A 49,099-nucleotide genomic window follows, 5' to 3' on the forward strand; every position below is an offset into this window, starting at 1 on the left:
CGCCCTGCGCAGGGCGCTGAATGACGAGGAGAACTACATTGTCACGGTGCCAGGTCGCGGTTATCGCTTCATCGCACCGGTCAGTGTGCAACCGGCTATCCGCCCCGTGCCAGCACCGACTTCAGCGGACACGCTGCCTGCCGTCCCGCTGGTCAATCGTAAGGTACTGGGACGCGGCGAACTGATCGAACAATTGTCGACGCTGACCCTGGCCCGGCGTCTGCTGACCCTGAGCGGTCCGGGCGGCGTAGGCAAAACCACCGTGGCGCTGGCGCTGGCTGACAGTCTCGCCGCGCAATCGGGCCTCAGCGTTGCCTTCGTCGACCTGACGCCGGTCAACGGCACGCAGCCCATACTGGGAAGAATCGCGTTCGCGCTGGGCCTGAGCGCCGAGAGCGAACACCCATTGCATAACATGCCTCCTTCGCTGGTCAGCCGCCCGCAGTTGCTGGTGCTGGATAATTGCGAGCATGTGCTCGATGAAACAGCTGCTGCAGTCGAAGCATTGCTGACCAATGCTCCGCTCTGCTGCATCGTGGTCACCAGTCGCGAGCCGCTGCGCGCGTTCGGTGAATGGGTACATGAGCTTGGCCCTCTTCAGGTGCCGGACGAACACGAAGCGCTCACTGCCGAACAGGCCGTGATGTACTCCGGGGTGCAGCTCTTCGTCACGCGCGCCAGAGAGCAGGACCCGGAATTTTCCTTCAATGACAGCGACGCCCATACAGTGGCTGCCATTTGCCGCAAACTGGACGGTAACCCACTGGCGATCGAGCTGGCAGCTGCACGCGCCAGAACCTTTGGCATCCACGATCTGGTCGGCCTGCTGGACGGCAGTTTCCGCCTGCAAATGACCGGGCTGCGCACTGCCCTGCCGCGCCAGCGCTCGCTGAGCGCCACGCTGGACTGGACCTACGGCATGCTCAGCGCAGACGAGCAGGCCTTGCTGCGCCAGCTGTGCATATTCAATGGGTCTTTCACCATTGACGGGGTCATGGCAGTCGTCAATATCGGTCTACCTGATGTGCGCCTGACGTTGCCGATGCTTGAGAGCCTGCTGGACAAATCCCTGCTCGGCACCTTCGATCACAGCCAGGGCAAACGCTTCAGGCTGCTTGAGACCACACGCCTTTACGCACGCGAAAAACTTGTCCGGTACGATGATGTGCCACGCTTGTGCCGGGCTCACGCACAATGGTCGCTGACACTCCTGGAACACGCCAGACAGGACCTCGAACAGCTCTCTCAGGAAGTCTGGACTCAGCGTTACAGCATAGAAATCGACACCATCCGGGCTGCGTTGACCTGGGCTTTCTCAGTCGAGGGTGACCGCCAACTGGGGGTCGAACTGACGCTGCACAGCTCGCCGCTGTGGCTGCGCCTGTCGCTGGTTCGTGAATATCAGGACTGGGTCAACCTGGGCCTGCCGCGGCAACTTGAAGAGGCGCTGATGGACCGTCGGCAACGCATGCGACTACTGACCATGTCCGGCAGTATTCTGATGCTTACGTACGGCGCGGGGCAGAAAATGCGCGAGGTCTGGCAGCTGGTCAGTGACGACGCCGAAGCGCTGGATGACTCCGAATACCGCCTGCGGGCCTTGTGGGGAAAATGGAACGACCATACCTGCAGCAACAGGCACGTGCAGGGCACGCAGGTTGCCGAGCAGTTTCTGGCACTGGGCAAGGATTACCGGATCGCTGACTGTCAGTTGCTCGGCAAGCGAATGCGCGCTACCAGCGCGTTCTACATGGGCGATATGAAAACCGCACGTCAGGCCATCGAAGAAGCGCTGGGCGCGCCTCGCTCGCGGTCATCGCACATCATCGACATGCATTTCGACCAGCGCATTGCCGCGCAGTCGCTGCGGGCTCAGGTTCAGCTACTAATCGGTAATACCGGGCAGGCAATGGTCGCTCTGGATACCAATGTGGAACAGGCGGTTGCGCTGAGTCATCCTGCAACGTTGTGGTACACCCTGGCGATCAGTGCGATCCCGGCGACGCTCATTGCCGGTACGCTGCACAAGACGCGGCGCTTCCTGAAGCTTCTCAAACAGAGCAGCGAACGGCAGCCGTTGCATATCTGGCGGCAGCTGACGTGCTGCTATGAAAGTATTCTGGCGATTCGCCAAGGTGATCCGGCAACGGGTGTACCGCTGCTCGGAGAAGCGCTGCAGCAACTGCGCAACCATGTCGAAACACCCCTGCATGCGATGCTGCACACCGAGTATGCGACCGGGCTGGCGGCGCTGAAACTCGAACCCCTGGCGCTGGAAATCCTCGACGAGCTGCATGTCGGTGCGGTGAATAACCACGACCGCTGGTATTTGCCGGAGATCATGCGGGTCAAGGCTCAGCTGATGCTCGACCAGCCGCATGACTACTCGCTGGAAGCTGTGCGCATGATGCTGAATCAGGCCCTGGAAACAGCGCACAAGGACGGCACGCATTTCTGGGCATGGCGTATCAACACAGACCTCAACCGCCTGAAGATCGCCCCAGGTACGCCTGTAGCCCGCTACAGTCCTGCGATGCATTGAGTGCGCTGGTTAGCGCTCAGGTCATATCAGCCGCTGCGCCACCAGTGCGTCGGCGACGGCCTGAAACGTGTTTTCCGGGACCGGGTCGCCCGCCACGCTCCGCTTGGCAATCGACTCGGCAAGAGCTGCATCTGGCCACACGGCGATGCCCAGAGGTGTAGCCTCGGCCAGCAATACCGCCGATTCGTGTTGTGCGGCGCGGCAGACCACAATCGGCACCGGCGTTTCTCCTCGAACATAACGCACGCCCACAACCCAACCGCCAGCGTCGCCGATCATCAGAGACGCCCGTGCCAGCCCTAGCTTGGTCGCCAGTGCCTGCATTTCGCGCCGTTGACGCTGCCGTTCGCGTTTTATCATCGGGTCGCCATCGACGTCTTTGCGTTCGCGCTTCTGCTCGCTGTGGCTCATTTTCATTTCCCGGCCAAACAGCCAGCGTTGCATCAGTACATCCACGGCACCGACCAGCAGAAACGCCGCAAGCACGGTAAACACTAGCGGTTTGAGGACCAGATAAAACGTCGACTCGATACACCCCTCACCACAGCGCGAAGACTCCATCAGCGCTTGCAGTGCCTGGCGGCCGACCACATAGAACGCCAGCCCCAGCAGCACCACCTTGACCAGCCCCTTGAGAAACTCGATCAGGTTACGCATGGCAAAGATGCGCTTGAAGCCCTCGGCCGGATTGATCCGCTTGATGTCCGGCTGAACGGGTTCCACCGAGAACACGACACCTTTCATCGTCACGATATTGGTCAGAATCACCGCCCCGACCGTCACGGCCACCACTGGCAAGGTGATGCCGATGACGATTTGCTCGGCATGATCGAGCAGCCGTGGCCAGACGTCGTTGAAGGGTTCGATATAGATCAGCGCCGCCAGGTCGATCAAGGCTTCGACCTGCGCCCTCGCCTTGGGCAACAGCACCGAGATACACAGGGTGCATAACAGAATGACCATGCCGGAAACCAAATCCTGGCTTTTTGCGACCTGACCTTTTTTGCGCGCGTCACGCAGCTTCTTGTCCGTGGCCGGCTGGCTTTTCTCTTCGCTGGACTCACCCATCAGTCGCCCTCGACCGCCAATGCCTTGAGCACCTCGACGGTGCCACGGAACTGTGCCAGCTGATCAATCATCACCGGGATCAGAAAGCCGATATAGACCACCATCAACACCGAAAAAAACAGGTTCTTGACCGGTAATGACAGGTCGAAAATATGCAGGCTGGGCGCCATGCGCGACAGGTACGCGAGCATCAGGTCAGTGATCAACATCGCAATCAGCAAGGGCGCTACCATCAATACGCCTATGCGCATCACCTGATCGAGAATCGCCAGAATGGACATCAGGGCCGCGCTGCTGAACAGCGGCGTGAACTCGGTCACAGGCCACAACTGGTAGCTGTGGTAGTAACCATCGACCATCAGGATGAAGCCCCCGGACATGAAAAACAGCGTGATCAGCATGACGGTGAGCAAGGTCGCCATCACACTTGCCTCCCCCTGCCCCAACGGGTCGACCAGTTGTTCCATGGTGGAACCGCGTTGCAGATCGATCAGTTCGCCTGCCACTTCTGCGGCCCAGAACGGTATGCCGAACAACAGCCCGATCAGCAGCCCGATCAGCAATTCTTTGATCATCAGGCCGGCCAGAAAGAATCCGCTGTGTTCGGGCATCGAGGTGAACGCTGAAAAGACCGGCAGAATCATCGGCACCGAGATCGCGACCGCCACGCAGCCGCGAATCATGCCGGTCAGCCCCAGGCGATTGAACGCCGGTGTAATGATCACCACGCCCATGGCACGGGAGGCAGCCAGTGATGCAGAGCTGATCACCGGGTAGGCGATTTCGATGAACGCATTGGTCAGATCAGCGCCCATGACAGTTCAACGAGTCCACAGCGGAAAGTTGTCCAGCACCTGATTACCCAGCTCCGCCACCTGCCCTGCCAGTAACGGGCCGACAAACACGATCACCAGCAGGACGCCAACCAGCTTGACCACCTGCGGCAGTGTCTGGTCCTGAATCTGCGTCAGCGCTTGCAACAACCCTACGCTCAACCCGACCACAATCGCCACGATCAATGCCGGGGCAGACAGCAGCAGCACAGTCATCAATGCCTGATTCATCAGCGACAGAAATACGTCCTGGCCCATGGCGTCAGCCTCCGTAGCTTAGAATCAGCCCGTGCATCAGGCGTGACCAGCCGCTGAGGGCCACGAACAGGAAGATTTTCAGGGGAATGGAAATCAGCGTGGGCGAGACCATCGACATGCCCATTGCCATCAGCACGTTGGACACCAGCAGGTCGACGACCAGAAACGGGATATACAGCAGAAACCCGATTTCAAAGGCACGGGTCAGTTCTGAGCTGACAAACGCCGGGATCAATACCACCAGATCGTCGTCACGCAGATCGGCACGGGCCTCGGGGGACCAGATGGTTTCGGTGGCCTGCACGAAAAAGCCGCGTTCGCTTTCGTTGGCGAACTTCGACAGATGCGCCTGCAGCGGCGGGCGCAAGGCACTGCCCAATTCTTCCAGTTGCTGAACGTTTTGCAGGCTCAGGTCGCGGCCCTCCACCTGCCGATACATGTCGCCGATCAGGGGTGTGGTGACGTAGACCGAGAGGATCAGTGCAATACCGTAAAGCACCAGGTTCGGCGGCGTCTGCTGCACGCCCAACGCGTTGCGGATCAGAAACAGCACCACAGAGATCTTCATGAATCCGGTCAGGGTCACCACGGCAAGCGGAATCAATCCGATGGTGGCAACGACCAGAATGATCTCGATCAGATTTGGCTGGTAACCGTTCATGAGCCACTGAAACCGAGCAGACGCACGCCCAGACCGTCACCGATAGTCACCAGTTCGCCACGGCCGACACGACGGCCATTGACCATCAGGTCTACTTCATCATGCGCCAGGCCGGCCAGCGGCAACAGACTGCCGGGGGCCATTTCGCGCAACTGCGCGAGCGTCAGCTCCACGCTGCCCAACTGGCAGACCAGGGTGAGCGGCAAATCGTCCAGCGAGGTGTCCAGATCGGCATCGGTGCTCAGTTCACTCATCAGATCGTTCCTGTCGTAGGTATAGGGAGGGAGCCCGGAGTTGCCAGGACGTAACGCGCCTTGCCAGACCAACGCGTCTCGCTGACGCCTCGCTACGGTCTGGCAGTGATGCCCAAGGCGCAGCAGAACTTGCGCGTCAGGCAGGGTGTCGAGCATGACAACATCGCCTGGTAGCAGGCTGCGCAGCTCGGCGCAGGTCAGCGGGGCCTGCCCGGCTTCGACACTCAATGCGAGCCGTAACCCTTCCAGCGGGGCGCGCGCACAAGCGACATGCTGCTCAAGCAGTTCGATCACTCTGGAAGCGCTATCTGCGTCCAGATACAGATTCAGCGCCTGCGCGGAATGGTTGTCAGGACGTACTTCGATCGCAACTTTCATCAGATGCCTGCATGGCTGACTTGCGGCGCATGGCACTACCCGCACAGACTCGCTCAGCAGCGCCTCCAGCGGCTCGATCCAGCTCAGCCAGGCCTGTTCGAGCAGCATGGCGTCTGCCTGAGTATCGATTGCAGCACCGGGCTGCCAATCCAGCCCCGAGAGCTCAAGCAGTCGACGCGGGATGTTCAACTCGATCTGATGCTCGCCAAGCAGCAGTGCCACACGCACCGACTGCCGGCATTCGCCGCCAGCACTGGCCCATAGCACCTGTACCGATTGCTCGCCGATGAGCATCTGCCAAGGCGCCAAGCGTCGGTGCAGCCGGTTGTGCGGGTTCAGCAGTGCAGCGTCGAAACGGGGCAGTCGGGCCCTCAGCGTGGCAGCGTCAGACTGGTCGGTGGCGATGGGTCGGGCAAACACCGTCATGGTTCGTTTCCTGATACGCCGGCAGGTATCGCGACAGAGGGTTGATCGGCTTCGTCACGTTGTTCGGCCAGCCGTGCATCGCTGCGCACGCGCTGCTCCAACAGGCTGTCCCAGGCCCTGGTTTTCTGTTGCTGTTCGATGTGCGCCTGCTTCAACTGCGCACGGGCCTGCTCTTCGGTCTTAAGAGTCAGGGCCACCGCGTCAGCATCGGCCTGAAGCGCTACGCGCTCCTCGTCCAGCTGTTGCAAGCGATCCTGTGCAGCCCGCCAGGCGCTGACCGACAGCCCTTCGCTGAATCGGCCGTATGCCTGCTCGGCTTCCTGGACGAGCTTTTCACGGTGCAGGCGCAAGGATTCGCGCGCGTGGTCGAGGTCGCTACTGGCATCGCGACAACGTTCACGCTGCACGGCAAGGCGCGTCGCTGCGCGCTGCTCACGCAACGCGCGCAAAGCCTGAAGACTGTGCAAATCAGCCGTTTTCATAGGCGTTTTCCATGACACTTGCCTGCTGGCATCGAATGGGGAAGTACATGCGGACAACCAAGATATCCAGACCTGCTTCAACTGCCAGACCACCGTTTGCGCTCATGCGAGCACCTTGCGCATCTGCGACAAAGTCTGCTCGAGGCTGTCGTGTTCGGCGGCAGGCTGACGCAGAAAGGCCTCGATAGCCGAATGCCGGGCAATCGCTTCATCAGCCACCGGGTCGCTGCCAGCGGCGTACTCACCCACCTGAATCAACAGTTCGATTTGCTGACGCCGGGCGATCAGTTCACGCATCCGCGAAGCCAGCTGGCGGTGCTCTGGCGTGGCGATGTGGTCCATAAGTCGGCTGCGGCTGCGCAGTACGTCGATGGCCGGAAAGTGATCACGCTGCGCCATATCGGCACTCAGCACGATGTGGCCATCGAGAATCGAGCGGGTTTCTTCTGCCACCGGGTCCATACTCGCGTCGCCCTCAGTCAGTACGGTGTACAGCGCGGTGATGCTGCCTGACGGCCCCGGACCGGCGCGCTCCAGCAGGCGCGGCAATGCCGAGAAGAACGACGGTGGATAACCGCGCCGGGTCGGCGGCTCACCCACCGCCAGACCGATCTCACGCTGAGCACGGGCGAACCGGGTCAAGCTGTCCATCAACAGCAGCACGCTACGGCCCTGATCGCGATGGTATTCAGCAAGGGTCGTCGCCACATACGCCGCCCTCACCCGCTCGGCAGCGGGCCGATCCGAGGTGGCAACCACGGCAACGGTGCGCGCGCGTGCCGCAGCATCCAGCTGGCCTTCCAGCAGCTCACGCACTTCACGGCCACGCTCGCCAATCAGGCCGATGACGATCACATCGACATTGCTGTTGCGCACGATGCTGGCCAGCAGCGAAGACTTGCCCACGCCCGGCTCGCCGAAAATGCCCATGCGCTGACCCTGTGCAAGGGTCAGCAAGCTGTCGATGGCGCGCACCCCAAGCGACAGCGGCTTGACGATCCGCTGGCGGCTGAAGGGGGCTGGCGGCTCGGCATGCAGTGGGTAACGCTGCAAGCCGATGGCAGCGGCCGGTGCCGGCCCATCGAGAAACTCGCCCATCGGGCTGATGACCCGCCCCAACAAGGCGTCGCCGACCTGCACGCCCATTGCCTGACCCGTGGCGATTATCTGGGTGCGGGTCGACAGGCCCTCCATGGAGCCGATGGGCGACAGGATGGCGTCGTCCTCATCGAAGCCGATGACCTCGGCCGACAGCTCTCGTCCGTTTACGGGATCGCGCAATACGCACAGTTCGCCGATCCGCACCCCGGCGACACTGGCACGCAACAGCACGCCGCGAATGCTTCGCAAGGTGCCACGCATCGGTCTAGGCTGAGCAAGTTGCAGACGCTGCTGAAGATCCGGCAGCAGCGTCATCAAGGCCTTATTCAAGGAGCATCCCCTTCCGCCAGAGGCAACAACGCACGCCGCAGGTTGTCCAGTTGCGCCTCCAGCCCGAGTTCGACCGAACCAGCCGGGCTGCCCAGACGCGCCTGACCGGTTTCGAGCTGGTCATCGCCGACGATGCTCAGCGATTTGAGTGCCAGAGGAGCATCGTCAGCAAGCCGCTGGCGAAGGCCCTCGACTTCAGTCCGGGGCACGTACAACGTCAGGGCCTGATCCTGGCGGAACGCCGAAAGTGCCTCCGCGGTGCAACGCAGCAGCCGCTCGCGGTCATTCATTTCGCCCAGCACCTGGCGAGCAATGCCCAAGGCCAGTTCAGCCAGCGAACTTTCCAGCCCGGCAAGGTAGCGGTCCACCTCGGCACTGGTCTGCGCCAGCAGTGACGCTACCTGCTCAGCGCCTTCCTGACGGGCACGCTCGAAACCCTCTGCACGCGCCTGCTCCAGCCATTGCGCACTGTTTTCGCGAACAGACCGGGCCTCCTGGTGAGCCGCTTCGACAAAGGCGTAGCCGTCAACCCAACGTGTGGCATCAGCTGCGCGGACGATGCGTGATACAGGTCGGGTTGGCAGCTCACTCATGGTCATCACTCTCGGTCAGCAGACGGGCAACGGTACGTACCACGCTCACCTGTCGTTCATCGTCCGGCTGTTGCGGCCCTTCAGAAACGTCGAAGCGCAAGCGCAGCCAGGCCTGCAGAGCCACGGGCAGCGCCTGAAACCAGGCAGCAACGCAGGCTGCGCCATCACGGTCTATGGCCTGGAGCAGTTCGGTGGGCGTGCGCAACAGATTGGCGGCCCCGGCAAGATGGCGCTGGGCGAGCGCCAGCGAAAAAGCATCGTCGCCCAATAATTCGCGGTACTCGCTGACCACATCACCACGAATTTCCCGACTCAGCGTGGCGGCGTGCCAGACCGCGCCGCACAGACGCGGCAGGCGTGCAAAATGGTGGTCGGCCAACAATATGACAGCCAGATCTTGCTGCGCTGGCGGAGCCATTCGGGCCAATGGTTGTAGCTTGAAATGCGCGCTCAGCAGATGTTCGAAGCGCTCGCCAAAGCGCGGGGAGTCTCGTAGTTTTGCCAAGGCCGAGGCACTGACATCGCGTTGCAGGCACTCGGCAAGCCAGCGTTCCCTGACAAACGTCAGAGGACGCCCGGCCAGCGCCTGCCACTGCTCCATCAAGGCAGCGCTCATGGTGCGTCACTCAGCACATAGGTGCCTTCGACCCGGTGGCGCTGCCAGAACTGGCGACTCAGCAACCCGGCCAGCACCAGTGCAATAAGCAGCAGGCTGCCAAACAGCCAGCGCGCGGCGGGCACATCATCCTCGAGCATCCATAGCCCGAAGAAGCTGGCGAGTTGCGGCTGGGCGCTGGCCTTGTCGGGGACGACTGCCTTAATGGCGGTAACCGAAACGCCGTCGTAGCCGAGCCCGGAAATACCATTGGCAACCAGGGTCTTGATCTGCGGGATCAGCACGTTGATGTCGGTGCGCGGATCGTACCGGACCAGCACCGAAGCAGAAGACGGCGAGATCACCCGCTTGAGCAGGTCATTGTCAGGCAACACGACATGCACCCTCGCGGAAAGGATGCCGTCGATCTGCGAAACCGTATGTGACAATTCCTCGCTGAGCGCATACACCATCTGCGCGCGCTCCTGTACCGGCGAAGACACCAGGCCGTTGCCTTTGAAGACCTCGCCCATATTGGAAAAAGTCTGACCGGGCAAACCGGCATCATCCAGCGCCGCCATCGCCTCGGCAAAACGCTTTTCGTCGACCATCACCTTGAGCTGGCCGTTGTCCTGCACCTTGCGTGACGCAGGTATGCCATCGCGCAGCAATACCGCCAGCATGGCGTTGGCTTCACGTTCGCCGAGGTTGGTGTAGAGATCGATGTCGCAAGCCTGTAACAGACTGGCAAGCGTGGCCACGATCAACAGGCGCAGGACACGGCAGCGTTTGGGCATGGTTCATTGACCTTTGAGAAGGGTGTTGGCAGAGCCGGATATCTGCGTGGCCCCGCGCACCACCATCTGAGTTTCGATGGAGTAGTCGAACATCCGCCCCAGCGATTGCACGATCTGGTCGACTTGCGGCCCGCCGACCTTGCCAACCGCCTGGCCATCGCTCGCGGCGGCTACCGGTGGCTGACTGGCGGCCTGCGGTGCGCTGCCCTGGGTCAGCGCATCGGCGCGCTCGGAAAACTGCCGCGAGCGGTCGATGAAGCCGTCCAGCCGCTCCATCAGGTTGCTGCCGATCTGATGCGGGCTGGCGCCTTGCGGCATGCCTTTTGAGGTCTCGGCCATGTGTTCGAAGAGGTTCTGCGAAGCCTGTGGCCCCGCGCCTCCTCCCGGCGAAGGCAAGGCTGCCGCCGCCGGTGACGCAGCTAGATTCACCGTCATGGTCGCACCTTATTCAGAGTCGTCATCGGACTGCGCTTCGTTCAGCATTTCCTGAGCGCGCGGCATGATGATGAATTGCCCGCCAATGGTGACGGCCTGAGTGATCATTGCTTCGTTGAACTCACTGTCGCTGGATGCCTGTTCGGCGTTCTCGACGGCGGCGTTGAAGCGCGACTCCTGGCTGGAAACATTGACGTCGACGTTGCTATCTACAGAATTGACGGACATGGGTAGTGCTCCTTTCTGAGGTTACTGGCGGTCGGTGGCGACTTGAGTGACGACACCGCCTCGAAACACCCGCACACCGCGCTCGCGCACCACCGGTGCGGCCTCGGCGACAGGTTGACGATCCACATGCTGCTGAATCTGCGCCAGGTAGGCTGGCGGCCCGGAGACGAACAGACTGTCGTTATCCGGGCTGACACGGCTGGACATCGGCTGGCCGGACACTTCCAGGCGCGTCAGATAGTCCTGCAACTCTTGCAGCGGGGCGCCTTGCAGGTCGAAAACCCGCGTGCCGACCTCATCCGCGCCTGCGATGTGCAGCACGTTGCCGTCGAAATACCAGCTCAACTGATTGGCATCACACAGGTGGCCAAGAAACTCCCCGGCCGTTTTGCCGCGAACCGTACCGCGCGCACTGCCACGGACCTTGTCAGAAAACACCACGATCAGGTCGAGGTTCTGTGCAAACTCGGTCAGCGCACCACGAATATCCTGGTCGACCAGCACATAGGCATAAGGCTCGGAGAACCACTCGGGTTCGCGCTCCGCAGCGGCATTCGACACTCCGGACGACGAGCACAGCAGCATCAGCAGCAGTAGTTGCGCGGCGCGCCAGTCAGCCTTGAGCAGCATCATGGTGTCCTCCTTGCCTGGTGCGGCGCTGCGGAGTGCAACGACCAGCGGCGCGGCGAAAAACAGGGTTTAAAAAACGGTCGCAATTCAGCGCTGTGGCTATAAACTGGCGCTCGCCTGCGAAGGCCGTCGACGGCTGAATCGCCTTGTCCCGTCCCCTTTCACAAGAGCCTTGTCCATGCCTCCTCGCTCCCTCCCAACGCTGTTGTTGCTCGGCTGCCTGACCCTGACGGCGTGTGCGACCCAACCCAAAGCCGACGCCAGTTACGAGCGCTTCATGCAACTGGCTGCCGACCTGGAAAAACGCGGTGACTCGACGACTGCCGCGTCGTTCTACCAGCGCGCCACGCAGCAGCCCGAAGCCGGCGTGGAGGCCTGGCGCAAACTCGGTGCCGCGCTGCTCGTCAGCGATGACACGCGTGGCGCGGAACGCGCCTACCAACGGGCACTGGAGCTCAAGGCCGATGACCCAGAAGCCTTGTTGGGCCTGGGCACCGCACAGCTGCGCCAGGGCAAATTGCAACGTGCCGTTAACGTGCTGAACCAGGCAGCCACTGCGTTGCAGCAACCGCAGGCGTGGAATCGTCTGGGCATCGCCTACATCCTCAGCGGTGAGGCCGCTCAGGCACAGAACGCCTTCAATACCAGCCTGCGCCTGGCGCCGAACGATCTGGACACACGCTGCAACCTGGCCCTCGCCTATGCGCTGGGCGATAACAATCAAAAGGCTCTGGATACCATTGGCAGCGTCAGCGAATCGCCGCTGGCGCAACCTCGCCACCAGCGCAATCAATTGCTGGTGATGGTGCTTGCCGGTAAGGACAAAGACCTGAAGGCTGTGACCTTCGATGACATTCCCAAGGCCGAGCGCAGCAAACTGATCGCCGAAGCGCGACGCATCAAGGCGATACCCGACCGTGCCGAACAGGCGCGCGAATTGGGGCTGGTCGACGCTCGCTGAAATCATCGTGCCTCACGGGTATCAGTGTTGGCCTGCTGTTCTGCCTGACGGCGGCGCAGCTCCTCGCGGTCATAGCCATCGATATAGACTTGCGCCGCTCGGCCCACCGGAGCCGCCATGACCGGCCCGGTACTCCGGCCCTGCACCACATCCGAACGCTGCTCAACCATCTGCAACAGAATCAGATTGCTGGCACAGCCCGGCGGCAGCAATGGCTGGAAGTCCTCTCCGACGCCAATGTCATCCTGAGCAGCAGGCTGGACGCAGGCATCAGGCACCAGTTCCACGCGACCGTCGGCACGGGTGATGGCTGTGTAATCCGGCGAATAACGCAACGGGTCTAGGTGCGTCTTGCAACCTGCCAGCAGGCACAGCGTCATGATGACCGGCAGGCGTGGCATGCTTGAAATAAGGTTCATGGCCGGCTCCTGTCAGTTCATGTAAAAGCCGAACGCGCCGCCGCTACGCGGTCCTGCCGACGCGGTACTGGTTGCACGTTGCTTGTCGAGGGGGGTTGCCGCAACACGCTCCTTGACCGGCTCGACCAGGTAAGGGGTGATCAAAATCACCAGTTCGGTCTCGTTACGCTGGAAGCGCTTGGAGCGGAACAGATTGCCCAGGATCGGCATGTCGCCGAGCATCGGAACCTTGTCCATGTCCTGGCTGCTTTCGCGCTGGAACAGGCCGGCAATAGCGAACGTCTGGCCGCTGCCGACTTCCACACGGGTATCGGCGCGGCGCACCCGGAACGACGGTACCTGATAGCCGTTGACGTCCAGCGTGGTGGTGCTCATCAGGCTGCTGACCTCGGGGCGTACTTGCAGGGCAATTCGTCCGTTGGGCAGCAGTGTCGGGCTGAACAGCAGCGACACACCGTAGGGCTTGTATTCGATACCGACCACTTCACGGTTGACGGGCACTGGCACCGCGACTTCGCCGCCCGCCAGGAAGCTTGCGGTCTGCCCGGTCATGGCCGTGATATTCGGCTCTGCCAGCACTTCGAGCACGCCGTTGCTTTGCAATGCTTCAAGCATCGCATCGATATTGACGTTACCCGAGGTGAGCCCGGCGCTGATCACGTTCGACGCGCCGCTGGCGGCATCGGCAGCCAGGCTGCCTCCGGTCAACAGGCCAAAGGAAAAAGTGCCGTTATTGAACAGCGCGTTCCAGTTCACCCCATAGCGCAACAGCTCGGAGCGTGAAACTTCGGCAAAACGCACGCGGATGTTGACCTGCGCCGCCCCCGCATAAGTGGCGCTGTTGACCGACGATTGAAAGTTCTGGCCTTCGCTGCTCAGCAAGGCGTTCAGGTCGGTCGCTTCACCGACATCCTGCACAGAGCCGCTGGCAATAACGCGATTGCCGCTGGCGCTGATGCGCGCCCGACTTTGCGGGTGCAACGCCTTGAGCGGACGTGTCACCGCTGCCGTACCGCTGCTCACGGCAAGACTCAGCGCGGCGGTTTCCCGGCCTTCACTGTCCAGTGCAATCAGGCTGGTCTGTCCGGCGGTCTTGCCGAACACATAGATCACACCCGGTGATACCACTTGCAGATCGGCAATGCCCGGTTCGGCGACCATGACCGAATCGACAGGTGCCGAAAAATGCAGAACCCGGCCCTCGCCTATCGCCAGGTCAATGGTGCCCTCGGCACCTTTGGCGATGGTCTGGGCGTTCGCACCGCCAGCAAGGAGCAACGCGCCCAACGCAAGGAACAAAACACGAATCATGGAAGCTGAACACATCATGAGGCAGTCGCCAAAGGGGTGGCCGCGCTGGTCTTGGGGGCCGGGCGCGCAGTGATGTCGGTCAGGCTGACAGTGCCGACCGCTTGAAGGTTGTATTCGCTGGCCAGCTCGCGGTAGGACAGCACCGGTAACTGCAATTCGCCGCGCACAATGATGCGGCGCAGGCCGCGACGCAGCTCTGGATGTACCAGCAACACCGTCAGATCATCTTCCGGCAGCACATCGCACAGACGTCGAAGTTGCCCCAGCACGGTCCGGCCGATGTCATCGGGCAACGCGTCACGGTGTCTGTCCTGGCGGCCCAGCGCGGTACGCAGTTGCTCTTCAAGAGCAGGTGCCAGCACGAAAGCGCTGATGACCCGGTTGCGATCGGCATATTGATGGCTGATCTGGCGCGCCAGCGCGGCGCGCAGGTGTTCGGTCAGCCGCCCGGCGTCGGCCTCGCGGCCGCCCCACTCCACCATCGCTTCCAGCAGGCCACGGCGATTGCGTATCGATACGCCTTCGGCAACCAGCAGTCGCAACACTTCGGCGATGCGTTGCAGCGGCAGAATGCGCAGCGCCTCTTTGACCAGCTCTGCGTACTTGCCTTCAAGCTGCTCGAGCATCACGCGGGTTTCCTGAATGCCCAGAAAATCCGCGGCATAGCGCCGTAACGTGCGCTCCAGCATGGCGCGCAGCACTTCGTCGGCGAACAGAAAGCCGATGCCCGCCTCCTGCAACTTGTCTGCATGATCACGCCCTACCCAGCGACCGGGGCGGGAGCTGATCGGAGACGGGGCCTCGAACGGCTCTACGGACATCAATTGCGCGTGCAGCGGATCGTCTTGCAACAATAGCGAGCGAGCGCTGAATTCACCTTCGCAAACCGGCACGCTCTCCAGCTCGACCTGAAAGCGATCGGCCGCCAGCGCACGATCCAGATAAACCTCCGGCACGGGCACCTCGACCCCCAGATCAACGCGAATGTCGTGGCACATGGTCTCGATACGCTGACGTAATGGTTGCAACGGCGCGACCTCGGCCAGCCCGGCACCGATGCTCAGCAGCACCTGCGTATCGCGAGGACGTTCGGCCTCCTCGAAGACTGTGGATGGCTCAGGGTCCTCCACCAACGGCTGCTCGGGCTGCTCGACCTGAACGGCAGGCTGGCTGGCCCGGTGCTGACGACGCCAGAGAAAAAACGCGCTACCGCCGAGAATGGCCGCCAGCACCACGAACACCAGCATGGGAAAGCCGGGCAGCAGGCCAACGCCGAGCAGAATCAGTGCAGTCAACCCGAGGGCACGGTGGCTTGCACCCAGCTGGCGGACAATCTCGGTGCCCAGATCGCGCTCCTCACCATCACTGTTGACGCGTGTTACCACTGTGCCGGCGGCTACCGAAATCAACAAGGCCGGGATCTGTGCGATCAGACCATCGCCCACTGTCAGCAGCGAATAGGTATGGGCCGCCTCGGCGAATGGCATGCCGCGCTGCACCATACCGATCATCATGCCGCCCAGCAGGTTGACGAACAGAATCACCAGCCCCGCAATGGCATCGCCCTTGACGAACTTCATGGCACCGTCCATCGCACCGAACATCTGACTTTCCCGCTCCAGACGCGAGCGGCGGCGTCTGGCCTCGCCCTGATCGATATCGCCATTGCGCAGATCGTTGTCGATGCTCATCTGTTTGCCGGGCATCGCGTCCAGGGTAAACCGTGCCGCAACTTCGGCGACACGCTCGGCCCCTTTGGTAATGACCACGAACTGCGCCACCGTAATGATCAGAAACACCACCAGCCCCACCACAACCTGGCCGGCAATCACGAAATCGCCGAACGCCTTGACGATATGACCGGCGTTGCCGTCCAGCAGGATCAGGCGCGTGGTAGTGATCGACAGCGACAGACGAAACAGCGTGCTGAGCAGGATCAGCGGCGGCAACGCCGAGAATTCCACCGAGTGATTGATGTAGAACGCGACGATCAGTATCAGCAGGCTGAGGGCGATGTTGAGGGCAATCAGCGCATCCACCAGATAGGTGGGCAGCGGAATGATCATCATCGCGATGGCCATCAGCATGAACGCAACAATGATCACATCGGTGCGCTTTGACGCTATTTCGGCGAGTTGATTGAGGCGGTTCATGAGGGTCATTGCGCGGCCCTCCGGGCGTCCAGATAACGTCTGAAACACTGTCGCGCATCATCACTGCGACCGGCTTTCCACAGCGCCCGGCTGCGTAACAACAACAGCGACGCGCTTTCGCCTTGCTGCTCGACCAGACGGTCCAGCGCTGTGAGCGCCCTGTAGGCATCACCACTGTCAGTGAACGCCAGCACGAGACTGTGCAGCAGCGCGGTGTCGGTCGGCGCCAGTTGTATGGCAATCAACAACATGACCAGTGCTCGCTGAGGCTGACCACTGCGCCGGTACAGATTGCCGAGCCCGGTCAGCAGCTCAACGCATTCCCGATCCTGATACGCACTCATGGCTGCACCTCGGCGCGCTGCTGTTCCAGCAACAGACGCAACTCGATTTCTTCACGAATGACGTCCTCTGCGAGATCGCGAATATCTGGCTCCGCATCCAGCGCAGGGAGTACTTCGTCGAGCAGATAACGCAGTACCTGCAACGAGCGAGCCGCGCCGAACAAGGGGGCAGCGACACCGGCAGCCTGTTCGGTCTGCTCCAGTTCGCCACGCAGCGAACGACGCACCTTGCGCTCGCGCTGATCGAGCAACGCCTCGAATCGCGTGCCCTGTCTTGGCTGCGCAGGCGCAACACGTTCGACCGCTGGCAAGGCCTCCGAGGACGTCGAGGTGATGGGCCGCAGATCAACTTTCATAGGGTGAAGGCAAACCGTTCCTGGCCCCGCGCCAGATGCACCTGATCACCCTCGATGCTTTCCAGCGTCCAGTCGTCAGTCAACCTCGCGCCAGGATAGACGCGCTTGCCGTGCTCATCGATGACATAGGGATTAGGCCCGAACCAGACGGCCTGCAGACGCACACGTGGCGTAGCGACGGCGGCGCTGACCTTGACACTGGGGGTCAGCACCACGCGTTGGCCGAAACGGCTATCGAAATCGCGCTGGACCTGTAACCAGCTGTTTTTGAGCGCGGCAGGATAGCTGCCCGCCACTGTGAGTTGGCCTTCCTGCTCCTGGATGCGCAACTGGCCAAGCCCGGCGTCACGCAGTGCCTGCTCCAGCCATACCCTGGCGTCAGGCAGCGCAGGTGAAGATGCACTGACAGAAGCCGGAATTGCGCTGTCGGTGGTGCGCAGTGCGGACGCTGGTGGCGCGCGGAAAGCAAATGCAGTGGCGCACGTCGCCAGCAGCAAAAGTGCGACCAACAGGGGCAATTTGAGCGCCTGCAACGAGCCGGCTGCGACAGGCGAAGCGCTTGCAGGGCGAGTACTGCGCAAACGCAAACGACTCTGGCCAAGCTTCAACTCGACAGGCAGGTCCAGGCGTTGACCATGTCCCTTCGGAATAAGCAGACTTTTGCCAAGAGCATCGATGGCAGTCACGTCGCTGCCCATCGCCTCAATGGCAACGATGTCATCGGAAAACCGCAGGCGTGCGTGCTGGCTGGCAATATCGGCATCGCCCAGCACCAGATCGGCCGGAGCGGCATTGCCGATGATGTAGACAGGCTTGTCGAGTGTCAGGACGACACCCTGATGCAAGCCGTGAAGAATTTCGAGCAACGCCACGCCACTGTCTTGCAAAGACGAGTCTGGCGTCGCGTTCAATGAAACAAGGGCTGTCATGATCGAGTCACCACCGTGTGATTTACCGGAAACGGCACGTCAGAGCCAGGTAAAGCTGTCGATCGAAAGACGTCGTGCAAACACTGCAAGAAGCGGGTGTGGGCAGCAGCGCCGCTGCCCACACCACAGCATCAGTTCTGAGGACGTTGCTTGGTAGCGTCCAGCTCTGCCTTTTTGGCAGTGGAGATTTCAGTGATCTTGGCTGACTTCTCGATAGCCATATCAAAGGTGGCGGACATTTTTTCGATTGCTGCGTCCGAGTTGCCGGAGCTTACTGGTGGAGTCTCACTCATGTTGTTTCTCCTTGCTTTTAGGGGGAAAGTTTCAACTGCCGGAAGGCAGAGCAATATGCCATCACAGAACAGCAAGTCAGGGACGGTATTACTTAATGATCCCGATCAGCAATGTGCTCACTGTTTTGCCGAACCGATAGTACGCAGGCGCGATTATTGAATGCTGTGAAAAGTTGTGAATTTGCATTTTCACAACCAGCAGCATCAACTGAAAACAATGATATCAACGTGATATTTATTTCTGCTTTATTTCAATGCGGATTATTTTTTAATCTGGCGTCTACAGCTCAGGCGCCGTCGTGCGGGGCGTTTGGAGCGTTACGGGAGGTACGGTTGCTCTGTGAAACATTGTGAAAATACCCTTGCCACTCTTTTTCTACTTCGCCGAGTGTTAGTACTTTCCATTAAACAGCGCCACAACACGTAAATATTAGAACAAGCCCAATGAATACACTGCACACGCTTCCACGCGGCGTCACTTGCACTATGACAAAAACTGCATTCTAGCCAGCGAGTATGGGCTGGCATTAAAGCGCGTGCGCGACAACACTTGCTATAATCAGGTTTTGTAATCCAGCAAACCACTCGATGGCGATTTACACGTGGATACGGCGAGCCGCATACATCCCCAGATCAGCAGCAACGTAACAGCGGCGCACAGTGAATCAAAGTTTGCCGATCTCTCCGGTCGCTTCGCCGATGGTAGCGAGAGTCGCCTCGACATCATCGAATGCCTGTTCAATAGCAACGAACGATTGCTGAATGGCTTCCCGGTTGTCCACCGTCTGCTCCCCTCGCAAACGTTCGACACGCTCCAGCTCACTGAGCTGCAATTGCCGAACCTCCTCGCGCAGGTTTTGCAGCGTCGTCCAGACTGAATGGAATTGTTGCTGGCTGTCATTTACCACCGTTTTACCTCCTCGTCGATTCGTTAACGTGCAGGGTTGAGACAACCGGCATTCGCGATGCTCCGCTCTATTGCTGGTGATCTGATTAAATACCTGACAACGCCGCCCGTCAGGGTTGATACACATCACTTTGAATTTCCCTCCGCCCCAAGGATCACTTTTCATACCGTTGCCGCACTCAACCGACACAGCAACCTGGTTGTTCACACTGTTCACTGTAAAAGCGATCTCATTACTGACAGGTTGATGCTCGAACGATTTATGAAGCTATATATGACCGATAACCGCCTTTGGCCTCGAACCCTCCCCAGCAGTAATGAAAAAGGAATTTCCCGGCATGGCCACTCCTGACACAACCCCGCTGCGCCGGGCAATTACCGCCCCTATGCTGACCCTGTTCATCCTCGGCGACGTGCTCGGGGCCGGCGTGTATGCGTTGGCAGGCACGATAGCCGGACGCGTCGGCGGCGCCATCTGGGCTCCGTTGCTGATTGCACTGTGTTTTGCGTTGCTGACTGCTGCGTCCTACGCCGAACTGGTGACCAAATACCCGCGTGCAGGAGGTGCAGCGGTGTACACGGAAAAAGCCTTTGGCAAGCCGCTGCTGTCGTTTCTGGTTGGCTTTTCGATGGTCGCGGCAGGCGTCACCAGCGCTGCCGGGCTGGCGGTGGCATTTGCCGGCGACTACTTTCAGGCATTGGTGAACTGGCCCGCGCAGTGGGTTTGCGTCGGTTTCCTGGTCATCGTCGCGCTATTGAATGCGCGGGGTATCAAGGAGTCGTTGTCGGCCAACCTGCTGATGACCACCATTGAGCTGAGCGGTCTGGCGATGGTGATCGCCGCTGCCGTCTGGTTTGTCAGCCAGGGCAATGGTGTGCCGCAACGCGTGTTCGAACTGGATACAGCATCACCGGCCACGGCGATTCTTGCTGCGTCGTTGCTGGCCTTTTATTCGTTTGTGGGCTTCGAGACCTCGGCCAACCTTGCTGAAGAGATCAAGGATGTGCGCAGGGTTTATCCAAAGGCGCTATTCGGCGCGCTGCTCATCGCAGGCGCGGTTTACATGCTGGTCGGCGTAGGCGCAGCGATGGTCTTGCCCGTCGAGCAATTGAAGGCATCGCAAGCTCCGCTGATGGATGTGGTCAGCGCATCTGGGCTTGGAATACCTGCGCCCTGGTTCGCAGTCATCGCGCTTATTGCGGTCGCCAATGGCGCGCTGTTAACCATGATCATGGCCAGCAGGTTGACCTTCGGGATGGCACGCGAAGGTCTGTTGCCGTCTGTAATGGGTTCAGTTCTGCCCCGGCGCCGGACGCCCGGTGTGGCCATCTTCGTGACTACGCTGGTAGCCATCGCCCTGTCTTTCACCAGTACCCTGACGATTCTGGCTGAAACCGTGGTGCTGTTACTGTTGTTCGTGTTTCTCAGCGTCAATGTCGCGGTACTGGTACTCAAGCGCGACAAGGTCGAGGAAGGGCATTTCAAGATTCATTGGGTTGTCCCGGTGCTCGGCATTCTTTCCTGCCTGCTGCTGCTCACCCAGCAAGGTCCGGAAACCTGGTTGCGTGCAGGCATCATGCTGGTCGTGGGCGCGGTGTTGTATGGGCTGACACGGTTGGGTAGCTCTGCGTTGGCATCACATTCTCGTTAACAATGCGGTGGAACAACTTGACGAAGTTCACGCTGATAACAGGTCAAGCCCCCACAACCGGCATAACACCGTCGACTGCCTCAGCGGTGTTATTTAATAGCGCTAACATAATCATCACATCATATCACATCACAGCCGCAGACTGACATGTCGCGGCTTTACCTTCGCTATCAACAGCCTTCCTTCATGAAAAAAGCCCTTGCCGATCACTCGACAAGGGCTCTTTCACTACTGCATTGCAATACTTAACTTACCGGCGCTTCATCCGGTCAATGATCACTGCGAGCAGCAGGATCGTGCCGCGAATCACGTACTGGTAGAAGGTATCGATGTTCTTCAGGTTCATCGCGTTCTCGATGATCGCCAGAATCAGCACCCCCGCGATCACGTGACGAATCATGCCGATGCCGCCGCTCAATGAAACCCCGCCCAGTACACAGGCCGAGATCACGGTCAGTTCAAAGCCCTGGCCAATCATCGGCTGGCCAGAAGTCATGCGTGAAGCCAGTACCACACCTGCCAGCGCCCCGATAAGGCCGTGCACAGCGAAGATGATGATCTTGGTGCGATCGACATGCACACCCGCCAGCAGTGCCGCTTCCTGGTTGCCACCGATGGCCATGGTGTTGCGCCCGTAGGTGGTGTAGTTGAGTAGCCAGCCGAAAAAGACGAAGCAGGCAATGGTGATCAGGATCGGCACCGGCACGCCGTACACCTGCCCATTGCCGAAGATGAAGAAGTCTTCGTTGGAAACGCCGACGGCCTTGCCGCTGGAGAAGATATACGCCAGGCCACGCACAATCTGCATGGTCGCCAGCGTCGCAATCAACGCATTGATGCGCAATTTGGCGATCACGATGCCGTTGATAAGGCCCACCACCAACCCCAGCGCCAGTGCGGCGGATACGCCCAGAAACACGCTGTCGGTGTCACGAATCACGATACTGGCGATGACCCCGGAACAGGCCAGTACCGAACCGATCGACAGGTCGAAATGGCCGGAAGCCAAGCAATACAGCATGGTGCAGGCGGCAATGCCGACAGTTGAAATCGCCAGGCCGAGACCGCGCATGTTGAGCGGCGACATGAAGTTGTCGATGAACACGGCGCACAGCAGGAAGATCCCTACAGCGGCCAGAAGCATCACCCAGTCATCGGCAAAACGACGCAGGTTCATGCCCTGACGGGGAGCCTGCAGGCTGGATTCGGTAGACATACGCACCTCTTTTTTATTGTTCATGGTCAGGGACCGACTGTCAGCCGCGCGTGCGTGGCAGAGCCAATTGCAGTAATCGCGACTCGTCAGCCTCGTCGCGGTTGAGTTCGCCGGTGATTGCGCCTTCGCTCATCACCAGAATTCGGTCGGAAATACCCATGACTTCCATCAGATCGCTGGACACCACAATCACGGCAATGCCATCAGCCGCCAGGTTATGAATGATCTCGTAGATTTCAGACTTGGCGCCGACGTCGATACCTCGGGTAGGCTCATCCAGCAACAGCACTTTCATCGGCATGGAAAGCCAGCGCCCAAGAATCGCCTTCTGCTGATTGCCGCCCGACAGGAACATGATCTGCTGCTCGGGAGACGGTGTCTTGACGTTCATCGACTTGATCTGGTTACGCGCGTTATCGCGCTCCCAGCGGCCCTGAATAAGGCAGCCAAAGTTCACATGCCGTGGCCGCGCGCCAATGTTGATGTTCTCCGCAACGCTGGACAGCGGCACGATGCCTTCCTTCTTGCGGTCCTCCGGGCAGAGCAGAATTCCGGCCTCGATGGCGTCGCGTGGAGATCTCAGCGTCAGCGGCTGGCCATCCAGTTGCAGACTGCCTGCTGTACTGCGCGTCAAGCCGGACAAGAGGCGAAACAACTCAGTGCGACCTGCGCCCACCAGACCGAAAAAGCCCAGCACCTCGCCTTTTTGCACAGCGAACGTCACCGGCTCATGCAGGCCAGGGCCCATCAACCCGGTAACACGCAGACTCGGACCCTGGTGCTGACGAGGGCGGTAGTTATAAATATTCTGAATGTCGCGACCGACCATGCAGGTCACCAGCCGGTCGTGGTCCAGGTCGGCCATTTGCTCGAAGGTTTTTACAAAGCGCCCGTCCTTGAACACCGTTACGGCATCACAGACGCGAAAAATCTCTTCCATACGGTGCGACACATAAAGAATCACCCTGCCTTCGTCCCGCAGCCGCGTGATGATCGCCATCAAACGGTCGATCTCGCGCGCCGACAAGCTGCTGGTAGGTTCATCGAACGCAATGACATGAGCGTTGCGCGACATGGCCTTGGCGATCTCCACCAACTGCCGCTGACCCAGCGACAGATCGCCCAGGCGCGTACGCGGGTCGATTTCGTCAGCCAGCCCCTTGAGCAATTCGCCGGCACGACGGTACATGGCGCCGCGATTGATCAGCCCAAAACGATTGGGCATGTGCCCAAGCAGCAGATTTTCAGCGACGGTCATTTCCGGCACCAGATGCAGCTCTTGGTGAATCACTGCAACCCCTGCCGAGATGCTGTCGGCAGTGGACTTGAATTGGTGGGTCTGATCGCCGATCTGCACGTTGCCGCTGTTGGGCTGGTACGACCCACCGAGAATTTTAAGCAACGTGGACTTGCCTGCGCCGTTCTCGCCCATCAGTGCATGGACGCTGCCGGGACGGGCCTCAAAGGTGATGTCCGACAGCGCCTTGACGGCCGGGAATACCTTGCCGATGCCATTGAAACGCAGGGCACCGCCTATGGGTTGAAGCTCGATAGCCTGTTGCATGAAACCAACCTCCTCGCACAGTTGAGGGGCCCGAAATCAGGCCCCTCGCTCAGATCACTTCCACAAACCGATTTTGGTCAGTTCAGCCTGAAAGTTTTCGCGAGTGATCAATGTCACGTCATCCATAGCGGTGTACTTGGGCGGCTCGACACCCTTGGTGACCCAGTTGAAGACGTACTCGGCAGTCCGGTAGCCTTCCTTGTCGGGGCTTGGCAGCATCGAACCGAAGAAGCCGCTTTCTTTCTTCTTCAGCTCATCAATGGCATCGGTGCCATTGATGCCGATCCCGATCACGTTTTTGGCGGAGAACCCTGCGCCCGAAGTGGCGCGTACGCCGCCCAGTACAGTGTTGTCGTTCATGCCACCGATGATGAGGTTCTTGGCTTCACGTGGCAGCTTTGGCAGAGCGGAGTTGGTGGCGTCCATTCCGCCTGGTACATCAAGAGTCTTTTGCGGAGAAAACAGAATGTGATCGGCTGGCAAACCGGCTTTTTTCAATGCATCCACCGAGCCGTCGGTGCGCTTCTTGCCGGTGTCCAGCTCGCTGTAGGTATTGATGATCGCGTAGGTGTTCTTCCACTCGCCCTCATCCCACTTGCGATTCTTGGCCTCGGTCGCCATGGCGGCGCCCTGCTTCTGGCCCACTTCGAAGGCTGCCATACCCAGATACGGCACATCCTCCATCGGCTTGCCGCTCGCATCGACAAAACGGTCGTCCACCGCCATGACCTTCATGCCATTGGCCTTGGCCTTGGCTACGATGGCAGGGCCTAGCGAAACATCAGGCGGGCAGATCACAAAACCCTTCACGCCGTTGGCAGCAAGGTTGTCGATCGCAGACAGGGTTTTCTCGCCGTCGGGAACGGCAATCTTGATGACCGTGAAGCCAAGCTCTTTCCCGGCTTTTTCGGCGAATTGCCACTCGGTCTGGAACCAGGGCTCTTCAGCCTGTTTGACCAGAAAGCCGATCTTGACTTCATCAGCAGCGGAAGTAATGCCACTCATGCCCAGAATGGCAGTGGTGACAGCGGCACAGCACAGGGAACGAATCCCGTGACGACTCAACATAGCTAACTCCTTATTTTTATTGAATAGCTACAGCGACCAGCAAGGTGGCGGTTGCAAACGCGGGGGCGTCTGAAACCGATTAAATAGTCATACCATATAATGAATGACCGCTATGTAACCGAATGTCACTTTGCCGCCACCGCCTTGATAGATGCGTCGACAGCATAAATTTCTTCAACCGGCAAAACGCTGACACAACGTCCCTTTCACGCTCACATCTGCCCTCAATACCGCGCCGTCGAACTGACCATGCGCATCGCCAGGCGCTGCGCCAGTGACGTACAGCGTCTGCAGATCAGGACCACCGAACACGCAACTGGTGGGGTGGCTGACAGGCAGCTCGACAACCCGATCAACACTTCCGTCGGGCGCGAAGCGAATAAGACAACCGCCGCCCCAGCGGGCGTTCCAGACATACCCCTCGGCGTCCATCGCCGAACCATCAGGCGAACCCTGGCTTTGCACACCAGCCCAGACCTGACGAGGCCCCAGCGTCCCGTCTGCCATGAGCGGGTATTGGTAGATGACGTCGTCAAGGGTGTCGGCGCTGTACAACACGCTGCCGTCGGCATTCCAGAGCAGGGTGTTGACGATGCCCTGCCCGTCCAGCAGACGTGTCACGGCTGCATCGGCATCGACGCGGAACAGGCCGCCCGAGCGACGAAACAACGGTATATCGCCGCCTTCCGCGTCGATATTGTTTTGCATACTGCCCATCCACAGCATCCCGCGCGCGTCACAACGGGCTTCGTTGGCACGGTTGCCGGGTGTGGGGTCCGCCACGCAAAACAATGACAGTGAGGTTTTTTCGGCGGTCAGATCCAGGCGATAGATACCGCTGGCCAGGGTCACCAGAGCATCGCCTTTTGCGGTCGGAATGAACGCAGAAACCGGTTCGGGCATGCGCCACTGACGGTATTGCCCGGCAGCCAGACGACAGGCCAGAAAGCCAGCGATGTCGACCCAATAAAGGGCTTGCTCCTGGGCATCCCAGAAGGAGCCTTCGGCAAGCTTGAAACGGTGCTCGGAAACGGGCAGCCAGTTCATGAAAAATGTCCTTTGTTATTGTTGTAAAGGCACTTTTTTAGCGTGTGTCGCGCTCAGGTGGTCACATCACGAGCTGCATTAGCCGAGCCATCGGGTTCATCCTTTTTTTCAGGATTCGGCTCATCTGGCTGAAATCATTGTCAGATCATCGGCTAAGGTTACTGACCAAGCCTCAGTGACGCCTGCACTACTAAATAGTATTACAATTTATTTTTCAAGCGGCATTTTATCGGCTATAACCCCATGCATCGAATGAAATTCGATCAAATAGTCTTACCAATAACAATAAAAGCGGGTAGATCAGATGAAAAAGCACGCTCTTCTCAGCACCTTTGGACTGTCTTTGATGATCAGCACCTTGACGGCACAGGCCGCACTCACTAGCGAACAAAGCAGTTTTGGACAAACGTCCGACGGCAGTGCCGTTGAAAAGTACACCTTGCGCAACAGCCACGGCATACAGGCCAGCATCATCACCTACGGCGCGACACTGCAATCGCTGCTGGTTCCCGATAAAGCTGGCAAGGTCGACGACATCGTGCTGGGCTTCGACGATGTGAAGGGCTACCAGGACAATGGCACCGTGTATTTCGGCGCAACCATCGGTCGCTTCGGTAACCGACTGGCGGGCGGCAAGTTCAGCCTCGATGGCAAGACCTACCAGGTGCCACTCAACGACAAGACAAACGCTCTGCACGGGGGCACCCAGGGGTTTGACAAAAGACTCTGGAAGGCAGAAGAAACCAAAACCGGTGACTCGGTCGGCGTCAAGCTGACCTACGTGTCACCGGATGGCGAGATGGGCTTCCCCGGTACATTGCGCACCGAAGTCACCTACAGCCTGAACGACAAGAATGAGCTGAAGATCGACTACCACGCTACCACCGACAAACCGACGGTGCTGAACCTGACCAACCACAGCTATTTCAATCTGGCGGGCGCAGGCAGTGGTGATGTTCTCAAGCAGGTCGCCACCCTTCACGCTTCGCATTACACGCCGGTCAACGACAAATTGATCCCTACCGGTGAACTGCCTGCCGTGGCCGGAACCCCGATGGACTTTCTCAAGCCCACTGCGTTTGGCAAGCACATCAAGGACGACCATCAGCAACTCAAGTACGCAGAACCCAAGCAAGGCGGCTTTGACTTCAACTGGGTGCTGGACACCAAAGGTGACGTGAAGAAACTGGCTGCCGAGGTGAGCGACCCGCAATCAGGCCGTAAATTGCAGCTGTTCACCACAGAACCCGGCGTGCAGCTGTACACCGGCAACTTCCTGGATGGCACTATTCGCGGCAAGGCGGGCAATATCTATCCGCACTGGGGGGCTTTCACGCTGGAGACCCAGCATTACCCTGACGCGCCCAATCAGCCGAAATTCCCCAGCACACGACTGGACCCGGGCAAAGCGTATACCCAGACTACCGTGTTCAAGTTTCTCGACAACTGAGGCTTGGCGTTGCGCAGCCCTTGAATGCCAAGGGCTGCGCGCACTGAGGTTTTACTGATTGCGTTTCATCGCAGTGGTAAGGGTGTCGACGTTGTAGCGAAACATCTTCGCGTAAGTCGGCGCAGGACCATCAGCAGGCGACAGGGCCTCGACGTACAGCTCACCACCAGGCTGAGCACCACTGGCTTCGGCGATCTGCTTGACCAGACGCGGGTCGCTGGAGTTTTCGAAGAAATAAGCGCTGACGTGTTCGGCCTTGATCTGGCGGATCAGTTTCGATACATCCGCTGCCGATGCCTCGGACTCGGTTGACAGGCCCAGCGGCGACAGGAACTTCACGCCGTAGGCATCACCAAAGTAACCGAACGCATCATGCGAAGTGAGAATTTTGCGCTTGGCCGCCGGAACCAACTGGATCTGGTCGCGGGCATAGGTATCGAGTTGCTGCAGTTCGACGATGTAGCGATCACCATTAGCCTGATAGACGCTCGCCCCTTCCGGATCGGCTTTTTTCAACGCGGCAACAATGTTGCGAACATAAATCACCCCATTGGCTGCACTGTTCCACGCGTGCGGGTCGACGATGCTCTTGCCGTCTTCATCCATGCTGCGGGTCTTGATACCCTGGGACAGCACGACGGGCTGCCCTTTATAGCCCGACGCCTTGATCAACCGGTCCATCCAGCCTTCCAGATGCAGACCACTGACAAACGCCAGATCAGCGTTTTTCAACGCTTGCGCGTCGCTTGGCGTTGGCTCGTAGACGTGCGGATCGCCATTCGGGCCGATCAGGGATTTGACGTGTACGCGATCACCACCGACGGTACTGACCATATCGGCAATAACCGTGAACGACGCCACCGCCTCAAGCGGCTTGGCCTGAGCCAGGCTGGCGAATGCCGACAGCGCCAGTGCAGCCATAGAACTCAATAACATCAATCGTTTCATGACATACCTTTTCAATGAGCCAGGTGAGGTTTGGGAAACAGTCGACGTACGATGCCCGTGCGCCCGAATAACAGGGACACGCCATAGAACGCACTCGCGGTGAGGACGATGGCCGGCCCGGAGGCGACGCCAACGTGGTAGGAAACGATCAGCCCGATCAGGCCGGACAATGTGGCCAGCAGTGTCGAAATCACCATCAGGCCGCTCAGCGAGTTGGTCCAGAAGCGGGCAGCGGTCGCGGGCAGCATCATCATGCCCACTGCCATCAAGGTGCCCAGCGCCTGAAAGCCTGCCACCAGATTCAGCACCACCAGCAGCAGAAACAGCACGTGATATAACGATCCGCGCCCACCTACAGCGCGCAGAAACCCCGGATCGAAACACTCCAGAACCAGCGGACGATAGATCACGGCCAACAGCACCAGCGTGAAAGAGGCAATGCTGCCGACCATGTAGATGGCAGTGTCATCAATGGCCAGAATGGTGCCGAACAGCACATGCAACAGATCGACGCTGGAACCATGCAGCGAGACGATCAGCACGCCGGCAGCCAGCGAGGTCAGATAGAAACTGGCAAAGCTGGCGTCCTCACGAAGCGAGGTCAGTCGGCTGACCAGCCCCGACAGCAAGGCAACTGCCAGCCCGGCGATCAACCCGCCAAAGCCCATGGCAGGTAACGACAGCCCGGCGACCATGAAGCCTACCGCAGCCCCCGGCAGGACAGCGTGACTCATGGCATCGCCCACCAGGCTCATGCGCCGCAGCATCAACAGCACGCCTACCGGGCCGGAGCCTATCCCCAGGGCCAGACACGCCACCAGCGCACGACGCATGAAGCCGAACTCGATAAACGGTTCGACGACCAGGCTATAAAGCATCATGAATGCTCTTCCTCGGCATCACACAGCATTGCGTCCGGGCTCCAGTACTCCGCCATGTTGCGCGCCTTGCGCAGGTTGGCAACGCTGAGCACATCGGCGGTTTCGCCCCACGCAATGGCTTCACGGGCCATCAACAAGGTCTGCGGAAAGTGCTGACGCACCTGATCGATGTCGTGCAGCACAGCGATCACTGTGCGCCCCTGCCCATGCCAGACGCGTACTAGCTCCAGCAGATCGCGGGTGGTACGTGCGTCGATGGCAGTAAATGGCTCGTCGAGCAGGATCACCGATGCGTCCTGCAGCAACAGCCGAGCAAACAGCACGCGCTGGAACTGTCCCGACGACAGCGAGCCGACGCTGCGCTTTTCAAAACCTTCCAGCCCGACAGTGCGCAGCGCATCCTGGGTCAGCGTGGCGTGATGGCGCGTGAGCCCGCGGAACGGGCCGACGCTGTGCCACGCACCCATCGCCACCGTGTCGGCAACACTCAACGGGAAACTCCGGTCGATTTCAGCCGCCTGAGGCAGATAGCCGATAGTGCGTGTAGCCAGGCGCCCCCGGTCGACATGCCCCTGGGCGGGTTTCATGGTCCCGGCAATGGCCTTGATCAGGGTTGATTTACCCGCGCCGTTAGGCCCGACGATAGCGGTAAGACTGCCTGCCTCGAAGCGTCCGCTGATGTGATGCACAGCAGGACGACGCTCGTACGCCACAGTCAGATTTTCCAGCGCAATCGCGGCACTCACGGAATGGCCACCGACCAGCCGATTGCCAGCCATAGCAGCGTCAGTATCGCCAGCGAAAACAGAACACGCTTCCAGGCGGATAGCGCCAGAGCAGAACCTGCGATTGAAGGAGAAGAAGAGGATTTCACGCGCGGGCAACCTGCAATTATTTGTTACAGTATTACATACCAGATTCAAACATCGTTATAAAATAACATTTAAGTTCGCATTCGCCTCTTCGCCTTATCGGCCCTGCATGGATCGACCTTCGGTCTGATCCGGGTATCGACGCTTGAGTCTGCATCGGCAACTCTATACTGTACATACAAACAGTTAAGGGGCATGCCATGCAGCTCATCGACAAGCTCAGCATTCTGGCGGACGCCGCCAAGTACGATGCGTCGTGCGCCAGCAGCGGAGCGCCCAAACGCAGTTCCCAGGACAAGAGCGGGCTCGGCTCTACCAACGGCATGGGTATCTGTCACAGCTATACGCCGGATGGGCGCTGCGTGTCGCTGCTGAAAATCCTCCTGACCAACTTCTGCCTGTACGACTGCCAGTATTGCGTCAACAGGCGCTCCAGCGACGTTCCTCGCGCGCGCTTCACGCCTGAGGAAGTGGTCACCCTGACGCTCGACTTCTACCGTCGCAATTGCGTAAGCGGGCTGTTCCTGAGCTCCGGAATCATTCGCTCGGCTGACTACACCATGGAGCAACTGGTCGAAGTAGCTCGGTTGTTGCGGGAAGTGCACGAATTTCGCGGCTACATTCACCTCAAGACCATCCCTGACGCCGACCCCGCGCTGATTGAAAAAGCCGGTCGCTATGCAGATCGTCTGAGCGTGAATATCGAACTGCCCACCGACCTCAGCCTGCAGACCTTGGCGCCGGAAAAAGACGTGGCCTCCATTAAAAAGGCCATGCAGACCATTTACACCGGCGAACAGACGGTGCGCAATGAACCGCGCGCTCCGCGCTTTGCACCTGCCGGGCAAAGCACCCAGATGATCGTCGGCGCCGATGCCACCGACGACAGCACCATCCTGCACAGTACCCAGTCGCTGTACAGCAACTTCAAACTGCGCCGGGTCTATTATTCGGCGTTCAGCCCGATCCCCAACAGTCCCGACAGCGTGCCGCTGGCCGCGCCACCGTTGATGCGCGAACACCGGCTGTATCAGGCTGACTTCCTGTTGCGCGGGTATGGTTTTACCGCTGGCGAACTGCTGAATGGGCCGGGCGATCTTGCTCTGGACATCGACCCCAAGCTGGCGTGGGCGCTGGGCAATCGCCAGGTGTTCCCACTGGACCTGAACAAGGCCGACCCGGCATTGATCGCCAGGGTGCCGGGCATAGGCATCCGGACTACCCAGCGACTCGTCGAACTGCGCAGGCAGCGGCGCATTCGCTACGAAGACCTGACCCGCATGCGCTGCGTGCTGGCCAAGGCCAAGCCCTTCATCATCACCAGCGACTATCATCCGCCGCAGGCTGAGACCACCAGTGAATTCCTGCACCATCAGTTGCGGGACCGGCCGCAGCCTCAGCAAATGGGGCTCTGGGGATGATTTGCCTTGATTGCGACGATCTTTTCGACACGTGGCGGCTGCAGGCGCGCTGGTTACTGAGCCATCAGATAGACCCCAGCCAGGTCAGTTGGAAATCACCCGACGCTACAGATTTGTTCGGCAGCGAAGAAGAATACCCCAAGGAGTCCGGCCCGTTTCAGGCCCGTGTTCCGCTGGAATTGCTGCAGTTGCTGGAGAGCACCTCACGCTATCGCGGCGAGCAGCGCTGGAGCCTGCTGTACGAAGTGCTGTGGCGTGTTACCCACGGCGACCGCACCGCCATGATGGCTGGCGACAGGCTGGGCAGTGAATTGCATCGCAGGCTCAAGTCGGTGCGCCGCGAGGCCCATCACCTGCATGCCTTTCTGCGCTTCGTAGCGTTACCGCCTACCGACAATGACGCTGCGCTCATGCGCCCGCAATACGTGGCCTGGCATGAACCGGCTCATGACATTCTGCTCAGTGCCAGCGAACACTTCATCGGCCGCATGGGCCAGCATCGCTGGATGATTGCCACTCCGCAAGATGGTGTGTACTACGACGGCAAGCAGTTGATCCACGAACGTCGTTGCCCGCAAGCGTGGCAAACCATGGCCCGGCACGTCGAAGATCCGCACGGCGAGTTGTGGCTCACGTACTACAGCCATATCTTCAACCCTGCGCGCCTGAACCCCAAGGTCATGGAGGGTCATTTCCCTTCGCGTTTCTGGAAAAACCTGCCTGAAGGCCCTTTGATTCCGGCGCTGATCACCCAAGCGCGGACCGGCAAGCAACGCGACGGTCAGGCCAGCGATATTGCCGCCCGGCGTGGCAAGAAGATTGCAATCAAGGAATGAATGCCTTGCCGCAGTGGCCCTCGGCACCAAATCCCAAGACTGTCTAGCCTGGAGCAACGCCCGGCACGCTTACAGTGAAACCTGCCCTTCGATACAGGTTACGGTCGAACCGCCCACCCAGATATCGTCACCAACACGCTGGACAGATACGCGGCCCTTGCGACCGAGCGCGGTACCCTGGCTGGCTGTATAGCTGTCAGGTGCCAGCCCCTCGTCCAGAAACCAGCGAGCGAGTCCGGCATTGAGGCTGCCAGTCACAGGGTCTTCGGCCATGCCGTCGCCCGGAATAAAAGCGCGAACTTCGAACTGTGCCTCGTCCCCGTCCACTGCGGTGTCCCAAGGCGCGATAACGCCGAGCTTCAATCCTTTCAATAGCGTGTAGTCCGGTTGTAGTGCCAGTACGCTGGCACGATCTGCCAACCTGAACGCGACCCAACCGGGGCCGTTATCTACCCAGCGAGCATCCAGAATCTCCCCCGGACCAAGCTTCATGCCAAGGCGAATCTGCTCGATAAGCCCGGCGTCTACTGCGCCGTAACGCAGCAAAGGCGGCGCTGTAAATGCCAACCCGCTGCCCTCGCGTCGAATGCGCACCAGGCCAATCCCGCATTCCTGGATGATCTCCTTGCCACGCGCCACGCCACCGCCTTCGAGCCACGCGTGACAACTGCCCAGCGTGGGGTGACCTGCAAACGGAAGCTCTCGAAGGGTCGTGAAGATGCGCGCGCGATAGTCAGCACGCGGGTCAGTCGGTTTGAGCAAAAACGTAGTCTCACTCAGGTTGGTCCAGCGGGCAAACGCAGCCATCTGGTCGTCGCTCAGCCCGTCAGCCCCCAACACCACCGCCAGGGGGTTACCAAGCAAAGGCTGGTCGCTGAACACATCCAGTTGTTTGAAATGAAACGAGCGCATCGAAGCTTCCTTGGCAAGGCGATAAAGGTTAAAGGTTGCCACGAGTGCCGGGCGCTGGACAATGGCCCTTTGAACCAACGCTTCCCAGAGTGCGCCTGCCTGCTAATCTCGCAGGAACAGAGCCCGGATAATATTGCTCATTCGAGGTTTCAAGATGCTCGACAGTACAACCCGCAGTCAGCTTGAAACGCTTTGCGAGGCGATGACCGACAAGGCGTTTCTGGTCGTTACCGGCGCTGGCATCAGCACCGCATCCGGCATCCCGGATTACCGCGACAAGGATGGCGTACGCCGTGGCAAGCAACCCATGATGTATCAGGAATTCGTCGGCAACCCTGCTGCGCGCCAACGTTACTGGGCACGAGCGATGCTTGGCTGGCCGCGTATCCGCGCGGCACAGCCCAACGCGGCGCATCAGGCGCTGGCTGCACTGCAGGCTGCTAATGTCGTCAACAGCCTGATCACTCAGAATGTCGATGCCTTGCATACTCAGGCCGGGAGTCAGGACGTCATCGAACTGCACGGCAGCCTGCACCGCGTGCTGTGTCTGGATTGTCAGCAACGGATGGACCGGGCGGCGATTCAGGAGCAGTTATTGCTGCAGAATCCGTATCTGTCCGGCGTCCATGCGACACAGGCCCCGGACGGCGATACGCTGCTGGACCCTGCCTTCGAGGCCGGTTTCACAGTACCCGCCTGTATGTACTGCCAAGGCGAGCGGCTCAAGCCGGACGTGGTGTTCTTTGGCGAAAACGTCGCTCCACAAACCGCTGCCAGTGCAACATCGAGCGTGGAGCAGGCTGACGGGTTGCTGGTCGTGGGCAGCTCACTGATGGCCTGGTCGGCTTTCCGGCTGTGCAAAGCCATGGTCGAACAAGGTAAACCGGTCATTGCCATCAACCACGGCAAGACCCGCGCAGATGAACTGCTGCACATGAAAATCGAAGCATCCTGCGAGCAGGTCTTGCCGTGGCTCGCCGATCAACTGATCAATCGACAGGCTCTGTAGGAAAAGCCGACGAGCACAGTCATTGCAAGTCTAGAGCCTAGAAAAGCCCCAACTGCCCGCCGACGAGTGTACTGAAATCGTCGTCCACGAACGGCAGAATAGCGTCGGCCAGCGGTTGCAACTGGCGCGTCACGTAATGATCGTAATCGATGGGGGCATGACGAATTTCCAGCGGTTCCGGGCCGGCTACGGTCATCACATAGCTGATCCAGCCGCCGCTTTGATACTGCCGCGGTCGCCCCTGCTGGTCGTTGTATTCGTCAGCCAGACGCGCGGCGCGCACATGCGGTGGCACGTTGCGCTGGTAATCGTCGAGCTTGCGGCGCAGTCGCTTGCGGTAGATCAGCAGATCATCCAGCTCGCCTGACAGCGTACGTTGCACGTAATCGCGCACGTAGTCCTGATACGGCTGACGCTTGAAAATACGCAGATACAATTCCTGCTGAAACTGCTGAGCGAGTGGCGACCAGTCGGTTCTCACCGTTTCCAGGCCCTTGTAGACCATTTCCTCGGAGCCGTCGGCGCGAGAGACCAGCCCCGCATAACGCTTCTTGCTACCCTCCTCCGCGCCGCGCACCGTCGGCATCAGAAAGCGTCGAAAATGCGTTTCGTATTGCAGTTCCAGAGCACTGTGCAAGCCATATTCTTTCTGCAAATGCTCGCGCCACCACTGGTTGACCTCCAGCACCAACGCTTTGCCGATGCTTGCCGCCTCTTGCTGCCCATGCGGGCGGCCCAGCCAGACGAATGTCGAGTCGGTATCACCGTAAATCACGGTGTAGCCTTGGGCCTGGATGAGGTCGCGGGTCTTGAGCATGATTTCATGCCCGCGCAAAGTAATCGACGAGGCCAGGCGCGGATCGAAAAACCGGCAGCCGCTTGATCCCAACACGCCGTAAAAGGCATTCATGATGATTTTAAGGGCCTGGGACAGTGGCGCGTTCTGCTCACGCTTGGCAGCCTCGCGCCCCTGCCACACACGCTCCACGATGGCAGGCAGGCTGTGCCTGGTGCGTGAAAAGCGCGCACCGCGAAAACCCGGCACAGACGCACTGTCGTCAGGGTGACGCATGCCCTCGATGAGCCCCACCGGGTCAATCAGAAAGGTCCGAATGATCGACGGATAGAGGCTTTTGTAATCCAGTACCAGCACCGACTCATAAAGACCCGGCTGCGAATCCATGACGAACCCGCCAGGACTGGCTTCGGGCAATCGCTCGCCCAGATTGGGCGCGACAAAGCCCTGGCGATGCATCAGCGGAATATACAAATGGCAGAACGCGGCGACCGAGCCACCGCTGCGGTCCGCAGGCAGACCAGTCACCGTGGCACGCTCGAGCAAAAAGGTCAGCAGTTGAGTCTTGGCGAAGATACGCGTAACCAGCTCGCAGTCCTTGATGTTGTAGCGCGCCAGTGCCGGTTTATCCTCGGCAAACATGCGGTTGATTTCATCCATGCGCTGGTAAGGCGTGTCAATGGCCTTGCCCTCACCCAGCAATGTCTGCGCGACGAACTCAAGACTGAACGACGGAAAGCTCCAGGTTGCCGAACGCAGTGCCTCGATGCCGTCAATGATCAGCCGCCCGCTGACTTCAGCAAAAAAGTGGTTGTTGCGACTGCCGTGCTCGCGCCAGCCCATTGCCTCCCCGCCACGTCCGAGGCGCAGCGGCACCTGCAGACGCTGCGCATGTTCGTGCAGGACCCGCAGATCGAACTGCACCACATTCCAGCCAATGATCGCGTCAGGGTCGTGCAACGCCAGCCAGTCGTTCAGACGCTCCAGCAACTGTGCTCGGGTATCGCAATAGTCGAGCTGAAAGTCCAGCTGCTCATCGCCGCCATTCGGCGGGCCGAGCATGTAGACCTGACGCTGACCGCAGCCCTCGAGGGCGATTGAATACAGCTCACCCCGCGCCGTGGTTTCGATGTCCAGAGACGCCAGTTTGAGCTGTGGCCGGTAATCCGGGGCAGGCCTGATCTGCGCATCGCACAACACGCCATCGGCATTCGGTGTGCCGCCAAACTGTACGGGAGCAGTGATGAAGCGCTCCATCAAATAGCGCTCGGGCGGGCGGATGTCGGCTTCATAGACATCCACATTGCCCCTGCGCAACAACTTTTCGATGTTCATCAGTTGACGGTGCTGCTGGCAGTACACACCCAGTACCGGACGATGGCGAAAATCACAGAGTTCCAGCGGACGCAACTCCACGCCACGTTCGCTACGTAACAATGAGCGGACGCGCTCGCTCTGTTCAGCAGGAATGAACGCCACAGATGGCTGGCAAGGCAGACGAATGTGGCGCGGCCCTTGGTCAGTGGCCAGCCAGAAGTCGACCTCGGTCCCGGCGGGCGTGTCTTGCCAGTGCCGACTGAGGATAAAGCCCTGCTGTAAATCCAACGCTGCAACCTCGACTATGAGTGAACACGTTGATTCTACTTGGCTATCAGGGTGAACGTGCAGCGGACGCTCTAATTAAAGGCACATCAGCAAAGGTCGTCGGCGCGCAGAGCATTGATTCCGTCTATGCCCTCCATGCTTATTTAGCGGTTGATTGGTTCAGCTGAGTGCATGAATCTGTAGCGCTGCTGCAGATGCACTACAGTCAAACAGGTCGCCACCCCGGAGAGCACCATGAAAACCGTCGCCCAGCTGTTGAAATTGAAAGACCTGCACAACCAGCAAGTGCACACCATTGGCCCGCATCAGATGGTGCTCGAGGCGCTCAGGCTGATGGCCGAAAAAAACATTGGCGCGTTGCCAGTGGTTGAGAATGGCGTAGTGGTCGGCGTAGTCAGCGAACGCGATTATGCGCGCAAAGTGGTCCTCAAGGGACGCTCTTCGGTAGGCACGCCGGTCAGTGACATCATGAGCAGCCACGTCATCACTGTGGACTCGCAGCAGAGCGTCGACGCCTGCATGGGGATCATGACCGACAGCCACATGCGCCATCTGCCTGTCGTGGAAAACGGGCAACTGCTAGGCCTGCTGTCCATTGGCGACCTGGTAAAAGAAGCCATAGCCGAGCAGGCCAGTCTCATTCAGCAGCTTGAACAGTACATTCGCGGCGACTGATAAAAACACCTGCCCGTGAAGCGCGCGGTGACGCGCGCAATGGCATCACTCAGTCATCCAGCGCCTTGCCAGGCGCGCCACCCTTGACTGGCTTACCGGGCTTTTCGGGCTTTTCCGCCGGCGCGGGTTTGGCTTCAGGCTGCGGTGGCGGCGCGGAAGCTTCCTGCTCTCTCATCGGCATCTGGTCGATGGTGGCGAAGATCTCCTTGGGGTCTATCGACTCTGACTTTCCGACAGTCCTGTCGATTTTTTTCTCGCCGTCCTTACCCACCAGAATGACCTTGGTCCCCACTCCTGCACCCAGTTTCAACTCGCGAATCAAGGCCATGGTCGATTGTGCATCAAGGGTTTTGCCGTTGCGTTCGCCGATGGTATTGACGATCGTGTACAGCACCATATGACGCTGCGAAAACGCCTCACGATTGGCCGGCTCGTCCAGCGCCTTCTTGAGCTTGACCAGTGTCGGATCGACCGTGCTGGGCGCAATGATGATCAGCGGACGCGACGTACCGCGTTCTTGCACCAGCGGGTTTTCGTCAGCGGCAAGCGCTGTGCCGGTAGCAACAAGCAGGGTGGCGAGGGTCAGGGACCGGATTAACATGGTGGGCTCCTTTCAAATCCATTGGGTAGCCATCGCGCAGACACACACGACGCTTGTCCCTTCTACCGCAAATGGGCGGTTACGGTACAGCCCGGCGTAGTCCTTTTCCTTCATCAAGATCCTGGGCTGAACATGCAAGCGACCGCTGGGAGGCGCTGTCGAGTGCTGCCGACAGCCGCTGAACAATCTGTGCAACCTCGGCAGCATCGAGCATCAGAGGTGGCAACAAACGAATGACCTTGCCCCGTGTGACGTTGATCAACAGAGCATGTTGCTCGGCCGCGATCTGCGTCAATTCGGGGATCGCTTCTTGCAATTCGATGCCGATCATCAGCCCTCTACCGCGAATCTCCAACACATTCGGATGTTCGCCAAGCGCGCTTTGCAGTTGCTCAAGCAAGCGCTGGCCTTGAATCCCGGCGTTCTTCACCAGTTCCTGTTGCTCAATGATGTCGATCACAGTGCACCCGGCACGACACGCGAGCGGATTGCCGCCGAAAGTACTGCCATGGCTGCCGGGCGTGAACAATTGCGCAGCCTTGCCCCGCGCCAGACAGGCGCCGATCGGTATCCCGTTGCCCAGTCCTTTGGCCAGGGTCATGACATCGGGCACGATGCCTTCATGCTGAAAGGCAAACCACTTTCCGGTGCGGCCCATGCCGGTCTGGATTTCATCAAGCATCAGCAACCAGTCGCGGCGCGTGCAGCGCTCCCTCAGCGCCTTGAGATACCCGGCCGGCGCCACTTGCGCGCCGCCCTCCCCCTGAATCGGCTCGACCAATACCGCAGCGATCCGGTGCCCGTGAGTGACGCAGACTCTATCGAATGCTGCCAGATCACCGAACGGGACCTTGACGTAGTCACCCGGCAAGGTGCCAAAACCCAGGCGCACGGCCGGCCCGTCGCTGGCTGACAGCGTGCCCAGCGTGCGGCCGTGAAAGGCGTTTTCCATGACCACCACCAAGGGTTGCTCGATGTACTTGTGCCAGCCGTGCAGCCGAGCCAGCTTGAGCGCAGTCTCGTTGGCCTCGGCACCGGAGTTATTGAAAAACACACGCTCCATGCCAGAGAGCGCTGTCAGCTTCTGCGCCAGGCGTTGCTGCCAGTCAATGCTGTACAGATTGGAGGTGTGCAACAGCAACCCCGCCTGATCACGAATCGCCGCTACCAGCAGCGGATGCGAGTGACCGACATTGGTCACTGCCACCCCCGCCACGGCATCCAGGTATTCGCGCCCGCGCTGGTCCCACAGACGCGTGCCCAGACCATGAGTGAAACCAATGGCCAACGGTTGGTAAGTGCTCATCAGGCAGGCAGTGGTCATCGCGTGAAGCTCCTTGGGTAGATGTCGATTTTTGCAGTATGGTTAACCACTCCTTATGGATAAATAGCGCAATACTTCAATCATCTTAAAGTCAGGATTGATAATGGATTTGTTTCAGGCGATGCGTGTGTACGTAAAGGTTGTCGAGGCAGGCAGCCTGACGGCAGCGGCGCAGGCATGTTCGATTTCCACTACGATGGTCGGCAACCATCTGCGCGCACTGGAGCAGCGCCTGGGCGTCAGCCTGTTACAGCGAACCACCCGCCGCCAGCGCCTGACCGAGTTCGGCACGGCGTACTACGAGCGTTGCCTCGAGGTATTGGGCCTGGTCGCCGAGTCCGAACAACTGGCCGAGCAGGCACAAGGTGATCCGTCAGGCACACTGCGCATCACCGCGCCACTGACATTCGGCTCGGAAGTGCTGGCACCTGCACTCGCAGAATTCTCCCGGCACTTTCCACAAGTCAGGCTCGATCTGGTGCTGACCAATCAGCGCCTGGACATGATCGATAATGGTTTTGACGTTGCAGTGCGCCTAGGCAATATTCCAGAAGCTTCGCCGCTCATTGCGCGACCCATGCAGGACTACACCCTGACCATTTGCGCCGCGCCGGCCTACCTGGCTCGCCACGGCGCGCCCACACACCCTGAAGATCTTCGTGCGCATAATTGCCTGCCGTTCGCCTACCCCGCCGGAGACGAGTGGCGCACTGCGGGCACCCAATGGCGCATGACAGGGCCTGAAGGCGAGGTGCTGGTAGAGGTGGACGGTTCGCTGGTTGCCAACACTTCCGCAGGTCTTTATCAGGCGGCTCGCGCTGGAATGGGTATCGTGATGCTGCCGGATGCGCTGGTTCAGCGAGACTTGCAGGAGGGCCGGCTGGTTGCGCTGCTGCCCGACTATCACCTGCCGAGACGCCCGATGAACCTGCTGTATGTACAGGACCGGTACCGGCTGCCGAAGCTGAGAAGTTTTGTGGAGTTTGCGTTGCAGCGCTGGGGCCGCTAGCTGTCAGAGCGCGTGCGCGTCGCCCCTACCGGTGCGTGGCATTGCGCCCGCACCGGAGTATTGCCGAGGGCAAACGTCAGACTTTGAAACGGTTGACCAGGCTTTGCAGGTGCCCGCCCAAGCGGGCAAGCTCCACGCTCGACGCGGCAGTCTGTTCACTGGCCGAGGCGGTCTGTTCCGAAATGTCTCGCACATTCAGTACGCTGCGATTGATCTCTTCAGCCACCGCGCTCTGCTCCTCAGCCGCCGCAGCAATCTGATGGTTCATCGTCTCGATGGTCGAAATCGCCTGAGTGATGTTACTGATCGAGACGCCCGCATTGCGAGTCAGCTCGACACTGTTGGCGGTCAGCGCCTGGCTGTTGTCGAGAATCGTGGCCACTTGCGTGGTGCGACTGTGCAATCCGCTGATCAGGGCAGCAATTTCCTCTGTCGAGGTCTGCGTGCGTTGCGCCAGACTTCTCACTTCATCTGCAACGACCGCAAAACCACGTCCAGCTTCGCCCGCCCGGGCTGCTTCGATGGCGGCGTTGAGCGCCAGCAGATTGGTCTGTTCGGCCACTGCCTTGATAACGTCCAGAACGCCGCCGATCTTGTTGCTTTCGCTCTTGAGGTCATCCATTGCAGATTTGGAATGCTGCACTTCGGTGGCCAGTTTTTCGATCTGTGCCACGGCCTTGGAAACTACGCCATCGCCTTCACGCGCTTCTTTCGATGCGTTGACCGCAGCATTAGAGGCCTGCTCGGCGTTTCTGGCGACTTCCTGAACGGTCGCCGACATTTCGTGCATGGCGGTGGCGACCTGATCCGTTTCGCTTTTCTGGCTGTTCACACCCGCGCTTGTCTGCTCGGTCACTGCCGAAAGCTGCTCGGCGGCACTGGCAATCTGGGTAACACCGTCACGCAATCCGCCGATCAGCTCACGCAAATTGGTCGTCATGCGCTGCATGCTGCTCTGCAGACGTCCGAGCTCATCCTTGCGGGTGACCGCCTGATTGTGCGTCAAGTCGCCATCTGCGACACGCTCGGCCAGCTTCAATGTTTCGAGCAGCGGACCTACGATCAGGCGGGTAATCACCCAGGCCGCGAGGAAACTCATGATCAGCGCCGCAACCAGCCAGACCGAAAGCAGCGTCTTGGCCTGATCGACGTCTTCAATGCGCAGATTCACCTGGTTGGCGGAAAGCTGGTCGGCCGACTTGAACAGAACGCCGATCACTTTGGTGATACCCGCCTGGGCCTCATCAATAGATGCCTGTGCAGCAGTGAACTTGTTCATGGTGCTCTGGTAGCTGACCATGGAATCTACAAGGTGCTTGATCGTTGCAGACTGACTGTCGAACCCTTGCAGACCTTTGACAAAGTTGATGACTGTATTCATCGAGGCTTCTGCCGGCGCCCTGTTCTCGGTTTTCAGAGAGTAGGTATAACCGCGCAGATCGAAACGCATTTTCTGAAACAGTGTCATGGCCTGAACAATAGCGTCGCGCTGTGAAGCAGTGCCCTCATCCGACCTCGCGAACGCATTCAGCTTCTGCAAGTCTTCAGCCCCGGCATCAGCGTACTGGCCAAACATTCCACGGGTCGCCTCGCGGGCGGCAGTCGCCCGCATGAGGTTGTCATAATGGACCCGGTATTCAACCAGCGCTTCGGCAGCAGCATTTACCAGCGGTATGTTCAGCGGGGAGTCGAATACCTCTTGCGCATACTTGACGTGGTTCTCGAGGCGCTCAAGAGCCTTCAGCCAGTCATTGGCGCGCTCGGCGTCGTAGTTTATCCAGTACGCCAGGCGTGCGATGCGAACATCACGAGTCAGCGTGCTCATTTTACCGATGTCGGCAATCCGTTCGCTTCGTTCGCTCAGCGAAGAAATGCCGGTCCAGCCCGTCAGCGCAATCAGCACCGTCAGCACGATGACCAGAGCAAAGCCCAGCGCTAGCTTGGACCGGACAGAAATATTGCTCAGAGTGTTTTTCAACTTAAGTCGCTCTTTATAGGTCATCGGGTGGAGTTACGGGGCTGATCCTTGCCACCTGCTCAGTCCAGTAGTCGGCTGAACGACGCCGAACTTTAAAGCTGGCGTCAATAATTCATGCTCACAAATAATTCACCAGAGGCTGTAACGTATATGGCTTTTTTAAACGGCTCGGTTAGCATGGTGCGCTGCGCACATGAATGAGTACCCCCGGAGAATGACATGAGTTTGGCGTTGACAACTTCAAGGAGCTGCTTGACCACTGAGGAACGCTCTGCGATCGCCGAGATCGAGGCCACGACCAATGTCTTGCGGCTGGTTACCCGGCTGACCGGAATGCGTTTTGCGGGCATCGCGAAATTTACCGAATCGGACTGGATAGCCTGCTCGGTCTATGACCCGACAGACCTCGGCATCGACGATGGCGATGTGTTCCCGCTCGAGACCACGCTGTGCAGCGAGCTCTGCATCAACCCCCAACCCTTGTTCGTACCGCAGATCAGCCAGAACGGCAGGTACGCCAACCGCCCGGTGGTAAAACGTTACGCCATAGAAAGTTATGCGGGTGTGCCTATCTATCTTCCGGACGGCCAACTGTATGGCGCGCTGTGCGCACTGGATTCACAGGTGACGCTGTTTGAAGACCCTGATCTGCCGGAAACCCTGACTCTGTTCGCGCGGCTGATCGGGTGTATTTTCTTCGCCAATATCACCGACACCAACGCCTGAAACAGAACAACCCGGTCAAGGCCGGGCGGTATGTTGTGTCGCCGCATACAGAGCAGGTTCAAGCATTGCGCTGCTGAACCGGCCCTCATCGAGTTGCATGGTACGTTGTGGCGAAACAGGTCTGGACGGGGTTTCTGCGTCCAGCGTATCGGCAGGCAGGTCGACGCCGAAATGAGAAAACGGTTCTTGTGCAACCATACCGCCAGCCGCCAGAACCAACAGCAGGAATACGCCCGCAACGGGCTCTTTTGATACGCACATAACCGCTTCTCCACTTCGGTAAAACGATTCGACTCAAGGCAGCCAACGTTGCACAAGGCCGCAGAGCTGTGCCGGGCTGATGCCGATCACCTGCTGCGGTGCAACCCGGAATCAGCGATCCTACATGGCTGCTATGCTGCGCACCCACCACCATAAGTGAACGTAACGGTACACTTATGGTGAAATAGAGGCAAGACCTCATTTTTGCGAAGGCCGCGCTACACGCTTTGCAGGTACGCGCCCAAATGATCGTGCAGGAAGAACGCAAGCAGCGTTCCTGCAAGCATTGCCAGCAAATCCAGCGCTCTGGCTTTGCCCCACATCGGTGTGCGCTCACGAAGTCGAAAATACCAGGGGCCAGTGCAGAGGATCAGGCCTTGGCCAAAAATCCAGACAAGCGCAATGAAAACTCCTGTGCTCAGAAAGCCTTCATCCCGGACACCCCACCGGTCCGTCGACTGATTCATGGCGACGAAGTAAAGACCAGCCGCGCCGATGATCGCCATCGTCAGGCCAATAGGCCAGGCTGGAAAACCGGGTCGCTGCATCGCCTTTTCAAGGTTGGAACGATCGCCCTCCAGCAACTCGATAATCCTTGGCCACCCCGCCATACGCGCAAGCGCCAATGCATCATGCCCATTGCTGTTGGTTGCCGCCGGGTCTGCCCCGAAATGTAAAAGCGTGACAACAAAATTGCAATTGCCCGCGAGCGTCTCGCGGTGGATCATCTGCCAGCCCTCTTCGTCAGGGTCCGTGACTAGCGCAGGGTCCTCTTTAAGACCATGTTCGACAGTGCTTTGAGCATTCAAACCCATCGGATGTTCGAGCCGCTCAAGCGTGTTTAAAGCCCGTTTGTCCGACGCGCTGGCAAGTGTGCGGGTGAAGCAGACTGGCGACTTGCCCTCAGCGGGCGGGACAAGCATCACCGTGCCAGCCTCACCGAAGTCCAGGCCCCATGCCTGATCGTGTGCTATGCGTTCTGCCGCAGACATCCCGGACCGCAGCGCATCAATGGTGAAGCCACCGAATACGCGGCCGTCCGACACATAGACCCAGTCGTTCAGGCTGGTCAGCGGAACCGTAACCGGGTCTCCGGCGCCCATCGAGTTCACCCACACGGGTTCATTCATGAGAACGCCTGAAAGGCTCTGGCCGTCGAAATCGACATCCGTCACCCACATGTTCTCGACCGATGGGCTATCCGGATCAGGTGATTGGGTGGCGAACGATACCTTTACCGCGGCCAGGTCCAGCCCTTGAACAATTCGGCGGCGCTCCCAGGACATTTCCCGCCAGAAAAACTTGAACGTGCGCCGCGCACTGGCAGCGGCGGCGCGAAAGTCTTCGCTCTCGCCTTCAACGCCGTAGATCGTATGTTCCTTCATCGACAAGTGATTCCTTGCATGGAAAGATTCAAAAAACGCAGCTGCTGAGCGTCATCGATCACAGCCGGTCAACGATGTCATCTATGTATCGGCTGCAAGTCTCTGGCGCCTTTTTCACAGCGCCAGGCTTGCGGGCGGAATAATCCGGTGCCAGAGTGCCTCGCACAATGCTTGAAATTTTACATGGGCAAGCCCGAGTATATTGTCTGAGCCCTATGTAGCGGTCGCCGAAGTTTCCAATGACGCTTCCTGACTGCGACCGATAGACACCATTCAAGGAATGAATCCAATTGCATACACCTGTCTCGCAAATTCTCATTCAGCGTCTGGCTGAACCCCACCTTGAAGGCGTCACGGCGCTCTTCAACGAGCCAGCGGTTTGTCGTCAGTTGTTGCAGATGCCTTATCAGTCCATCGAGGTATGGCGCAAACGTCTGGCAGATAGCACCGAACGCCATCTGAAACTGGTTGCGCTGAGTGGCGGCGAAGTAATCGGCAATATTGGTCTCGAACAATATTTACGCAGCCGCCAAAGCCATGTCGGCGCCATCGGTATGGGCGTCGCATCATTCTGGCAAGGCAAGGGCATTGGCTCAAGATTGCTGGCGGCAGCGCTGGACGTGGCAGACAACTGGATGAATCTGCACCGGATAGAACTGACTGTATTCGCCGACAATGAGGCCGCTCAAGGCCTGTATCGCAAATTCGGTTTCGATGTGGAAGGACGGCTGCGCAACTACGCAGTGCGCGACGGAGTATTCGTCGACGTACTGAGCATGGCGCGACTGAGATAACTACGCAGATAAAACTGCCGCTTGAGCCCTGCCTGAAAAAGTGCAAGGATCAGCCATGAACAAAATTTTTCAAAGCAACCGACATCACCATCACAGCCCCTTTCAAGGCGCTGAGGTTGCGTGTGCTCATCGATAGGCCAGACATGGATTCATGCTCTGCCCCATCAGTGAAACAAACCAAGGCGCCCCAGGCGCCTTTTTTATTGCCTGTCTATTACCCTCAAAAAATCACCCTCAAAAAATGGAGATAACACCAATGACCATGCTACGCGGAACCCGCATCGTGACCGGACCAGAAGCCGCAAACCTGCGTGAAACGGAAAACCGTTTCCGGAGCTATCTTCATCGAAGCTGGCGCTGAGGAAGCAATCGTCCCGGCCTTGTGGGGTCAGGACACGTTTATCGAAAAAGCGGGCGGCAGCGAGATCATCGGTCAGATGTGGGCCTTCAACGACAAGGCCGGACGCGCTTGCTGTCTGATCCCGGAAGCCACTGCCTTGTTTCAGGAGCGCAGTGAAGTACTGTTGAAGGGGCGCAGTGAGGCCATGTTTTTCTATGTGGCACGCTGCTACAGATATGAACGCCCTCAGGCCGGACGCTATCGCGAGTTCACGCAGTTGGGGCTAGAAATTCTCGGTCCCTCACCGCAGCAGGCATTGCTGCGCAGCCAGGCGATATGCACCGGCTTTCTCGATTTGCTGGGGCTGGATTACCAACTAAATATCGCCGTCAAACGGGGCCTGAGTTACTACCTGGAAGGCAATGGCTTCGAGGTGCGCTGCCCGGGATTGGGAGCGCAGCAACAAGTCGTTGGTGGCGGGGCCTATCGGGAAGGTGCCGGGTTCGGTATCGGGCTTGAGCGGCTGGTGCTGGCGCTTGAGCAAGATTGACCTCGACTGATGCAGGGCGCCTCTGCCAGGGGGCGCGTCTCCACTAACTGGAGTTAGTCCGAAAAGTCAGCCCGCAAGCTTCTTTTGATACAGGCCAGTGTGAGATTGCTCCCCGCCCGCCCCCTGTGTCAAAGGTCGAGGAACCATTATGGCCCTGGAACCACCTATTGATTTAGCTTTCTTGGGGGATGTATGGCTTCGTCATCTGCTATAGCGTTTCATTACGCCCAGTCATTTTCCTGTATCGCGGAGAAGTGCGAGGATAATTGCTGCCAGGAAGGCTGGCAGATTTCTGTAAGCGACCAGCGTGTCGATGCTTATAAACGGTCGTCTCCCGAACTCCTTAATCTGATAGCCAGTGACAATGAAGGTTTCAGGATGAACCTGAATGCGGATAATCAATGTATGGCTCTGCAAGGGGGGCGCTGCTCCGTACATACCCAATACGGTGAGGCGGCTCTGCCGGATATCTGCGCAACGTACCCTCGTATGAATCGTCGGTTCGATGCCTTTATTGTAAAGTCCGCCACAATGAGTTGCCCTGAAGTGGCACGGTTGGTCTTGTTTGGTGATACGCCCTTCCTGCTGGAAGATAGCGTTGGGCCTAATACAAAGGGGGATGGAAGTTTAGCCAACCATTTGATCAAGGTCGATCCTGACAGCTGGGCCTCTATCATTCGTTTTTTCAGCGAGCAGGCGCTGACGCCGCACAGGTCGGTGTACCAGGTCATCGGGCAGTTATGCTATGTGGTGTCGGGTCTAGAGGGCCTGCCTTACGAAAAGTGGATGGAAAGCATCCATCGACGTGGCTCCGCAACCTCGCCGCTGATGCTGAATAAGGAGCCCGAAGTAACAGATCAATTACTTCAGGTACTGGAAGATATTCTGAAAGCGCGAACCATACCGGAGAGCATGCGAAAAGCCGTATCAGATGCAATTACAGTTCAAAAAAAAGGACCACAGAAACGCCAGCTAAGGGCGCTTAAACCAGAATTTTCTGACACTGCCCAGCATCACGCAGATGCAGCTCTGGAACAGGCGATTAAACGTTTTATTGCGGCCGAAATTACCCGCACTGGTTTTCCTTTTATCTCTACCACACCCGCAGGGCAAGATTATGGTTTGTCTCTCAGTGAATGGACCGCTACCTTGGCGATCCGTACATTGGCTCTGCGTTTGCTATTGTTAGCACACTGCGATCAAGAGCCTGATAACCAACTGCCGCCACAAAAAATCGTTGAGCTCATCTACCGCTATTGCCGTGCGGCCAATCATAATCTCGCTACCGCTAGCGAAATAGCACTGAGACGAAATATCAGTGCAAGGATCCTGGCCATCCACGATACGTCGGTAACGTAAGAGCAGTTGATATGTACCCTACGCTGACCCTCTCCGGTTTGGTGGCTGCAAAATCAAAAAGGAGAGACGGCCGGCAAGAAAATTTCTATAAGGGTTTGGGGGCAATGTAACTTGAGCTTAAATGCACTTGCCGTTACGTTAATCCCCAAACCCCAACAACAGAAATATTAAACGTCAGCCCAGCGAAGCTTCAGGTAGTCGACCACCTGCTGAGTCTGTGAGGCCCGCAGAAACATATGTCGAAATAACATACACCCGGAAACCTCAGTCAGAGAATCATTCAAGTCAAGCTGACGGGTAATTTCAGGCACGCCCCCCTCGACAGTCCAGTCGGGCTCGGTTTCTGATGCCGTTCCCACTTTATACAGAGCCATACCAATATATAACGCTGTGCCAGTTCCGCTGACGGTATCCGCCCACCACTGTGTGATGACATCATAACGCGCAACCTCACGAGCAAACGGCCAGTATACCTGCGGGGCGATATAATCAATGATGCCGTCAATGACCCATTTCCGTGTGTCTGCATACGCGAAATCGTAATTAGACGCACCGGCCTGCGTATCAGACCCCAGCGGGTCGTCAGATTTATTCCGCCAGACGCCTGCCGGGCTGACGCCAAACAAGACATCCGTTTTTACGGTGGCTATTTTTTTATGGCATGTATCAACCAGCGAATAAGTGTTATTCCGCCGCCAGTCGGCCTTCGTGGTAAAGTTCGTATTGTATTTCTGATAGGTGGTATCATCCTGCAGCAGCGAGCTGGCAGTTTCATAATAAAAATAATCATCGAATTGAATGGCATCAACATCGTATTTAGTGACAATTTCTTCAACAATACTACTAACCCACGTCTGAACTTCAGGTATCCCGGGGTTGAGAACAAAGCGGTTCGCTGCGGTTCCCGTCCATTCAGGATGCGTTTTAAACACACTGGCCGGTGAGTCAGATGATGAGTTGTTCAGCTCTTCGATTGTGGCATCGCTGGCGTTCATTGATACGCGGTACGGGTTCACCCATGCGTGCAGCTCAATATTGCGAGCATGTGCCTGCTCGATAGCATAAGCCAGTGGGTCGAAGCCGGGATTCTTCCCGAGCGTACCCGTCAGGTACTTCGACCACGGAAGCAGGTCTGATGCATAGAATGCATCTGCGCAGGGAACAACCTGGAATATGACGGCATTCATTTTCATTGCCACAATTTCATCAAGAATGCCGGTCAATTCTTCTTTCTGTTTACTGACACGAGCAGCCTCATCAGTAATGGCCACAGATGAGACTGACGGCCAGTCAAGATTCGTAACTGTCGCGACCCAAGTCGCCTTGAGGTTTTTGTTCGCAGTTGCCATTGCGGTTTCTCGTTTAGGGTTCTGAGTGAACGAAGAACGCCTGCTCTCACAGACGTTCTTCAGGTATGGGAACGGTGTGTCAGCTCAGTTGCACGTCTTTCATCGCAGGAATATAACCGTAGTCATATTCTTCCTGCACGAACGAGCGATCCCCTTTCAAGAGGATCCTCACCGTCGGCGCTTCGGT

At 58.8% G+C, this 49,099-nt stretch carries 51 protein-coding genes and 1 pseudogene; 13 read left to right on the forward strand and 39 right to left on the reverse strand.

The features are described from left to right. Window positions 1-2,542 (forward strand): ATP-binding protein (locus ALO43_RS00285; RefSeq protein ID WP_054996955.1); only part of this gene is annotated, 2,542 nt, incomplete at its 5' end. Between the two features lie 21 nt (window positions 2,543-2,563). On the opposite strand, the gene ALO43_RS00290 is transcribed toward ALO43_RS00285, so the two are convergent. The 13 genes from ALO43_RS00290 to ALO43_RS00350 all read right to left on the reverse strand — a co-directional run bounded on the left by ALO43_RS00290 (window position 2,564) and on the right by ALO43_RS00350 (window position 11,614). After that, window positions 2,564-3,610: an EscU/YscU/HrcU family type III secretion system export apparatus switch protein gene (locus ALO43_RS00290; protein ID WP_024689993.1), complete on the reverse strand. Its 1,047-nt coding sequence runs from the start codon at window positions 3,608-3,610 to the stop codon at window positions 2,564-2,566. Next, window positions 3,610-4,425: a type III secretion system export apparatus subunit SctT gene (sctT, locus tag ALO43_RS00295; protein ID WP_005893056.1), complete on the reverse strand. Its 816-nt coding sequence runs from the start codon at window positions 4,423-4,425 to the stop codon at window positions 3,610-3,612. Before sctT ends, ALO43_RS00290 begins: the two co-directional genes overlap by 1 nt. A 6-nt stretch (window positions 4,426-4,431) precedes the next feature. Further along, window positions 4,432-4,701, reverse strand: a complete 270-nt coding sequence (gene sctS / locus ALO43_RS00300) for a type III secretion system export apparatus subunit SctS (RefSeq protein WP_005893057.1) — start codon at window positions 4,699-4,701, stop codon at window positions 4,432-4,434. Window positions 4,702-4,705: 4 nt separating this feature from the next. Then, on the reverse strand, window positions 4,706-5,362 hold the full coding sequence (gene sctR / locus ALO43_RS00305) for a type III secretion system export apparatus subunit SctR (protein ID WP_005893058.1): 657 nt from the start codon (window positions 5,360-5,362) through the stop codon (window positions 4,706-4,708). Beyond that, window positions 5,359-6,420, reverse strand: coding sequence for a type III secretion system cytoplasmic ring protein SctQ (sctQ, locus tag ALO43_RS00310; RefSeq protein WP_024670152.1), 1,062 nt, complete (start codon window positions 6,418-6,420; stop codon window positions 5,359-5,361). Before sctQ ends, sctR begins: the two co-directional genes overlap by 4 nt. Further along, on the reverse strand, window positions 6,417-6,902 hold the full coding sequence (locus tag ALO43_RS00315) for a hypothetical protein (RefSeq protein ID WP_024670151.1): 486 nt from the start codon (window positions 6,900-6,902) through the stop codon (window positions 6,417-6,419). The genes sctQ and ALO43_RS00315 overlap by 4 nt, the downstream gene beginning before the upstream one ends. A 102-nt stretch (window positions 6,903-7,004) precedes the next feature. After that, window positions 7,005-8,318 (reverse strand): FliI/YscN family ATPase, encoded by a 1,314-nt coding sequence (locus ALO43_RS00320; RefSeq protein ID WP_371903713.1) that lies wholly within the window; start codon window positions 8,316-8,318, stop codon window positions 7,005-7,007. 11 nt (window positions 8,319-8,329) lie between these two features. Then, window positions 8,330-8,926 (reverse strand): FliH/SctL family protein, encoded by a 597-nt coding sequence (locus tag ALO43_RS00325; protein ID WP_054996956.1) that lies wholly within the window; start codon window positions 8,924-8,926, stop codon window positions 8,330-8,332. Continuing rightward, entirely contained in the window at window positions 8,919-9,542 is a 624-nt protein-coding gene (locus tag ALO43_RS00330; RefSeq protein ID WP_054996957.1) for a hypothetical protein, read from the reverse strand. The genes ALO43_RS00325 and ALO43_RS00330 overlap by 8 nt, the downstream gene beginning before the upstream one ends. After that, the gene (gene sctJ, locus ALO43_RS00335) at window positions 9,539-10,318 is read right to left on the reverse strand and encodes a type III secretion system inner membrane ring lipoprotein SctJ (protein WP_005893069.1); all 780 of its coding nucleotides are present in this window, start codon (window positions 10,316-10,318) and stop codon (window positions 9,539-9,541) included. The genes ALO43_RS00330 and sctJ overlap by 4 nt, the downstream gene beginning before the upstream one ends. Before the next feature lie 3 nt (window positions 10,319-10,321). Next, complete coding sequence (locus ALO43_RS00340; RefSeq protein WP_054990741.1) at window positions 10,322-10,753, reverse strand: hypothetical protein; 432 nt, start codon at window positions 10,751-10,753, stop codon at window positions 10,322-10,324. A 9-nt stretch (window positions 10,754-10,762) separates the two neighbouring features. Beyond that, window positions 10,763-10,981 carry a hypothetical protein gene (locus tag ALO43_RS00345; protein ID WP_005893071.1) on the reverse strand — a complete coding sequence of 73 codons (219 nt, stop codon included), beginning with the start codon at window positions 10,979-10,981 and terminating at the stop codon, window positions 10,763-10,765. A 21-nt stretch (window positions 10,982-11,002) separates the two neighbouring features. After that, on the reverse strand, window positions 11,003-11,614 hold the full coding sequence (locus tag ALO43_RS00350; protein WP_024670149.1) for a type III secretion protein: 612 nt from the start codon (window positions 11,612-11,614) through the stop codon (window positions 11,003-11,005). A 175-nt stretch (window positions 11,615-11,789) separates the two neighbouring features. On the opposite strand from ALO43_RS00350, the gene ALO43_RS00355 reads away from it, so the two are divergent. Then, on the forward strand, window positions 11,790-12,572 hold the full coding sequence (locus ALO43_RS00355; protein WP_024670148.1) for a tetratricopeptide repeat protein: 783 nt from the start codon (window positions 11,790-11,792) through the stop codon (window positions 12,570-12,572). Between the two features lie 2 nt (window positions 12,573-12,574). Here ALO43_RS00355 and ALO43_RS00360 read toward each other — a convergent pair whose 3' ends face one another. The 8 genes from ALO43_RS00360 to ALO43_RS31245 all read right to left on the reverse strand — a co-directional run bounded on the left by ALO43_RS00360 (window position 12,575) and on the right by ALO43_RS31245 (window position 19,492). After that, window positions 12,575-12,991 (reverse strand): hypothetical protein, encoded by a 417-nt coding sequence (locus tag ALO43_RS00360; RefSeq protein WP_054996958.1) that lies wholly within the window; start codon window positions 12,989-12,991, stop codon window positions 12,575-12,577. Between the two features lie 12 nt (window positions 12,992-13,003). Next, window positions 13,004-14,302, reverse strand: coding sequence for a type II and III secretion system protein family protein (locus tag ALO43_RS00365; RefSeq protein ID WP_005893076.1), 1,299 nt, complete (start codon window positions 14,300-14,302; stop codon window positions 13,004-13,006). Between the two features lie 14 nt (window positions 14,303-14,316). Beyond that, entirely contained in the window at window positions 14,317-16,464 is a 2,148-nt protein-coding gene (gene sctV / locus ALO43_RS00370; protein WP_024670145.1) for a type III secretion system export apparatus subunit SctV, read from the reverse strand. Further along, window positions 16,461-16,799: a type III secretion apparatus assembly chaperone SctY gene (sctY, locus tag ALO43_RS00375; RefSeq protein ID WP_005893082.1), complete on the reverse strand. Its 339-nt coding sequence runs from the start codon at window positions 16,797-16,799 to the stop codon at window positions 16,461-16,463. Before sctY ends, sctV begins: the two co-directional genes overlap by 4 nt. Continuing rightward, window positions 16,796-17,155: a hypothetical protein gene (locus ALO43_RS00380; protein WP_024670144.1), complete on the reverse strand. Its 360-nt coding sequence runs from the start codon at window positions 17,153-17,155 to the stop codon at window positions 16,796-16,798. The genes sctY and ALO43_RS00380 overlap by 4 nt, the downstream gene beginning before the upstream one ends. Continuing rightward, a complete protein-coding gene (locus ALO43_RS00385; RefSeq protein ID WP_053479974.1) occupies window positions 17,152-18,084 on the reverse strand; it encodes a SctD/MshK family protein in 933 nt (310 codons plus the stop codon). Before ALO43_RS00385 ends, ALO43_RS00380 begins: the two co-directional genes overlap by 4 nt. Window positions 18,085-18,215: 131 nt before the next feature. Further along, window positions 18,216-18,377 carry a hypothetical protein gene (locus ALO43_RS30845; RefSeq protein ID WP_005893086.1) on the reverse strand — a complete coding sequence of 54 codons (162 nt, stop codon included), beginning with the start codon at window positions 18,375-18,377 and terminating at the stop codon, window positions 18,216-18,218. 665 nt (window positions 18,378-19,042) lie between these two features. Continuing rightward, window positions 19,043-19,492 carry a hypothetical protein gene (locus ALO43_RS31245; RefSeq protein ID WP_230855664.1) on the reverse strand — a complete coding sequence of 150 codons (450 nt, stop codon included), beginning with the start codon at window positions 19,490-19,492 and terminating at the stop codon, window positions 19,043-19,045. A gap of 130 nt (window positions 19,493-19,622) precedes the next feature. Between ALO43_RS31245 and ALO43_RS00395 the strand changes: the two genes are divergently transcribed. Beyond that, window positions 19,623-20,936 (forward strand): APC family permease, encoded by a 1,314-nt coding sequence (locus ALO43_RS00395; RefSeq protein ID WP_053479973.1) that lies wholly within the window; start codon window positions 19,623-19,625, stop codon window positions 20,934-20,936. A gap of 250 nt (window positions 20,937-21,186) precedes the next feature. Here ALO43_RS00395 and araH read toward each other — a convergent pair whose 3' ends face one another. From araH to ALO43_RS00415, 4 genes are all read right to left on the reverse strand, one after another. After that, window positions 21,187-22,152 (reverse strand): L-arabinose ABC transporter permease AraH, encoded by a 966-nt coding sequence (gene araH, locus ALO43_RS00400; protein WP_005893093.1) that lies wholly within the window; start codon window positions 22,150-22,152, stop codon window positions 21,187-21,189. A 40-nt stretch (window positions 22,153-22,192) separates the two neighbouring features. After that, window positions 22,193-23,716 carry an L-arabinose ABC transporter ATP-binding protein AraG gene (gene araG / locus ALO43_RS00405; RefSeq protein WP_024689979.1) on the reverse strand — a complete coding sequence of 508 codons (1,524 nt, stop codon included), beginning with the start codon at window positions 23,714-23,716 and terminating at the stop codon, window positions 22,193-22,195. Between the two features lie 54 nt (window positions 23,717-23,770). After that, entirely contained in the window at window positions 23,771-24,784 is a 1,014-nt protein-coding gene (locus tag ALO43_RS00410) for a substrate-binding domain-containing protein (protein WP_005893096.1), read from the reverse strand. Window positions 24,785-24,958: 174 nt separating this feature from the next. Continuing rightward, window positions 24,959-25,831, reverse strand: a complete 873-nt coding sequence (locus tag ALO43_RS00415; protein WP_054996959.1) for an SMP-30/gluconolactonase/LRE family protein — start codon at window positions 25,829-25,831, stop codon at window positions 24,959-24,961. Window positions 25,832-26,135: 304 nt separating this feature from the next. Between ALO43_RS00415 and ALO43_RS00420 the strand changes: the two genes are divergently transcribed. Further along, a complete protein-coding gene (locus tag ALO43_RS00420; RefSeq protein ID WP_053932530.1) occupies window positions 26,136-27,281 on the forward strand; it encodes an aldose epimerase family protein in 1,146 nt (381 codons plus the stop codon). A gap of 51 nt (window positions 27,282-27,332) precedes the next feature. Here ALO43_RS00420 and ALO43_RS00425 read toward each other — a convergent pair whose 3' ends face one another. From ALO43_RS00425 to ALO43_RS31740, 4 genes are read right to left on the reverse strand one after another with little or no spacing between them, the layout of a single operon-like run. Beyond that, window positions 27,333-28,229, reverse strand: coding sequence for a metal ABC transporter substrate-binding protein (locus ALO43_RS00425; protein WP_024670137.1), 897 nt, complete (start codon window positions 28,227-28,229; stop codon window positions 27,333-27,335). Window positions 28,230-28,240: 11 nt separating this feature from the next. Further along, on the reverse strand, window positions 28,241-29,110 hold the full coding sequence (locus tag ALO43_RS00430; RefSeq protein WP_005893102.1) for a metal ABC transporter permease: 870 nt from the start codon (window positions 29,108-29,110) through the stop codon (window positions 28,241-28,243). After that, window positions 29,107-29,889 carry a zinc ABC transporter ATP-binding protein AztA gene (gene aztA, locus ALO43_RS00435; RefSeq protein ID WP_032618865.1) on the reverse strand — a complete coding sequence of 261 codons (783 nt, stop codon included), beginning with the start codon at window positions 29,887-29,889 and terminating at the stop codon, window positions 29,107-29,109. Before aztA ends, ALO43_RS00430 begins: the two co-directional genes overlap by 4 nt. Further along, a complete protein-coding gene (locus tag ALO43_RS31740; RefSeq protein ID WP_255870635.1) occupies window positions 29,853-29,984 on the reverse strand; it encodes a hypothetical protein in 132 nt (43 codons plus the stop codon). Before ALO43_RS31740 ends, aztA begins: the two co-directional genes overlap by 37 nt. Before the next feature lie 198 nt (window positions 29,985-30,182). On the opposite strand from ALO43_RS31740, the gene ALO43_RS00440 reads away from it, so the two are divergent. Both ALO43_RS00440 and ALO43_RS00445 read left to right on the forward strand, forming a co-directional pair. Beyond that, window positions 30,183-31,403: a putative DNA modification/repair radical SAM protein gene (locus tag ALO43_RS00440; protein ID WP_054996960.1), complete on the forward strand. Its 1,221-nt coding sequence runs from the start codon at window positions 30,183-30,185 to the stop codon at window positions 31,401-31,403. Beyond that, window positions 31,400-32,239: a TIGR03915 family putative DNA repair protein gene (locus tag ALO43_RS00445; protein ID WP_005893107.1), complete on the forward strand. Its 840-nt coding sequence runs from the start codon at window positions 31,400-31,402 to the stop codon at window positions 32,237-32,239. The genes ALO43_RS00440 and ALO43_RS00445 overlap by 4 nt, the downstream gene beginning before the upstream one ends. 69 nt (window positions 32,240-32,308) lie before the next feature. On the opposite strand, the gene ALO43_RS00450 is transcribed toward ALO43_RS00445, so the two are convergent. After that, complete coding sequence (locus tag ALO43_RS00450; protein ID WP_005893108.1) at window positions 32,309-33,151, reverse strand: PhzF family phenazine biosynthesis protein; 843 nt, start codon at window positions 33,149-33,151, stop codon at window positions 32,309-32,311. 154 nt (window positions 33,152-33,305) lie between these two features. Here ALO43_RS00450 and ALO43_RS00455 point away from each other — a divergent pair, with 154 nt between their 5' ends. After that, window positions 33,306-34,160, forward strand: coding sequence for an NAD-dependent protein deacetylase (locus tag ALO43_RS00455; RefSeq protein WP_053480057.1), 855 nt, complete (start codon window positions 33,306-33,308; stop codon window positions 34,158-34,160). Window positions 34,161-34,197: 37 nt separating this feature from the next. Here ALO43_RS00455 and ALO43_RS00460 read toward each other — a convergent pair whose 3' ends face one another. Then, entirely contained in the window at window positions 34,198-36,561 is a 2,364-nt protein-coding gene (locus ALO43_RS00460; RefSeq protein ID WP_053479967.1) for a DNA polymerase II, read from the reverse strand. Window positions 36,562-36,795: 234 nt separating this feature from the next. Between ALO43_RS00460 and ALO43_RS00465 the strand changes: the two genes are divergently transcribed. Continuing rightward, window positions 36,796-37,236 carry a CBS domain-containing protein gene (locus ALO43_RS00465; RefSeq protein WP_053479966.1) on the forward strand — a complete coding sequence of 147 codons (441 nt, stop codon included), beginning with the start codon at window positions 36,796-36,798 and terminating at the stop codon, window positions 37,234-37,236. Window positions 37,237-37,285: 49 nt separating this feature from the next. Here ALO43_RS00465 and ALO43_RS00470 read toward each other — a convergent pair whose 3' ends face one another. Next, window positions 37,286-37,837, reverse strand: a complete 552-nt coding sequence (locus ALO43_RS00470) for a DUF4174 domain-containing protein (protein WP_005893114.1) — start codon at window positions 37,835-37,837, stop codon at window positions 37,286-37,288. 79 nt (window positions 37,838-37,916) lie between these two features. After that, on the reverse strand, window positions 37,917-39,161 hold the full coding sequence (locus tag ALO43_RS00475; RefSeq protein WP_024670129.1) for an aspartate aminotransferase family protein: 1,245 nt from the start codon (window positions 39,159-39,161) through the stop codon (window positions 37,917-37,919). Window positions 39,162-39,264: 103 nt separating this feature from the next. Here ALO43_RS00475 and ALO43_RS00480 point away from each other — a divergent pair, with 103 nt between their 5' ends. Continuing rightward, window positions 39,265-40,170, forward strand: coding sequence for a LysR family transcriptional regulator (locus ALO43_RS00480; protein ID WP_054996961.1), 906 nt, complete (start codon window positions 39,265-39,267; stop codon window positions 40,168-40,170). Window positions 40,171-40,246: 76 nt separating this feature from the next. Here ALO43_RS00480 and ALO43_RS31955 read toward each other — a convergent pair whose 3' ends face one another. Both ALO43_RS31955 and ALO43_RS31960 read right to left on the reverse strand, forming a co-directional pair. Beyond that, window positions 40,247-41,119, reverse strand: a complete 873-nt coding sequence (locus tag ALO43_RS31955) for a methyl-accepting chemotaxis protein (RefSeq protein WP_371903714.1) — start codon at window positions 41,117-41,119, stop codon at window positions 40,247-40,249. After that, window positions 41,102-42,172 (reverse strand): annotated as a pseudogene (locus ALO43_RS31960) (methyl-accepting chemotaxis protein); the annotation flags it as partial. The gene ALO43_RS31955 and the pseudogene ALO43_RS31960, both read right to left, overlap by 18 nt. A gap of 195 nt (window positions 42,173-42,367) precedes the next feature. Between ALO43_RS31960 and ALO43_RS00490 the strand changes: the two are divergent. Further along, entirely contained in the window at window positions 42,368-42,874 is a 507-nt protein-coding gene (locus tag ALO43_RS00490; RefSeq protein WP_024670127.1) for a GAF domain-containing protein, read from the forward strand. A 15-nt stretch (window positions 42,875-42,889) separates the two neighbouring features. Here ALO43_RS00490 and ALO43_RS00495 read toward each other — a convergent pair whose 3' ends face one another. Continuing rightward, on the reverse strand, window positions 42,890-43,135 hold the full coding sequence (locus tag ALO43_RS00495) for a hypothetical protein (protein ID WP_005893121.1): 246 nt from the start codon (window positions 43,133-43,135) through the stop codon (window positions 42,890-42,892). Window positions 43,136-43,353: 218 nt separating this feature from the next. Continuing rightward, entirely contained in the window at window positions 43,354-44,520 is a 1,167-nt protein-coding gene (locus ALO43_RS00500; RefSeq protein WP_053932528.1) for a DUF2314 domain-containing protein, read from the reverse strand. Window positions 44,521-44,810: 290 nt separating this feature from the next. Between ALO43_RS00500 and ALO43_RS00505 the strand changes: the two genes are divergently transcribed. From ALO43_RS00505 to fliB, 3 genes are all read left to right on the forward strand, one after another. Further along, the gene (locus ALO43_RS00505) at window positions 44,811-45,314 is read left to right on the forward strand and encodes a GNAT family N-acetyltransferase (protein WP_054996962.1); all 504 of its coding nucleotides are present in this window, start codon (window positions 44,811-44,813) and stop codon (window positions 45,312-45,314) included. 311 nt (window positions 45,315-45,625) lie between these two features. Continuing rightward, the gene (locus tag ALO43_RS00510) at window positions 45,626-46,204 is read left to right on the forward strand and encodes an ATP phosphoribosyltransferase regulatory subunit (protein WP_005893131.1); all 579 of its coding nucleotides are present in this window, start codon (window positions 45,626-45,628) and stop codon (window positions 46,202-46,204) included. Between the two features lie 192 nt (window positions 46,205-46,396). After that, entirely contained in the window at window positions 46,397-47,563 is a 1,167-nt protein-coding gene (gene fliB / locus ALO43_RS00515) for a flagellin lysine-N-methylase (protein WP_005893134.1), read from the forward strand. Window positions 47,564-47,730: 167 nt separating this feature from the next. Here the strand turns inward: fliB and ALO43_RS00520 are convergent, their stop codons facing one another. Next, a complete protein-coding gene (locus ALO43_RS00520; RefSeq protein ID WP_054996963.1) occupies window positions 47,731-48,912 on the reverse strand; it encodes a glycoside hydrolase family 10 protein in 1,182 nt (393 codons plus the stop codon). Window positions 48,913-48,991: 79 nt separating this feature from the next. Further along, the coding region (locus ALO43_RS29815; RefSeq protein ID WP_135001148.1) for a glycoside hydrolase family 68 protein at window positions 48,992-49,099 on the reverse strand (108 nt) is incomplete at its 5' end.

The organism is Pseudomonas tremae (genome assembly GCF_001401155.1).
GTDB lineage: Bacteria > Pseudomonadota > Gammaproteobacteria > Pseudomonadales > Pseudomonadaceae > Aquipseudomonas > Aquipseudomonas tremae.

Bases quoted from the DNA above. Each gene is read 5' to 3' on its own strand.
- ALO43_RS00330 (WP_054996957.1), bottom strand. From the start codon at position 9,542: ATGAGCGCTGCCTTGATGGAGCAGTGGCAGGCGCTGGCCGGGCGTCCT.
- ALO43_RS00520 (WP_054996963.1), bottom strand. From the start codon at position 48,912: ATGGCAACTGCGAACAAAAACCTCAAGGCGACTTGGGTCGCGACAGTT.
- ALO43_RS00430 (WP_005893102.1), bottom strand. From the start codon at position 29,110: ATGATGCTTTATAGCCTGGTCGTCGAACCGTTTATCGAGTTCGGCTTC.
- ALO43_RS00415 (WP_054996959.1), bottom strand. From the start codon at position 25,831: ATGAACTGGCTGCCCGTTTCCGAGCACCGTTTCAAGCTTGCCGAAGGC.
- sctV (WP_024670145.1), bottom strand. From the start codon at position 16,464: ATGACCCTCATGAACCGCCTCAATCAACTCGCCGAAATAGCGTCAAAG.
- ALO43_RS00465 (WP_053479966.1), top strand. From the start codon at position 36,796: ATGAAAACCGTCGCCCAGCTGTTGAAATTGAAAGACCTGCACAACCAG.
- ALO43_RS00385 (WP_053479974.1), bottom strand. From the start codon at position 18,084: ATGACAGCCCTTGTTTCATTGAACGCGACGCCAGACTCGTCTTTGCAA.
- ALO43_RS00325 (WP_054996956.1), bottom strand. From the start codon at position 8,926: ATGAGTGAGCTGCCAACCCGACCTGTATCACGCATCGTCCGCGCAGCT.
- ALO43_RS30845 (WP_005893086.1), bottom strand. From the start codon at position 18,377: ATGAGTGAGACTCCACCAGTAAGCTCCGGCAACTCGGACGCAGCAATC.
- ALO43_RS00380 (WP_024670144.1), bottom strand. From the start codon at position 17,155: ATGAAAGTTGATCTGCGGCCCATCACCTCGACGTCCTCGGAGGCCTTG.
- ALO43_RS00320 (WP_371903713.1), bottom strand. From the start codon at position 8,318: ATGACGCTGCTGCCGGATCTTCAGCAGCGTCTGCAACTTGCTCAGCCT.
- ALO43_RS00450 (WP_005893108.1), bottom strand. From the start codon at position 33,151: ATGCGCTCGTTTCATTTCAAACAACTGGATGTGTTCAGCGACCAGCCT.
- ALO43_RS00290 (WP_024689993.1), bottom strand. From the start codon at position 3,610: ATGGGTGAGTCCAGCGAAGAGAAAAGCCAGCCGGCCACGGACAAGAAG.
- ALO43_RS00410 (WP_005893096.1), bottom strand. From the start codon at position 24,784: ATGTTGAGTCGTCACGGGATTCGTTCCCTGTGCTGTGCCGCTGTCACC.
- sctS (WP_005893057.1), bottom strand. From the start codon at position 4,701: ATGGGCCAGGACGTATTTCTGTCGCTGATGAATCAGGCATTGATGACT.
- ALO43_RS00345 (WP_005893071.1), bottom strand. From the start codon at position 10,981: ATGTCCGTCAATTCTGTAGATAGCAACGTCGACGTCAATGTTTCCAGC.
- ALO43_RS00500 (WP_053932528.1), bottom strand. From the start codon at position 44,520: ATGAAGGAACATACGATCTACGGCGTTGAAGGCGAGAGCGAAGACTTT.
- araH (WP_005893093.1), bottom strand. From the start codon at position 22,152: ATGTCTACCGAATCCAGCCTGCAGGCTCCCCGTCAGGGCATGAACCTG.
- ALO43_RS00440 (WP_054996960.1), top strand. From the start codon at position 30,183: ATGCAGCTCATCGACAAGCTCAGCATTCTGGCGGACGCCGCCAAGTAC.
- ALO43_RS00315 (WP_024670151.1), bottom strand. From the start codon at position 6,902: ATGAAAACGGCTGATTTGCACAGTCTTCAGGCTTTGCGCGCGTTGCGT.
- ALO43_RS00480 (WP_054996961.1), top strand. From the start codon at position 39,265: ATGGATTTGTTTCAGGCGATGCGTGTGTACGTAAAGGTTGTCGAGGCA.
- ALO43_RS00475 (WP_024670129.1), bottom strand. From the start codon at position 39,161: ATGACCACTGCCTGCCTGATGAGCACTTACCAACCGTTGGCCATTGGT.
- sctJ (WP_005893069.1), bottom strand. From the start codon at position 10,318: ATGCCCAAACGCTGCCGTGTCCTGCGCCTGTTGATCGTGGCCACGCTT.
- ALO43_RS00360 (WP_054996958.1), bottom strand. From the start codon at position 12,991: ATGAACCTTATTTCAAGCATGCCACGCCTGCCGGTCATCATGACGCTG.
- araG (WP_024689979.1), bottom strand. From the start codon at position 23,716: ATGCAACAGGCTATCGAGCTTCAACCCATAGGCGGTGCCCTGCGTTTC.
- fliB (WP_005893134.1), top strand. From the start codon at position 46,397: ATGGCTTCGTCATCTGCTATAGCGTTTCATTACGCCCAGTCATTTTCC.
- ALO43_RS00355 (WP_024670148.1), top strand. From the start codon at position 11,790: ATGCCTCCTCGCTCCCTCCCAACGCTGTTGTTGCTCGGCTGCCTGACC.
- ALO43_RS00455 (WP_053480057.1), top strand. From the start codon at position 33,306: ATGCTCGACAGTACAACCCGCAGTCAGCTTGAAACGCTTTGCGAGGCG.
- ALO43_RS00425 (WP_024670137.1), bottom strand. From the start codon at position 28,229: ATGAAACGATTGATGTTATTGAGTTCTATGGCTGCACTGGCGCTGTCG.
- ALO43_RS00365 (WP_005893076.1), bottom strand. From the start codon at position 14,302: ATGATTCGTGTTTTGTTCCTTGCGTTGGGCGCGTTGCTCCTTGCTGGC.
- aztA (WP_032618865.1), bottom strand. From the start codon at position 29,889: ATGGCTGGCAATCGGCTGGTCGGTGGCCATTCCGTGAGTGCCGCGATT.
- ALO43_RS00490 (WP_024670127.1), top strand. From the start codon at position 42,368: ATGAGTTTGGCGTTGACAACTTCAAGGAGCTGCTTGACCACTGAGGAA.
- sctR (WP_005893058.1), bottom strand. From the start codon at position 5,362: ATGAACGGTTACCAGCCAAATCTGATCGAGATCATTCTGGTCGTTGCC.
- ALO43_RS00470 (WP_005893114.1), bottom strand. From the start codon at position 37,837: ATGTTAATCCGGTCCCTGACCCTCGCCACCCTGCTTGTTGCTACCGGC.
- ALO43_RS00340 (WP_054990741.1), bottom strand. From the start codon at position 10,753: ATGACGGTGAATCTAGCTGCGTCACCGGCGGCGGCAGCCTTGCCTTCG.
- ALO43_RS00395 (WP_053479973.1), top strand. From the start codon at position 19,623: ATGGCCACTCCTGACACAACCCCGCTGCGCCGGGCAATTACCGCCCCT.
- ALO43_RS31955 (WP_371903714.1), bottom strand. From the start codon at position 41,119: ATGCAGCGCATGACGACCAATTTGCGTGAGCTGATCGGCGGATTGCGT.
- ALO43_RS00420 (WP_053932530.1), top strand. From the start codon at position 26,136: ATGAAAAAGCACGCTCTTCTCAGCACCTTTGGACTGTCTTTGATGATC.
- ALO43_RS00495 (WP_005893121.1), bottom strand. From the start codon at position 43,135: ATGTGCGTATCAAAAGAGCCCGTTGCGGGCGTATTCCTGCTGTTGGTT.
- sctY (WP_005893082.1), bottom strand. From the start codon at position 16,799: ATGAGTGCGTATCAGGATCGGGAATGCGTTGAGCTGCTGACCGGGCTC.
- sctT (WP_005893056.1), bottom strand. From the start codon at position 4,425: ATGGGCGCTGATCTGACCAATGCGTTCATCGAAATCGCCTACCCGGTG.
- ALO43_RS00445 (WP_005893107.1), top strand. From the start codon at position 31,400: ATGATTTGCCTTGATTGCGACGATCTTTTCGACACGTGGCGGCTGCAG.
- sctQ (WP_024670152.1), bottom strand. From the start codon at position 6,420: ATGACGGTGTTTGCCCGACCCATCGCCACCGACCAGTCTGACGCTGCC.
- ALO43_RS00350 (WP_024670149.1), bottom strand. From the start codon at position 11,614: ATGATGCTGCTCAAGGCTGACTGGCGCGCCGCGCAACTACTGCTGCTG.